This is a genomic window from Paraburkholderia sp. D15 (genome assembly GCF_029910215.1).
In the GTDB taxonomy this organism is placed as follows: domain Bacteria; phylum Pseudomonadota; class Gammaproteobacteria; order Burkholderiales; family Burkholderiaceae; genus Paraburkholderia.
On the sequence record NZ_CP110396.1, the window covers coordinates 2348008 to 2404638 of the forward strand.

Annotated in this window: 49 protein-coding genes and 1 pseudogene (1 of these 50 only partly in view); 27 read left to right on the plus strand and 23 right to left on the minus strand. The window is 65.5% G+C overall.

Translation table 11 applies throughout. From position 1 onward, the window contains the following. A protein-coding gene (locus LFL96_RS30265) for a RidA family protein (protein ID WP_281001568.1) crosses the window boundary here: on the plus strand, positions 1-336 show its 3' portion. It extends 63 nt beyond the left edge of the window; the window shows 336 of its 399 coding nt (coding positions 64-399); its start codon lies off the left edge, out of view; its stop codon occupies positions 334-336. 1 nt (position 337) lies between these two features. On the opposite strand, the gene LFL96_RS30270 is transcribed toward LFL96_RS30265, so the two are convergent. After that, positions 338-1366 carry a MerR family transcriptional regulator gene (locus LFL96_RS30270; protein ID WP_281001569.1) on the minus strand — a complete coding sequence of 343 codons (1029 nt, stop codon included), beginning with the start codon at positions 1364-1366 and terminating at the stop codon, positions 338-340. 114 nt (positions 1367-1480) lie between these two features. On the opposite strand from LFL96_RS30270, the gene LFL96_RS30275 reads away from it, so the two are divergent. Next, positions 1481-1897 (plus strand): MarR family winged helix-turn-helix transcriptional regulator, encoded by a 417-nt coding sequence (locus LFL96_RS30275; RefSeq protein WP_281003903.1) that lies wholly within the window; start codon positions 1481-1483, stop codon positions 1895-1897. A 56-nt stretch (positions 1898-1953) separates the two neighbouring features. Then, a complete protein-coding gene (locus tag LFL96_RS30280; protein WP_281001570.1) occupies positions 1954-2250 on the plus strand; it encodes a hypothetical protein in 297 nt (98 codons plus the stop codon). 31 nt (positions 2251-2281) lie between these two features. Here LFL96_RS30280 and LFL96_RS30285 read toward each other — a convergent pair whose 3' ends face one another. After that, complete coding sequence (locus LFL96_RS30285) at positions 2282-3181, minus strand: DapH/DapD/GlmU-related protein (protein ID WP_281001571.1); 900 nt, start codon at positions 3179-3181, stop codon at positions 2282-2284. Between the two features lie 265 nt (positions 3182-3446). On the opposite strand from LFL96_RS30285, the gene LFL96_RS30290 reads away from it, so the two are divergent. From LFL96_RS30290 to LFL96_RS30320, 7 genes are all read left to right on the plus strand, one after another. Then, a complete protein-coding gene (locus LFL96_RS30290; protein ID WP_281001572.1) occupies positions 3447-4466 on the plus strand; it encodes an ABC transporter substrate-binding protein in 1020 nt (339 codons plus the stop codon). 128 nt (positions 4467-4594) lie between these two features. Next, positions 4595-5584, plus strand: a complete 990-nt coding sequence (locus LFL96_RS30295) for a quinone oxidoreductase (protein WP_281001573.1) — start codon at positions 4595-4597, stop codon at positions 5582-5584. Positions 5585-5672: 88 nt separating this feature from the next. Further along, entirely contained in the window at positions 5673-6998 is a 1326-nt protein-coding gene (locus LFL96_RS30300; RefSeq protein WP_281001574.1) for an MFS transporter, read from the plus strand. A 26-nt stretch (positions 6999-7024) separates the two neighbouring features. Then, on the plus strand, positions 7025-7702 hold the full coding sequence (locus LFL96_RS30305; RefSeq protein WP_281001575.1) for a response regulator transcription factor: 678 nt from the start codon (positions 7025-7027) through the stop codon (positions 7700-7702). Further along, the gene (locus LFL96_RS30310; RefSeq protein WP_281001576.1) at positions 7692-9074 is read left to right on the plus strand and encodes a sensor histidine kinase; all 1383 of its coding nucleotides are present in this window, start codon (positions 7692-7694) and stop codon (positions 9072-9074) included. Before LFL96_RS30305 ends, LFL96_RS30310 begins: the two co-directional genes overlap by 11 nt. A gap of 151 nt (positions 9075-9225) precedes the next feature. Then, positions 9226-10143 carry a hypothetical protein gene (locus LFL96_RS30315; protein ID WP_281001577.1) on the plus strand — a complete coding sequence of 306 codons (918 nt, stop codon included), beginning with the start codon at positions 9226-9228 and terminating at the stop codon, positions 10141-10143. Positions 10144-10172: 29 nt separating this feature from the next. Next, positions 10173-11090, plus strand: coding sequence for a hypothetical protein (locus LFL96_RS30320; RefSeq protein ID WP_281001578.1), 918 nt, complete (start codon positions 10173-10175; stop codon positions 11088-11090). 37 nt (positions 11091-11127) lie between these two features. Here the strand turns inward: LFL96_RS30320 and LFL96_RS30325 are convergent, their stop codons facing one another. Together LFL96_RS30325 and LFL96_RS30330 are read right to left on the minus strand one after the other, a co-directional pair. After that, positions 11128-11799 (minus strand): DUF5074 domain-containing protein, encoded by a 672-nt coding sequence (locus LFL96_RS30325; RefSeq protein ID WP_281001579.1) that lies wholly within the window; start codon positions 11797-11799, stop codon positions 11128-11130. 9 nt (positions 11800-11808) lie between these two features. Next, a complete protein-coding gene (locus LFL96_RS30330; RefSeq protein WP_281001580.1) occupies positions 11809-13128 on the minus strand; it encodes a helix-turn-helix domain-containing protein in 1320 nt (439 codons plus the stop codon). Positions 13129-13316: 188 nt separating this feature from the next. Here LFL96_RS30330 and LFL96_RS30335 point away from each other — a divergent pair, with 188 nt between their 5' ends. Together LFL96_RS30335 and LFL96_RS30340 are read left to right on the plus strand one after the other, a co-directional pair. Next, positions 13317-14087: a DUF899 domain-containing protein gene (locus LFL96_RS30335; RefSeq protein ID WP_281001581.1), complete on the plus strand. Its 771-nt coding sequence runs from the start codon at positions 13317-13319 to the stop codon at positions 14085-14087. Between the two features lie 8 nt (positions 14088-14095). Next, complete coding sequence (locus tag LFL96_RS30340; protein WP_281001582.1) at positions 14096-14977, plus strand: DUF2182 domain-containing protein; 882 nt, start codon at positions 14096-14098, stop codon at positions 14975-14977. A gap of 45 nt (positions 14978-15022) precedes the next feature. On the opposite strand, the gene LFL96_RS30345 is transcribed toward LFL96_RS30340, so the two are convergent. Genes LFL96_RS30345 through LFL96_RS37090 form a run of 4 tightly spaced genes read right to left on the minus strand, consistent with a single transcriptional unit; the run spans position 15023 to position 20135 of the window. Then, positions 15023-16675: a TolC family protein gene (locus tag LFL96_RS30345; protein WP_281001583.1), complete on the minus strand. Its 1653-nt coding sequence runs from the start codon at positions 16673-16675 to the stop codon at positions 15023-15025. Then, positions 16662-18770, minus strand: coding sequence for an FUSC family protein (locus LFL96_RS30350; protein WP_281001584.1), 2109 nt, complete (start codon positions 18768-18770; stop codon positions 16662-16664). Before LFL96_RS30350 ends, LFL96_RS30345 begins: the two co-directional genes overlap by 14 nt. Continuing rightward, positions 18751-19800 carry a multidrug transporter subunit MdtN gene (gene mdtN / locus LFL96_RS30355; protein ID WP_281001585.1) on the minus strand — a complete coding sequence of 350 codons (1050 nt, stop codon included), beginning with the start codon at positions 19798-19800 and terminating at the stop codon, positions 18751-18753. Before mdtN ends, LFL96_RS30350 begins: the two co-directional genes overlap by 20 nt. Then, a complete protein-coding gene (locus LFL96_RS37090) occupies positions 19797-20135 on the minus strand; it encodes a hypothetical protein (RefSeq protein ID WP_348638431.1) in 339 nt (112 codons plus the stop codon). The genes mdtN and LFL96_RS37090 overlap by 4 nt, the downstream gene beginning before the upstream one ends. Positions 20136-20555: 420 nt before the next feature. Between LFL96_RS37090 and LFL96_RS30365 the strand changes: the two genes are divergently transcribed. Continuing rightward, positions 20556-21518 carry a response regulator gene (locus tag LFL96_RS30365; protein WP_281001586.1) on the plus strand — a complete coding sequence of 321 codons (963 nt, stop codon included), beginning with the start codon at positions 20556-20558 and terminating at the stop codon, positions 21516-21518. Positions 21519-21555: 37 nt separating this feature from the next. Here the strand turns inward: LFL96_RS30365 and LFL96_RS30370 are convergent, their stop codons facing one another. The 5 genes from LFL96_RS30370 to LFL96_RS30390 all read right to left on the minus strand — a co-directional run bounded on the left by LFL96_RS30370 (position 21556) and on the right by LFL96_RS30390 (position 26095). Beyond that, positions 21556-22527 (minus strand): alpha/beta hydrolase, encoded by a 972-nt coding sequence (locus LFL96_RS30370; protein ID WP_281001587.1) that lies wholly within the window; start codon positions 22525-22527, stop codon positions 21556-21558. Between the two features lie 11 nt (positions 22528-22538). Then, the gene (locus tag LFL96_RS30375) at positions 22539-23072 is read right to left on the minus strand and encodes a thioesterase family protein (protein WP_281001588.1); all 534 of its coding nucleotides are present in this window, start codon (positions 23070-23072) and stop codon (positions 22539-22541) included. Positions 23073-23091: 19 nt separating this feature from the next. After that, on the minus strand, positions 23092-24057 hold the full coding sequence (locus LFL96_RS30380) for an L-carnitine dehydrogenase (RefSeq protein ID WP_281001589.1): 966 nt from the start codon (positions 24055-24057) through the stop codon (positions 23092-23094). Positions 24058-24131: 74 nt separating this feature from the next. Then, entirely contained in the window at positions 24132-25061 is a 930-nt protein-coding gene (locus LFL96_RS30385; protein ID WP_281001590.1) for a 3-keto-5-aminohexanoate cleavage protein, read from the minus strand. A 68-nt stretch (positions 25062-25129) separates the two neighbouring features. Then, entirely contained in the window at positions 25130-26095 is a 966-nt protein-coding gene (locus tag LFL96_RS30390; RefSeq protein ID WP_281001591.1) for a choline ABC transporter substrate-binding protein, read from the minus strand. Positions 26096-26478: 383 nt separating this feature from the next. Here LFL96_RS30390 and LFL96_RS30395 point away from each other — a divergent pair. Both LFL96_RS30395 and LFL96_RS30400 read left to right on the plus strand, forming a co-directional pair. Next, positions 26479-27490 (plus strand): annotated as a pseudogene (locus tag LFL96_RS30395) (GlxA family transcriptional regulator). Between the two features lie 180 nt (positions 27491-27670). Next, positions 27671-27991: a DUF4148 domain-containing protein gene (locus LFL96_RS30400; RefSeq protein WP_281001592.1), complete on the plus strand. Its 321-nt coding sequence runs from the start codon at positions 27671-27673 to the stop codon at positions 27989-27991. Positions 27992-28147: 156 nt separating this feature from the next. Here LFL96_RS30400 and gabD read toward each other — a convergent pair whose 3' ends face one another. Both gabD and LFL96_RS30410 read right to left on the minus strand, forming a co-directional pair. Then, positions 28148-29608 (minus strand): NADP-dependent succinate-semialdehyde dehydrogenase, encoded by a 1461-nt coding sequence (gene gabD, locus LFL96_RS30405; protein WP_281001593.1) that lies wholly within the window; start codon positions 29606-29608, stop codon positions 28148-28150. A gap of 103 nt (positions 29609-29711) precedes the next feature. Next, on the minus strand, positions 29712-30995 hold the full coding sequence (locus LFL96_RS30410) for a 4-aminobutyrate--2-oxoglutarate transaminase (RefSeq protein ID WP_281001594.1): 1284 nt from the start codon (positions 30993-30995) through the stop codon (positions 29712-29714). Between the two features lie 177 nt (positions 30996-31172). Here LFL96_RS30410 and LFL96_RS30415 point away from each other — a divergent pair, with 177 nt between their 5' ends. Next, on the plus strand, positions 31173-32837 hold the full coding sequence (locus LFL96_RS30415) for a PLP-dependent aminotransferase family protein (RefSeq protein ID WP_281001595.1): 1665 nt from the start codon (positions 31173-31175) through the stop codon (positions 32835-32837). A 22-nt stretch (positions 32838-32859) separates the two neighbouring features. Here LFL96_RS30415 and LFL96_RS30420 read toward each other — a convergent pair whose 3' ends face one another. Then, a complete protein-coding gene (locus tag LFL96_RS30420) occupies positions 32860-33696 on the minus strand; it encodes a DMT family transporter (RefSeq protein WP_281001596.1) in 837 nt (278 codons plus the stop codon). A gap of 140 nt (positions 33697-33836) precedes the next feature. After that, complete coding sequence (locus LFL96_RS30425) at positions 33837-34754, minus strand: LysR substrate-binding domain-containing protein (protein ID WP_281001597.1); 918 nt, start codon at positions 34752-34754, stop codon at positions 33837-33839. A 180-nt stretch (positions 34755-34934) separates the two neighbouring features. Between LFL96_RS30425 and LFL96_RS30430 the strand changes: the two genes are divergently transcribed. After that, complete coding sequence (locus LFL96_RS30430; RefSeq protein WP_281001598.1) at positions 34935-35540, plus strand: hypothetical protein; 606 nt, start codon at positions 34935-34937, stop codon at positions 35538-35540. A gap of 83 nt (positions 35541-35623) precedes the next feature. Here the strand turns inward: LFL96_RS30430 and phnE are convergent, their stop codons facing one another. The 3 genes from phnE to phnC are packed head-to-tail and all read right to left on the minus strand — an operon-like array spanning position 35624 to position 38373. Then, positions 35624-36466, minus strand: coding sequence for a phosphonate ABC transporter, permease protein PhnE (gene phnE, locus LFL96_RS30435; protein WP_281001599.1), 843 nt, complete (start codon positions 36464-36466; stop codon positions 35624-35626). Beyond that, positions 36463-37440: a phosphonate ABC transporter substrate-binding protein gene (gene phnD, locus LFL96_RS30440; protein ID WP_281001600.1), complete on the minus strand. Its 978-nt coding sequence runs from the start codon at positions 37438-37440 to the stop codon at positions 36463-36465. Before phnD ends, phnE begins: the two co-directional genes overlap by 4 nt. A gap of 39 nt (positions 37441-37479) precedes the next feature. Then, positions 37480-38373, minus strand: a complete 894-nt coding sequence (gene phnC, locus LFL96_RS30445; protein ID WP_281001601.1) for a phosphonate ABC transporter ATP-binding protein — start codon at positions 38371-38373, stop codon at positions 37480-37482. Between the two features lie 351 nt (positions 38374-38724). Here phnC and LFL96_RS30450 point away from each other — a divergent pair, with 351 nt between their 5' ends. The 7 genes from LFL96_RS30450 (at position 38725) to LFL96_RS30480 (ending at position 48761) form a co-directional block, all read left to right on the plus strand. Continuing rightward, positions 38725-39759 carry a M14 family zinc carboxypeptidase gene (locus LFL96_RS30450; RefSeq protein ID WP_281001602.1) on the plus strand — a complete coding sequence of 345 codons (1035 nt, stop codon included), beginning with the start codon at positions 38725-38727 and terminating at the stop codon, positions 39757-39759. Further along, positions 39756-40532: an alpha/beta hydrolase gene (locus tag LFL96_RS30455; protein ID WP_281001603.1), complete on the plus strand. Its 777-nt coding sequence runs from the start codon at positions 39756-39758 to the stop codon at positions 40530-40532. Before LFL96_RS30450 ends, LFL96_RS30455 begins: the two co-directional genes overlap by 4 nt. 134 nt (positions 40533-40666) lie before the next feature. Beyond that, positions 40667-45508: an NAD-glutamate dehydrogenase gene (locus LFL96_RS30460; RefSeq protein ID WP_281001604.1), complete on the plus strand. Its 4842-nt coding sequence runs from the start codon at positions 40667-40669 to the stop codon at positions 45506-45508. 192 nt (positions 45509-45700) lie between these two features. Then, positions 45701-46456: a superoxide dismutase gene (locus LFL96_RS30465; protein WP_348638432.1), complete on the plus strand. Its 756-nt coding sequence runs from the start codon at positions 45701-45703 to the stop codon at positions 46454-46456. Between the two features lie 86 nt (positions 46457-46542). Beyond that, positions 46543-47082, plus strand: coding sequence for a DUF3455 domain-containing protein (locus tag LFL96_RS30470; protein WP_281001605.1), 540 nt, complete (start codon positions 46543-46545; stop codon positions 47080-47082). A gap of 141 nt (positions 47083-47223) precedes the next feature. After that, positions 47224-47781: an RNA polymerase sigma factor gene (locus LFL96_RS30475; protein WP_281001606.1), complete on the plus strand. Its 558-nt coding sequence runs from the start codon at positions 47224-47226 to the stop codon at positions 47779-47781. Beyond that, positions 47778-48761 (plus strand): anti-sigma factor, encoded by a 984-nt coding sequence (locus LFL96_RS30480; RefSeq protein ID WP_281001607.1) that lies wholly within the window; start codon positions 47778-47780, stop codon positions 48759-48761. Before LFL96_RS30475 ends, LFL96_RS30480 begins: the two co-directional genes overlap by 4 nt. 31 nt (positions 48762-48792) lie before the next feature. Here the strand turns inward: LFL96_RS30480 and LFL96_RS30485 are convergent, their stop codons facing one another. Next, the gene (locus LFL96_RS30485) at positions 48793-51159 is read right to left on the minus strand and encodes an EAL domain-containing protein (RefSeq protein ID WP_281001608.1); all 2367 of its coding nucleotides are present in this window, start codon (positions 51157-51159) and stop codon (positions 48793-48795) included. A 23-nt stretch (positions 51160-51182) separates the two neighbouring features. Further along, positions 51183-51827, minus strand: a complete 645-nt coding sequence (locus tag LFL96_RS30490; RefSeq protein WP_281001609.1) for a methylamine utilization protein — start codon at positions 51825-51827, stop codon at positions 51183-51185. A 343-nt stretch (positions 51828-52170) separates the two neighbouring features. Here LFL96_RS30490 and LFL96_RS30495 point away from each other — a divergent pair, with 343 nt between their 5' ends. Further along, complete coding sequence (locus tag LFL96_RS30495; RefSeq protein ID WP_281001610.1) at positions 52171-53034, plus strand: alpha/beta hydrolase; 864 nt, start codon at positions 52171-52173, stop codon at positions 53032-53034. Positions 53035-53102: 68 nt separating this feature from the next. After that, positions 53103-54008, plus strand: coding sequence for a cation diffusion facilitator family transporter (locus LFL96_RS30500; RefSeq protein ID WP_281001611.1), 906 nt, complete (start codon positions 53103-53105; stop codon positions 54006-54008). A gap of 61 nt (positions 54009-54069) precedes the next feature. On the opposite strand, the gene LFL96_RS30505 is transcribed toward LFL96_RS30500, so the two are convergent. After that, positions 54070-55050 (minus strand): aldo/keto reductase, encoded by a 981-nt coding sequence (locus LFL96_RS30505; RefSeq protein ID WP_281001612.1) that lies wholly within the window; start codon positions 55048-55050, stop codon positions 54070-54072. 304 nt (positions 55051-55354) lie between these two features. Between LFL96_RS30505 and LFL96_RS30510 the strand changes: the two genes are divergently transcribed. Further along, the gene (locus tag LFL96_RS30510; RefSeq protein WP_281001613.1) at positions 55355-56428 is read left to right on the plus strand and encodes a purine nucleoside permease; all 1074 of its coding nucleotides are present in this window, start codon (positions 55355-55357) and stop codon (positions 56426-56428) included. The last annotated feature ends 203 nt before the right edge of the window (positions 56429-56631 follow it).

Here is a 56631-nt window from a genome sequence, read left to right on the forward strand (position 1 = left end):
GCGCCCGCCGTCAAGGTCGGCACCACGGTGTATTGCGCGGGACAAGTGGGCCGCACGCCCCAGCTCGATGTGATCGAGGATCCCGAGGCGCAGTTCGTCGCGTGCTGGGAGAACCTGCGTGAACTGCTCGCGGCGGCGGGCTGCACCTTCGACGACATCGTCGACATGACAACCTATCACGTGCAGATGAGCCGTCACATGGCGGTTTTCCGCGAGGTCAAGAACCGCGTGTTTCCGCGCGGGCATTGCGCGTGGACCGTCATCGGCGTGTCGGAACTCGCGCATCCCGGCTTGCTGGTCGAGATCAAGTGCGTGGCGGTCCAGCGGGGCGGCTGACTCAGCTCGCCTGCATGCCGAGACGCATCGCCGTGCGCATGAAGGTCAGCGTCGCTTCGTCGGTCCACGAACCGAGCATCAACCCCGGCTCGGTCTGCAGCGCCTCGCGAAATCGCGCGTGCGTCGCGGGATCGTCGCCGGCATAGCTTCTGAAGAGGTCGAGCCAGCGTCGCGCGAGTGCCTGCGCCTGCGGCGATTCGGGCGTCGCGCCGGCGTCGAGCGCGTCGTGCACGTCGGCCATCAGTTGCGGCCATTCCATCGCGCGCTTGCCGTAGTTCGCACGCAGAAAGCGGATCTCGTCGGGCGTCAGATATTTTTCGTAGATGAGGATCTTCGTTTCGCTGAATGCGCGCAGTACGTAGTCGCGCAACCGGGTCGAAATGCCGAGATGTGCCTGCATCGACGGTTCGTTGTCGTGCATCACGTTCAGCTTCGCGACGAGGCGTGGATCGCCGCCGGTGTCGCGCGTGAGCAGGGTCATCCAGCGATCGGCCAGCGTGCGCGCCGCCGCGCTCTCCGGCGGCGTGCCGCTGTCCATCAGCGCGCGGACCTCGGCGATCAGCGCGGTCCATTCCGGGTCCGGCGCCTGGGTGTTGCGGTACATCGGCAGGCGCGCGAGTTCGTCGGCGGAAAAATATTTGTCGTACATGGTCATCATCTCCAACGTGGTAAGCCAGTCGCTCAGATCCGGTTCCTCGCCGTCGAGCAGCACGCCGTGCAGACTCGTCAACCGCTCGCGCAAACGCGCCGCCTGATGGATCTGGCCGTCGAGCATGGCGATCTGCCGTTCGACGATCGCGACGAGCGGCGTGTCCGGTTGCGCCAGATGGGTCTGGATCTCGGCGAGCGCGAGGCCGAAACGACGCAGCGCCTGGATCTGGTGAAGGCGGGCGACGTCGTGACGGTCGTACAGCCGGTAGCCGTTGTCGGCACGCGCCGAAGGCGTCAGCAGCCCGATGGCGTCGTAGTGGTGCAGCGTGCGGACGGTGAGTCCGCTGCGTCTGGCCAGTTCTCCGACTTTCAGCAGCATGCGAGCCTCCGGTTAGCGTTCACGATGGAGGTTAGAACCTTACGCTACGTGAGGGTCAAGCGAAATGCCCACTTTGTAGTTGTCTTGCTAACCAATCTGCGCTTTAATGTCGCCATGTTCGATCACTGCCTTTACTTCAACTCATCGGCACTCGCGCGGCTCACCGAGCGCGAGTGGACCGCCGCGTATGCGCCGTTCGGGCTCACCCCGGCGCAGGGTTTCGTGTTGCGCGTGGTGTTGGCGTCGCCCGGTTCGTTGAGCAGCGAGGTGGCGAGTTTGCTGGGCATTGCGCGTCCCACGGCCACGCGGCTGATCGACAACCTGTGCGACAAGGAACTGGTCGAACGCCGTCAGGGCGAGGCGGACGGCAGGGAATGGGGCGTCTATCCGACCCGCGCGGGCAAGGCGCTGGAGCGGCCCATCAACGAGGCCAGCGGGCAGATTGCCCGCACCCTGCGCGCGAAGATCGGGCCGGACTTATTCGAATCGACAGTGTCGGGCATGCATAACGTGAGAAAAGCCCTGTCGTGACCGACGGGCTTTTTTTAATGCCAGATAGTTGTCATGCTAATCAAAGGGGAGCTGAAATGAGAAATGGCGCGGTACATCATGCCGTGGCGACGGAATCGGCGCGGCAGCCGGCGCGTTCGCCGGCATGGATTTCGGAGCGCGGGCTGCGCTGGGCATTGGGCGCGACGATCTGGATCGTCGCGATCGGCTTGATCGTCGTGGCGGCGCTTTACGCGCCGGACAGCACACGCGCCAACACGCGCCGGTGCCTCGAACAGGTCGCGAACGAAGAACACACGAGTCTCGATGCGTTCTTCCAGAATCCCGCACAGCAGGATGCGCTCGCGCAGGCGATGACGGTGTGCGCCCGTTGAGCGCGAGCGCACACCGCGCGCTCAACGTCGCCTAGTCGTTGCTGTGCAGATTCGTGTTGAGCCCACCCCAGCGCGACGCGTCGGTCGGCAGCACTTCGACCGCGCCGGACTGGCTGTTGCGCCGGAACAGCAAGCCGTTCCGGCCGGACAACTGGCGGGCCGGCACAACCGTGCCGTCCGGCAGTTTCACCTTGGTGCCCGCCGTCACATACAGCCCCGCTTCGACGATGCATTCGTCGCCGAGTGAAATGCCGATGCCCGCATTCGCGCCCAGCAGACTGCGTTCGCCGATCGCATTACGGCTCTTGCCGCCGCCCGACAGCGTGCCCATGATCGACGAGCCCGCGCCGACGTCTGAGTTCTTGCCGACCGTCACGCCCGGCGTCACGCGGCCCTCGACCATCGATTCGCCAAGCGTGCCCGCGTTGAAGTTGACGAAGCCTTCGTGCATGACCGTGGTGCCCGCCGCCAGATGCGCGCCGAGCCGCACGCGGTCGGCGTCCGCGACGCGTACGCCTTCGGGCACCACGTAGTCGGTCATACGCGGAAACTTGTCGACCGAGGTCACCGTGAGATGGTGATACTCGGCCGCGACGCGTTCGCGCAGATCGTCGACGCGGCCCGGCAGCACCGGCCCCGCCGATGTCCACGCGACGTTGGCCAGCAGCCCGAAAATGCCGTCGAGATTGATCTCGTTGGGTTTGACGCTGCGCTCCGAGAGCAGATGCAGGCGCAGCCAGGCGTCCTCGGTCGAGGCGGGCGGCGTGTCCAGCGAGTCGATCGTGATCTCGACGAGGTCGCCCGCGACGAGGCCGACTTTCTCGGCGAGGCAGGCGCGCTTTCTGCCCGAGCCCGACGCGGGGAACCAGACGTCGAGCGTCTTGCCGGTTTCGGTATCGCGGTACCGGTGGCCGGTTCGTTGAATAGCCATCGAAAAATCCTTTTGCTTGATCTTGCGTGAAAGTGACGATTGGACTGGTCGGTTCAGGCCGGGCGCGCGGACGATTGCGCGCCGCAGGCGGTTCGGGGAATCATAGCGTCAGCGGCCGCATCAGAGGGTAAACACCCACGACATTCCCACGCCGCCGAAAGCAGGTAGAAGGCGTTGCTTTTTTATACTCCGGGCAAGCGCTGCACCAGACGATCCGCCGCTAGCGGACGCATGCCCCGCCCAGGTCCCAAGGAGACAGCTTTTCATGCCACCGTTCGCCCGCTTCCTGGCGCTCGCCTCGAGCGCCTGCGCGATGCTGCTCTGGATGCCCCATGCGCAGGCGGAAAAGCTGACGCTGATGACGGGTGGCGCCGCCAAGATCGTCTACCTGCCGGTCACGCTGGCTCAACGCCTCGGCTACTTTCGCGACGAGGGTCTCGACGTCGAGATCCTGTCGGAGCCGGCCGGCGTCGACACCGCGACCGAACTGATCGCCGGCGCGGTGCAAGGCGCCGTCGGTTTCTACGACCACACCATCGATCTGCAAAGCCGCGGCCTCGAAGTCGAGGCGGTCGTCGTGCTGGCGCGTTCGGCGGGACTGGTCGAACTCGCGTCGACAAAAGTGCCCGCGCCGATGCGCGACATGGCCGACGCGCACGGCCGGCGGCTCGGCGTCACCGGCTTCGGCGCCTCCACGGATTTTTTGAGCCGCTATCTGGCGCAACGCGCCGGGGTGCCCGCGAACGCCTACACCGTAGTGCCGCTCGGCGCCGACAACGGTTTCGCCGATGCGATGAAGAACGGCGCCGTCGATGCCGTGATGGTCGAGGAACCCGGCGCGTCGCGGCTGCTCGCCGCCGGCACGGCCCGCGTGATGGTCGATATGCGCAGCGTCGAGGGCACGCGGCTCGCGCTGGGCGGCCCGTATGCCAGCTCGTGCCTGTACGCGCAGCGCAAGTGGGTGGCCGCGCATCCGGACGAAACCCGCCGGCTGGTGCGCGCGATGGTGCGCTCGCTCGACTTCATCGCCACGCACGACGCCGGCCAGATCATGGCGACGCTGCCGCGCGACTACGTCGGCGCGAACGAGGCGCTGTATCGCGATGCGTTGAGCGCGACGCTGCCGGCCTTCTCGCGCGACGGCCGGATGCCCGACGGCGCGCCGCAAACCGTATTGAACGCGCTGGCCGCGGTGAATCCCGCGATCGTGCCGCGTCATGTCGAATTGACACGGACGTATACGAACCGCTTCGCCGACGAAGTGGCCGCCGTCATGGTCCACTGAAGGCGCACCGAAGGCGCACCGAGCGACGCCTCGATTCGATCGCACGAAAAAGCGCGACCACACGAAATAACACGACAGCACGACAGCACCACCTCACACGAGCACAAGCACGAGCACGGAGACGATCCATGAAGGCCATACGCATCGAGCAATACGGCGGACCCGAAGTACTACGCCGCGTCGACATCGACATTCCGTCGCCGGGGCCGGGCGAGGTGCTGGTCCGCGTCGCGTGCGCCGGCATCAATTTCATGGACGTGCACACGCGCCAGGGCAAATACCGCGAGTCGCGCACTTATCCGGTCCGTCTGCCGTGCACGCTCGGCATGGAAGGCGCGGGCGAGGTGGTCGAAACCGGCGCGGGCGTCGACTCGTGCCGGCCCGGCGACCGCGTCGCGTGGTGCATTTCGTGGGGCGCTTATGCCGACTACGCGGTGGTCCCGGCGGCGCGCGTCGCGCGCATTCCGGACGCGACCGGTTTCGAACTGGCCGCCGCCGCGATCTTTCAAGGCTCGACCGCGCACTATCTGCTCGAAGACGTCGCGCGGCTCGGCGCGGGCAGCACCTGCCTCGTGCATGCGGCCTCGGGCGGCATCGGCCAGTTGCTGGTGCAGCTCGCGAAGCGTCGCGGCGTGACGGTCTACGCGACCACCAGCAACGCGGAGAAAGCCGAGGTCGCGCGTGCGCACGGCGCGGACCATGTGATGCTGTACGAGGACGGCCGTTTCGCCGACCGCGTGCGCGAGTTGACCGACGGTCGCGGCGTCGACGTCGTGTTCGACGCGGTGGGCCGCACGACATTGCGCGACAGCTTCCGCGCGACCCGCACGCGCGGGCTGGTGGTGAACTACGGCTCGGTGTCCGGCTCGCTGAACGATCTCGATCCTATCGAACTGGGCGAGGCGGGTTCGCTGTTCCTGACCCGTCCGCGCCTTGCCGATCATCTGGCGGACGGCGCGACGGTGCAGCGCCGCGCTGACGAAATTTTCGCCGCCTTGCAGGACGGCACGCTGAAAGTCGAGATCAGCGGCCGCTACACGTTCGACGACGTCGAAGCGGCGCATGAAGCGCTCGAAGCGCGCCGTCAGTTGGGCAAAGCCGTGATGACGATCGGCTGAGCCACTTCTTTCCCCTGATTCAGGAAGCCGGAACCGGCGGCCATGCGGGCCGTGGGGGACGTGTTTGCCTTTCACCACCGAGGTCACGATGACATCACCCTCCACGCTCAACGCAACGGCGCCCGCCGATGCGTCCGCCACGCCGCGCGAATCGCGCGTCAAGGCGGTGCTGCGCGTCACCAGCGGCAACTTCCTCGAAATGTACGACTTCACCGTGTACGGATATTACGCGGCGGCGATCGCCGCGACGTTCTTCCCGACCGGCAACGAATTCGCGTCGCTGATGCTCGCGCTCTCCGTGTTCGGCGCGGGCTTCCTGATGCGGCCGATCGGCGCGCTGGTGCTGGGCGCGTACATCGACCATCACGGCCGCCGCAAGGGCCTGATCCTCTCGTTGACGCTGATGGCGATCGGCACCGCGTGCGTCGCGTTCGTGCCGAGCTATGCGGCGATCGGTCTGGTGGCGCCCGCCATCGTGCTGTTCGGCCGCCTGTTGCAGGGTTTCTCCGCCGGCGTCGAGCTGGGCGGCGTGTCCGTGTATCTGTCGGAGATCGCGACGAAGGGCAACAAGGGCTTCTACTGCTCCTGGCAGTCCGCGAGCCAGCAGGTGGCGGTGGTGTTCGCCGCGTCGCTCGGCGTCGCGCTGAACCGCCTCGTGCCCGCCGCCGACATGAACGCATGGGGCTGGCGCATTCCGTTCGTGGTCGGCTGCATGATCGTGCCGTTCCTCTTCTACGTGCGCCGTTCGCTGCAGGAGACCGAGGAATTCGCCGCGCGCCGTCATCGTCCGGGCATGGGCGAAATCGCCCGCTCGATGGTGCAGAACGCGCGTTTGATTCTCGCCGGCATGGGCCTCGTGATCATGACGACCGCGTCGTTCTATCTGATCACCGCGTACACGCCGACCTTCGGCAAGGTCGTGCTGAAGCTGTCGTCGTTCGACGCGTTGCTGGTGACGGTCTGCGTCGGCGTGTCGAATTTCATCTGGCTGCCGATCGCGGGCGCGGTGTCCGACCGCATCGGCCGCCGTCCGGTGCTGCTCGCCTGCACCGCGCTGGCGATTCTCACCGCCTACCCGGTGATGAACTGGATGGTCGCGCAACCGTCGTTCGGCCGCCTGTTGATGGTCGAGCTCTGGCTGTCGGTGCTGTACGCGTGGTACAACGGCGCGATGGTCGTCGCGCTGACCGAACTGATGCCGGCCAACGTGCGCACCACGGGTTTCTCGATGGCGTACAGCCTCGCGACCGTGGTCGGCGGCTTTACCCCGGCAATCTCCACGTGGCTGATTCATACTACCGGCGATAAGGCCTCGCCGGGCGCGTGGATGTCGTTCGCCGCCGTCTGCGGCGTGGCCGCGACGCTGATCCTGTATCGCTCCGCACCGGCCCGGGAGCAGTACAAGACGGCATGAACGCTTCAGGTTTGGGGATGGAAGGAATGAGGTTACTGCTCGTAGAGGACAACGACCAGCTCGCGCATTGGCTCGCGCGTATTCTGCGCGACGACGGCTTCATGCTCGACCGTGTCAGCGACGGCGAAGCCGCCGAAAGCGCGCTGCGCGCGGTCCCCTACGACGTGGTGCTGCTCGATCTGAACCTGCCGCAACTGTCGGGCAAGAGCGTACTGCGCCGCATGCGTGCGCGCGGCGACGAGACGCCGGTGCTGATCCTCACGGCCACCGGCGCCGTCGACGAAAAAGTGGTGTGTCTCGGCGCGGGCGCGGACGACTACATCGTCAAGCCGTTCGACGCGCGCGAACTGGTCGCGCGCGTGAAGGTGCTGGCGCGGCGCCAGGCGCCGTCGCGCTCGAACAAACTCAAGTGCGGCAATCTCACGTACGACATGGATCGCTGCCAGTTCGCGGTGGACGGCGAACCGTTGCCGCTCACGCCGCGCGAACACGCGGTGCTCGAAGCGCTGATCCTGCGCGCCAAGAAAACTGTCGCGAAGACCATGCTGGCCGACTCGCTCAGCAAGGGCGACGCGATGACCAGCGAGGACGCGATCGAAATCTACGTGTCGCGCCTGCGCAAGAAGCTCGAGAAAAGCACCGCCACCATCATTACGCTGCGCGGCCTCGGCTATCTGCTGGAAGACGGCGCCGATGACGAATAGCCTGCGGCTCAGACTGCTGCTGTGGCTGCTGCTGCCGATGACCGTCTACGTGATCGCCGCCGGGCTGATCGCGCGCGACAACGCCGAGCGCACCGCGCGGCTGTTGCAGGACGAGGCGCTGTTGTCGTCCGCGCGCGTGATGGCGGGCGACATCGAGTGGAAGAACGGTTATCTGCACGCGGAAATTTCGCCGAGCGCGATCGAGATTCTGAGTTCGCCGGCCGGCGATCGCGTGTATTTCAGCATCCGCGAAGTGGGCGGCGCGACGATCGCGGGCACCTCCGACTTTCCGCAACGCGTGCCCGACGAATCGCCGCTCTGGTATGACGCGGCGGTCAGCGGTCACCCGATCCGCGCGGTGTCGCTGATCCGGCCGATGTACGACGCGGGCGCGGTCAAACAGGTGGTGGTCTCGGTGGGGCGCACGCTGTTGCAACGCGATGCCACCGCCGCCGCGTTGTGGCAGCCGCAGATGCTGCATTTCGCCGGTATCGTCGCGATCGCGGTCGTGCTGGTGTGCGTCGGCCTCACTTTCGAACTGCGGCCGCTGATGCGCCTCGCCAACGATATGCTTGCGCGCGCACCGAACGCCTCGCTGCGGGTGCGCGCCGATCCGCTGCGCAACGAGTTGCGGCCGATCGTCAGCGCGTTCAATCAGTGTCTCGACATCATCGAACGCAAGACCGCGATGCAGCGGCGCTTCATCGCGGATGCCGCGCATCAGTTGCGCACGCCGCTGACGCTGCTCGGTACGCAGTTGCAATATGCGCGCCGCCAGGACGATCTCGCGCAGATCAAGGAGACCTTGCTGGCGATGCATCGCAGCAATCATTCGCTGGTCGCGTTGACCAATCAGCTGCTCTTGCTCGCGCAGGCGGAAGCCGCGGATTACGCCGATTTTCAGGGCGTGCCGGTCGATCTGCGTGCGGTCGCGACCGCCACCATCGAACAGCTCGCCTTGCTCGCGCAACGGCGCGGCGTCGAGTTGTCGGCGCGCCTGGACGAAGGCGCCGAGGTGATGGGCAACGAGCCCTTGCTGTCGGTGCTGTTGTTCAATCTGCTCGATAACGCGATCCGGTACACGCCTTCGGGCGGCCATGTCGCGCTCGATCTCGCCGCGCACGAAGGCCGCTGGCGCGTGACCATCGCGGACGAAGGGCCGGGCATCGAAGCGGTGTTGCGCGAACGCGTGTTCGAGCCGTTTTTCCGCGCGTCCGGTGAGGAAGGCAGCGGGCTGGGGCTGGCCATCGTGCGCGAAATCGCACGCGCGCATCTCGCGGAAATCGTGCTGGAAGACGGCGTGGAAGGGCGAGGTGGGCGAGGTTTGAGGGTCTCGGTGATCTTTCCGGTCGTAGCGGCGACGGGCAAATGATTGCGATGCGCCAATCCACGCAAGCGTGTGCGTATCCTGACGACACAACTGGCGGCTACACATTTACTACCTCGTGATCCGGTGAATCGGTTGTGATGGAGCTGTCCGTGCATCGGCGCGGACAGCTCCATCACCGAGACGAGGTAAGCGTATGTTTCCTTCCGTCAGCAGTTCCCATGTCCATCCCGGGTCCGCGCATTTACCGCCGGCATCTCACCAACCCGAAGCGCCGCGTCCATCCGCGCCGGTTTCGATCCACCTGTCTATCGAGAACAGTCACGCGCATGCCGGCGAGGCGACGCTTCATCTTGCTCTGCCGGCCAGTTACGTTGCTCTGCCGAGCGGCAAATTGCAGCCGGACTTCGTCCATCCCGGCCTGCAGATCGACGAAAAAGGGCGCCGCTTCATCAGCGACGGCGAACACATGTACGCGATCCGTTTCGATCGCGATCATCGGACCGAGCGTGTCTATCAACCGGATAATCCGGCGAAACCGGGCATCCCTGTCCGGTTGAACGAAGCAGGCCGTTACGTGCTGCATGGCGAAGTCGGGTTGAGAGGCGGCTCGCCCGGGCGGGACCTGGCACGCAGGCTCGACGCTGCGCAGCAGAACCTTAACCGCGCACTGACGGCAAAGCGCGACGCGCAGGGGGAAATGACGGCGATCAATGCGGAAATCCGGTACGCCGGGAATCCCGACGCTGGTTTGCGGCAAAGACGGCAGGACGTGCAACGCAGGCTGGACGACGCCAAAATGACCATCGCAATCGAAGATGGGCGTATCGAAGGCGTGGCACGCGAAGTTCAGATGCTCCGGCAGTCGTTCGAGGCGCAAGTGACAGACAAACGAAGACATCGCGAGGACGGCCGGCAACTCGAACAGACGACGCAGCGCGAGATCGACACGCTTCAGACCACGATGAACAGGAGCGACCATCCGACCGCGAACATGAGGGACGATCTGCGAAAGCTCCATGACGATCTTCGCCGGATACAGAATGCAAACCACGAGCTGGATCGGCAAATAGAGAATCTGCATCGCGATCTGGCCGACATCCCCCACTTCTAGTCGTCACGACATCTAGACGAGGTCAATGTATGTTTCCTTCCGTCAGCAGTTCCCATGTCCATCCCGGGTCCGTGCATGTGCCGCCGGAATTTCACCCGTCCGAACCGCCCCGTCCATCGGCACCGATCTCGATTCATGTGTCGACGCAGGGAAGCCCCACGCACGTCGGCGACTCGACCCCTCAACTCCTCCTGCCTGCCGCGTATATCTCACGTCCCAGCGGCAAACTGCACCCGGATCTCGTGCATCCTGGCGTTCAGATAGACGAGAAAGGCCGGCGTTTCGTCAGCGACGGTAAAGCGACCTATGCGATCCGTTACGACCGCGACCATCGAACCGAACGTGTTTATCAACCGCATGATCCGGTCAAGCCAGGCATCGCTGTCCGGATTAACGTAAAGGGGGAATTACGACATCGCGGCGATCTTGGCCTCAAGGGTGGTTCGCCGTATCTATGGTTTCATAGCACGCTGGGTCTCCTGCAAGGAACGCGAGGCAGGCGCGTGGCCGAAGTGCAGCAAGCCGAGCGTAACCTGACGTCGCTCGACGCCGAGCTCCGGCAGCTTTCGCGAGCCGACGCGAATGTGCAATCGAGGCGAGATCACGCGCAACGACAACTGGAGGAGTCGCAGCGCGGGCTGGAGAGTATAGATCAGTCGATCGAAAGCTTACGGCGAGATATACGGCAATGCCAACAGCAAACGCAGAACGATCTGCGGCAACAGCAAACGCTGCGCGACGACGGAGCCCGTAAGGAGCGGAACATCGAGTTCGACATCAACTTTCTGCAGACGGCGATCAACGTGAACAGCCGGGCGACTGGCGAGCAGCAAAACACGCTGCATAGGCTGCGGAACGATCTTGGCCAGGTTCAAACCGAAAATCGCGCGTTGGACGATCGCATCCGCAACCTGAATCAGGAACTGGCCGACCTGGCCACGCTCTAGCGCGATCGACGCATGCCGTGAATGCCCCACCCGGCGTTCACGACGCCGCCTCCGACTCACTGGGAGCGTGTTCGGCCGCTGGCCGCCGGACCGCTCTCACTTTTCCGCTATCGCCCCCGCCGCAGAAAAACCTGCCGGCGCCGTCCGATTCCAGCCCCGACACGCCGACGCCTTCGGGCATCTCGACGCTCTTCAGCGTCTCGCCCGTCACGGGATCGATATGCAGCAGCGCGCTCGAATCGCCTTCCCAGGTGGCGTGCCACAACTCGCCGCCCACCCACGTCACGCCGGTCACGAAGCGGTTCGATTCGATCGTGCGCAGGATCGCGCCCGTTTGCGGATCGATCTGGTGGATCTTGCGCTCACGGTACTGGCCGACCCACAGCGCCCCTTCGCCCCACGCCATGCCCGAATCGGCGCCGGCGCCGCCCGGCGCGGGAAGTGTCGCGACCACCTGGCCGCTTTGCGGATCGATCTTCTGGATGCGGTCGCCCGCGATCTGATACAGGTGCTTGCCGTCGAACGCGGTGCCCGCGTGCGCCTCGACATCGATCGAACGCTGCGTGTCGCCGCTCGACGGATCGAGCGCGGTCAAGGTGTTGCCGGTGGCAAGCCACACGTGTTCGCCGTCGTACGTGACGCCGTTGACGCGTTCGATGCCCGGAAAGGGTCCGTATTCACGGAGGATGGTGGCGGCTGATCGTTTCATGCTGGCATCCTAATCGTCTGGAAACAGCGGAGGGAGTAACAATGCTGTCGCGAATCCGGGGATGGGCGGCATCATCCAGCGGCGCGCGCGGCCTTGGCCAACCGATTGAACCTTGCCGGCCGCGGCCAGCGAATCCAGCGCGCGTTGGATCGTGCGTTGGCTCGCGTCGAGTGCGAGAGCGAGTGCCGAGCTGGCCCACGATTCGCCGTCGGCGAGGCAGGCGAGCAGCGCCGCGTGTCGTTCGTCGACTGGCGGCGCGAGTACGGCAACCTTGGTGGTCACGTTAGTGGCCACATCAGCGGCGACTTTCACGGCCACGCGAGCGGCCGCCGCGTTACCGCGATCGCGCGGTGCGAGCGCGAAGCCGCGCGGGGTCGCGCGAACGCCGGCCAACGGCACGAGCAACGCGCGCAAGCGCCCGATCTCCACCCGCAGACGCGCGCGCTGCGATTCGTCCGCGTGCTTCGCCCTGAATGCGCGCGCGACCAGCGTATCGCGCGACACGTCGGCGGGCCACGCTTCGGCCAGCGTGCGGGCAAGGGTGAAGAGTACTGGCCGGCTGGCGAGTGAAATCGTGGTATCCGCGGCGTGCACGACGCGACGGCATGCGTCCACCACCAGCACGTTCGAGGCGAGTAGCGCTTCGATGTCGTCGAGCAACAGTTCGCGTGTTTGGCCTGGTGTTTTGCCTGGCGTTTGGCCTTGCGTTTCGCCATGCATCAGCAGATGCGCGGCCGGCGTATTCAACATCGAGGCCGCGCCGTCGACTTCCGCGAGCAGGGCCGGAATGCGTGAGAGACGAGCGGCCTGCGCGGCGCGCGCGAGGGTGTGGCGTGCGGCCGTGGCCTGCCAGCGGCGCAGCGCGATGCCGACGCTCATCAGTTCGTGGACAGTGCGCAACGGCGGCGGCAACAGCGTGGGATCGAGCCTGGCGAGCGCGCGTTCGGCGTCGTCGAGTCGGCCGGTGAGCACGAGGCGGCGCACGTCGAGATAACGCGCGTGCGCGGCATTCAAGCGGTCGCCGTGCGCTTCGAGCGTGGCGCGCGCGGCGTCGAGCGTGTTGACGGGCCAGCGCAGATCGCGCGATGCGAGCGCGATTTCCGCTTCGGCCAGCACGCAACGCGCGCGGGCCAGCGGCGCGCGCGGACCGAATGCGCGCGCCGCGCTGCGTACCAGCGCGCGCGCCCGCGGCAGGTCGCCGAGTTGCGCCATGGCGATGCCGCGCAGCGCGAGCGAAGGCGCGTCGTCGCGCAACGCGACGTGATTCAGCGCGCCGAACGGATCGCCCGCCGCGAGCGCGCGTGCCGCGGCGGTGACTAGTGCATCCATGGCCACTCCGATTCGCGCCACACTTGTCACTCCCCTCGTTCGACGGTGGAGGACTAATCTAGCACGACCGACAACCGCCTCGCCGGCCGGACTCGTCGGACTAATGGACTCGCCGGACTCATCGAAGCGTCCGCGCACATCACGCGTCCATCCGCACCCACGGCACAGGCAATCCCAAGGAGAGAGACATGACGACATCCCATCCAACCGGCACGCGCGAAGCATGGCTGAAGGCGCGGCTCAAGCTGCTCGACGCGGAAAAGGCGTTCACCCGTCAAGGCGACGAACTGGTGCGGCAACGGCAGGCGTTGCCGTGGGTCCGCATCGACAAGCACTATCAGTTCGATACCGAGCAGGGCAGCGCGACGCTCGCCGAGCTGTTTCGCGGCCGCTCGCAATTGCTCGTCTACCACTTCATGTTCGGGCCGGACTACAAGGCGGGCTGCCCGTCGTGTTCGTCGATCGCGGACGGCTTCGACGGTGTCGTCGTGCATCTGGCGAATCATGATGTGACGTTGTGCGCGATCTCGCGCGCGCCGCTCGCGAAACTGCTCGCGTATCGGGAGCGGATGGGCTGGACGTTCCCGTGGGCGTCGTCGCATGGCAGCGACTTCAACTTCGATTTCAACATCTCGTTCACGGATGCCGAGCAGCGCGAAGGACGCGTCGAATACAACTACCAGCGCGGCGGCCATGCGATGGACGAGGCGCAGGTGCCCGAACCCGTCGCGCAGTTCGCGGCGACGTGCGGCACCGATCCGGCGACGTACACGCAGGATCGTCCGGGAATCAGCGCGTTCGTGCTGGAGGACGGCGTCGTCTATCACACGTATTCGGCTTACGCGCGCGGCGTGGATGGCATCTGGGCGATGTATCAGTGGCTCGATCGCGCGCCGAAGGGACGTAACGAAACGGGCGTGTGGTGGAAGCGGCACGATGAGTACGCGGCGGCGCGCTGAGGTGCGTCGTGACTGCCGCGCGCCTGGGTCGGGGGGACGGCGATCGCCTGTTCCTGGTCGTAGTCGCCGCGTTATTCGTGGTCAGCGTGACGGCGACGATCGTCATGTGCGTTTCGATGTCCCTATCGCCGTCCACCACGGCGATGGACCCGATGCCCATGTCGATGCCGATGCCCGGCGGCTGGACGATGTCCGCACTGTGGCGGCCGATGTGCGGGCAAACGTGGGCGGGCGTCGCGGCGTCGTTCATCGGCATGTGGACCGTGATGACGATGGCGATGATGCTGCCGTCGCTGACGCCGATGTTGTGGCGTTACCGGCGGGCGTTGACACAGAGCGCGGCGGCTTCGCGCATCATCGGCCCGAGGCGGATCGATAGCCTCGTCGCACTCGCCGGCGCCGGTTACTTCGCCGTCTGGATCGCATTGGGTGGCGTGGTCTTCGCGGCGGGCGTCGCGCTGACCGCGCTGGCAATGCGCCATGCCGCGCTGTCGCGCGGCGTGCCGTTCGCGGCCGGCATCGTCGTTCTCGCGGCCGGCGCGTTGCAATTCAGCCGATGGAAGGCGCGGCGTCTGGCGTGCTGCCGGCACGCATCGGATCGCGCGCCGCCCGCGTCCGTCTCAGCCGGGCCATCCGTCGCTTCGGCCGACGCGCGCTCGGCGTGGCGGCACGGCGTGCGTCTTGGTCTGCATTGCTGCGACTGCTGCGCCGGCTTCACCGCGATTTTGCTGGTGAGCGGCGTGATGGACTGGCGCGTGATGGCCGCCGTGACGCTGGCGATTTCCGCCGAACGCCTGCTGCCTCGCGGCGAACGTATCGCGTGGGCGAGCGGTGTGGTGGCGGTCGGGGTGGGAGTGCTGAGCGTCGCGCAAGCAGCGGGCCTGGGGTGACGAAGGGCGAGACAAAGCGCCCCGTCGAGGCGAAGGCGAAGGCCCTCACCAGCCTCCCGTCTCCGGAATCGAATCCACCGATCCCGTCGCCAACGCCAGCGCCGCGGCGGCCGACAGCGCGCCGCTATAACTGTCCGCGTCCGCATTGCGCGCCGCCAGCAACTGGTTCTGCGCGAGCAGCGCGTCCGTGACCGAGCCGACGCCGTGACGGTAGGCATCGAACGCGGCGTCGTAGGTGGTTTGCGCGGCGGCGAGCAGCTCCTTCGCGGCGGCGTGCGCGCTGAGGCTCGTCTGCAACGCGTTCTGCGCGGTCACGATCTGCCGCACCGCGTCCTCGCGGCTGTGGGCGAGGCGAGTCGTCGCGCTGTCGGCGTCGTTGCGCGCCTGTGCGAGTACCGCCGAGCGCAAGCCGCCGTCGTACAGCGGAATGGTCACGCCGACGATCACGCTGCCGCCGTAGTGTCCGCCGCTCAGGTTGACGGTCGGCAATTGCTGGCCGATCGCGGGCACCGCCGAGATCGACGAACTGCCGGTGTGGTACGCGCCCGATGCCGTCATGAACACCTTCGGCATGAACTCCGACTCGGCCGCCTTCACCTTCGCGAAGTTGACGCGTTCGGCCGCGTACGCGCTCAGCACGTCGGGACGCCGCGCAATCGCGGACGACACGATCTGCTCGATCGAGTCGTTCATCGCGACGGGCAGGCTGTGCTCCGGCAACGGCGCGATGGCCGGCTTCGACAGCGGCGAGATGCCCATCGCGCCGATCAGCGCGAGGTAGCCGTTGCTTTGCGCGCCTTCGGCCTGCACCAGCGCGAGCTTCGCCTGCGCGCGGTTCTGGTTGGCCTGCGCGACTTCGATCACCGTGCCGACGCCGTGCTGGTAACGCGATTGCGCGGCGGCGAGAATCGCTTCGGCGTTGTCGAGCCCCTGGCGCGTCGTGTCGATGCGGGCGCGCGCGGCCTGGTACGCATAGAACGCGGTGCTGACGTCGAAGATCACCTGCTGATGCACGGCGGTGAACCCGATGTTGGCGATCACCGAGGCCTGCGACGCCGCTTCGACGCGCGCCGCGCGTCCGCCGAAATCGAACAGCAGCCAGTTCAGCGCGATCACCGAGGTTTCGCCGTGTCCGGAGACGGACGACGACGAATCCGCGGACGGCAAGCCGTCGAGCGAGGCGGAGGACGAACCGTGCGCGCCGGCGTACTGGCCCATTGCCGCCGCCGACAGTTGCGGCAGATACGCGCTCTTCGCGATGCCGGCCGCGAGCGCCGCGTTGCGTGCGTCGTTCCACGCGATGCGCGTCAGCGGGTTGGCCGATTCCGCGAGATCGATCAGTTCCGCGAGACCGTACTGGTGCGCGGGATCGAAGGCGGGCGGCGGCGGGACAGCGGCGAGCGCGGGATTGGGTGGAAGGGTGGTGTTGCGTGTCGTGGCGGATGCCAGGGTCGATGCGCTCACGGCTGGCGAAGCGTTGGCGGGACTTGAAGCACTCGCCACACCGGAAGCGCCTGAAACGGTGGATGCGTGCGCGGCGCTCGAAGCCCCCGGCACGATCGCCCCCGTCGCGTCGGTCCGCGGTTGCCATGCATGGTCCGGACTGTCCGGCGCCATGTCGAGCGACGACGTGGCACATCCGGCCAGACCCGCCGAGGCCAGGATCGCCAGTGCGAATGGAGCGTTAAACCGGCGCATGTGTCGTGATGCCTTTCGTTGCGTCGTCGGACGCAACGGGTTCGATTTGAGTGAGACGCGCGTTGCCGAGCGTCAGCAGCGCGTCGCGGATGTCGTCGTCGACGGGTTGCAACGCGGGGCCTGGCGTCGATTCGGGCACGCCGTGCCGTCCGGCGTGTTCGAGCCACGCCTCGATCGCGCGGTCTCCCGGGCTGCGCTCCGCGAGCAGGAACATCGGCCCTTCGAGCGCGCCCAGCCCGGCCAGCGTCGCGCGGCGTGCCGCGAGCCAGTGCGGTTCGGGCCGGACCCACGACGGCTCGTAATGCATCAGCGCGAGGTCTTGCGCGAGCGCGCCGTATTGCGCCATCGCGCTCGCGGCCTGCGCACGCCGTTCGTTGCGCCGGGTCAGGGCCGCGACGCGCTGCCATTGCTGCCGCAACGAATCGAGCCCACGGTCGACACGTGTCGCGACACTCACGGGCCAGACACGCGTGAACACCAGATAGACGACCACGTTGCCGAGCAGAATGCCGATCGTGCGGTCGCGCGCGAGCGTCAGATCGAACGCGGGCGCGGCCCCCTGGATCACGCACAGGAAGAACGCGAAGGCGATCTGGAAACCCGCATACGCGATGCGCGGCGAGCCGAACGCGATCCACGCCGACAGCGCCGCGCCCACCAGCACCAGTGTCATCAAGCCGGCGATGGAGGTCAGCGCGGGCGTCACGAACACGATGGCCGCCGTGCCGATCAGCGCGCCGAGGAGACAGCCGGCGATCCGCAGCGTCATCTTCTCGACGGTTTCGGCGGTGGTGCCGAGCGACACCATGTAGACGGTGATGAAGCAGGTATGAATACCCGGCCAGTCGATCTGCGAGTAGAGCAGGTAGCAGAACATCGCCGCGACGGTGGTCTTCAACGCGTAGCGGACATGATCGGGATTGCTGAAGGCGTCCGGGAGAAAGAAGCCGCCGTGTTTGGCGGCGGACGGCGCGGGCGGCGGCGTCGGCGTCGGCGTGGCGGCCTCGGTTTCTGCCGGCGCGTGGGCGGAAGAGGCTGACGCTTGCGCCGGCGTTTGCGTCGGCGTCTGCGTTTTCACCGCAGTCGCCGCCGGCATCGCGGTCTCGCCATCGCCGTGCGCATCGACGACAGCGAACCCCGTGATCGCATCCCGCAGATTTCCGACGGCGAGCCGGGCCAGTGGCGGCAATCCCGCCGCATCCGGCAGGCTGAGTTCGATCTCGACCGGATAGCCGCCGGCATCGAGCATGCGCGCCATTTCTTCAAGCGTCCCGGCGATGGGCTGCGCGAACACCGCGGGCAATCGCGCGGACGCCTCGCGCGCCGCCAGATCCGCCGCGACCAGAAGCGCCGTGGTCGACGTCACCGCTTGCCGCAATGCGGGCACGTCGGCGCGCACCGAGGAACCGTCGACGACCGACAGCTTCAGCCATGTGCCGAGCTCGGCGTCGCCGGCGCGCAAACAGGCGGTGAGCGCCGCCCGCGCGGCATCGTCGGGTTGGACGACGGCGCGCGCCGCCGCCCGCAGCCGACGCGCCAGTTCGCGGCCGGCCAGCCGGCGCGGCGACGGCGCAAGCAGCAGATTCACGCAGATCGACACGCCCGCCGGAATCGCCACCATCAACCATGCGTACAGCAGCGCGCGTGTCGCCACTTCGCCGAACGGCACGCTGCCGAGCTTGTCGAGCGCGAAACCGACGATCATCGCGATGATCGCGCCGACCGGCCGCAGCTTGCTCGCCGAGGTCACGAACAGCAGCCCGAACGACAACCCCGCGATGCAGGCGACGCGCCACACGGGATCGTCGAGCGCGAAAATCGCGACGCCGAGCACCAGCGCGATCACCAGCGTGACCAACAGCAGCAGCGCGGTGGAGAGCAGGGTGCTCAGCACGCGGTCGGGCCGGTTCAGAAAGAACACCACGTAGGCGGAGAGCGCCGCTTCCGGCGTGCCGTAGGCGCTCGTCACGTAGACGGTCAGCGCGCAGATCAGCGCGATGCGCGCGGCCATCGCCGCGCGCCCCGGATAGGGCGCGAGCAGCTTCACGATGTCCGCGAAGCCCGGACGGCTCAGTTCAGCGGCAGGCTGCGCCATGCCGGACCTCGACGATCGCGCTGGCGCCGACCCGCACCAGCCGCGCGGCCGGCTCGTCCAGCCGCACCCGCACGGGGAAACGTTGCGCGACGCGCACCCAGTTCACCGACTGCTGGACGATCGGCAACGCGCGCGGCAGATTGATACGGTCGGTGTCCGACACGCCCGCGCCGATGCCGACCACCTTGCCGTGGATCGCCTGGCTGCGGTCGATCATCGAGTAGACGGTCGCGCAATCGCCCGGCGCGATCCGCGCCAGCGAGCCTTCGCGGAAGTTGGCGACGGCGAACCATTCGTCCGCATGCACCAGCGTGAAGATGGATTGGGTCGGCGCGACCGTTTCGCCCGCCAGCACCGAGAGGCCGGTCACGTAGCCGTTGTGCGGCGCGCGCACCACGGTGTCGTCGAGACTGTGGCGGGCCAGCGCGACCGCCGCCTCGCGCGCGTGCACGGTGGCAATGGCGTCGGCTTCGTCGCCGATGGTCTGCGCGCTCGCCTGTTTCTGCGCCTGGGCCTGTTGCAGCGACAACGCGGCGTCGCGCTGCGCGACCTGTGCCTGGTCGAGTTGCTGGGCCGGTACATAACCCTTGGCGGCGAGCGGCGTCAGGCGTTCGACGGTGCGGGTCGCCAGCGCATAGTTGTGCGCGGCCTTGCCGGTCTGGTCGCCGGCGATCGCGGCGTTCGCGCGTTCGCCGACGATCGTCTTGCGACGCGTGTCGAGCGTGGCGCGCGCCAGTTCGAGATCGGCCTCGGCCTGCGCGAGCGCGAGACGGTAGGGCACCGGGTCGATCTCGAACAGCACGTCGCCCTTCGCGACCCGCTGGTTTTCCTCGACCGCGAGCCGCACGATCCGGCCGCCCACCGGCGAGGCGACGTGCACGACGTCGGCGTCGATGGTGGCGTCGTCGGTCGAGGGGAAACGGGTGCTGCGGTCGTACGCGTAGTACGCCGCGGCGATGCCGAGCACGACGATCACGCCCGCGATCACGCGGCCCTTCAGCGAGTTTTTGTGCAAGCCGGCGATTTTCATAGGAGCTGTCCTGTTCCGGCAAGCCAGAAAAGCACCGCGACCGTCAGGCCGATGGCGACGCACACCGAAAGCTGGAACGGCACGACCTGCGCCCAGCCGGTGGCGAGAAAAACGCGGTGGGCGATCAATGCGCCGACGAGTCCGACGATCGCGCTCAACAGCCACAGCGGAAAGTAGGCGCCGGCGATTTCAAACGAGGGCGCGCCGTGCAGCGTGCATCCTTGCAAGGCGAGGCTCAGGGCGGCGGCCGCGGCTGGTAGGGCCGGCAGAGGCAGCCGCCGGTCGCGGCGCACGACCGGCTCGCGGGCACGGACGGAGTTGAGTTCGAGCGGCATGGCGGCGTGACGAAGTGGTGACTGGGTGACGTGGTGACTGGATGAAGTCGTGATTGGGTGAACGCGTGACGCAACGACGAGATCACGCGAACTTTACCAGCGACGCCGTCCGGATTCGGCTTTTTCTGTCCCTTGTTCCCGCTTGTTTCTGTTCGAACCGGGCCGGCTCGATCGCGCGTGCGGCGACGGTAAGCCGGGCGTCAGCAGACTGTTTGCCGATGCCGTTTGAAACGGCCTTCCCGCGACCCCGGCACGCCGCGATTCGACCGGTTTATGCGTAATCGCAAACCCCCCACCAGGTTTGCACAGCGACCCCGCCGGCCCTGTACTATATGGTCCACCAACCCCTTTCGGTCACGAGCGGCGGCCCATCCGGCATACGGCGGGTGCGCGGCGCGTCTGCATCGTCTTCGAGATTCTATGAACAACTTTATTCGCCCTCCTGTTCTCCATCCGGCAACGGTTGTGTTCGTGGACGACAACGACCGCTACCTCGACGCGCTGCGCCGCTTCTTTCCGGATACCTCGACCAATCTGTTCTTCGCGCGGCCGCAGACGGCGCTGGCCTTCATCCGTCAGCATGCGCGCGAGAATTCGCTGGAGTTCGCGTCGGCGTCCGCGTGTCTGAGCGAGACCGGCATCGAGCGGCTGGTCGAAACCTCGTCGGAGCGTGACATTCTCGCGCGCGCGTCGCGGTTTTCGGAGGTGGCGGCGGTCGTGGTCGATTACGACATGCCGGGCATGAGCGGCGTCGAGTTCCTGTCGTCGATCTCCAATCTGCGTTGCGCAAAAGTGCTGTTGACCGGCGTCGCCGACGAGGCCGTCGCGGTGAAGGCGTTCAATGCCGGCATCGTCGATCTGTATCTGCGCAAGACCGACGCCGATTCGGCCAACCGGCTGGTCCATTTTCTGAACGACGCCAAGAACCGGCACTGCTCGGAAGGCGGCTGGCTCGCGCTGGGCGACAACGGGCTGACGTATTGCGATCCGCGCACGCGCAAGGCGATCGACGAAGTGGTGGCCGCGCAAGGCATCGTCGAGTATTACTGGCGTCCGGAGCAGAACGCGATCTTGATGTTCGACCGCGCGGGCCAGCCGAGCGTATTTGTCGCGTGGGCCGAGCATGACTGGATCTCGCAGGGCGAGATCGTCGCCGACGAAAGCGGTCCCGTCGAATTGTTGCGGCAGATGGCCGTGCGCGAGGCGATGCCGTTGTTCTGGCCGCATCTCGCGTATCGCGGCGGTCAGCCTTTCCGCGCGCTGGCGCCGCGCAAGATTCCCGGCTGGGAAGACGCGTTTTACGGCTGGTCGCCGATCGACAGATCGGAGGTCGGGATGGATCTCGTCACGTATGCGCAGTGGCGTAAGGCCAGCGGGAGCTGAGCGCTAGTCAGCGCTACTCAATGCTACTCAATGCTACTCAGGCTTCGCGGCGCGCCGTATCGAACACCGGCGCCGCATGCGCGGCCAGAAAATCGCATACCTGCCGATGCATCGTCCGCACGCCCGGACTACTGGCCAGCGCGCGCCAGCAACCATGCACGAGGCCCGTGCCGATCCATAAACGCGCGTCGCCGCCCGCCGCCTGGATGCGCTCCACGAATACACGCGCATCGTCCCTCAGCGGATCGTGCTCGGCGCCGATCGCCAGCGTCGGCGGCAGGTTGTCGTAGCGGCTCGCTTCGAGCGGAATCGTCCAGGCCGGGTACGGCCGCTGCGCGCCCCAATACAGATCACGGAACGCGTGCACGTCGCGCAGCGTCAGCATCGGCGCGTGGGCTTCGGTGTCGCGAGCGGGCGGTTGCGGATCGGTGCCGAGCATCGGATAGACCAGCGCGATGCCGCGCACGCCTTCAACGCCTTCGTCACGCAAGCGCAACGCGACGCTTGCCGCGAGGGTGGCGCCTGCGCTGTCGCCGGCGAGCTGCAGCGTCGCGCCGCTGCTCGAATTGAACGGCAGCTGGCGTTCCAGCGCGGCCAGCGTGACGTCGAGACAATCGTCGTGCGCGGCCGGCGCGGGGTGTTCGGGGGCGAGACGGTAGTCGACCGCGATCACGTCGAGGCCGGTGTCGGCGGCGATGCGCGCGGTCACGAGCTGATGACTGTCCAGCGAGCCCAGTACGAAGCCGCCGCCGTGAAAATACAGCACGGCGCCGTGCGCCGCCTGATCGCCGCGCGCACGATGCCGGTAGAGCCGCAGTCTCAGCGCATGACCCGCGCGCGTCGTGTAACCGGCATCGCGGACGGTCAGCACATCGGGCAACGCGGGGGTGAGCGTGGCGGCGTAGCGGTCGTAGAGCGCCCGTTGCTCGGGCGGCGACAGCGCCGTGGTGTGCGCGGGGTAAACCGCCACGGCTTCATCGATGAAAGCGGCAATCTGCGGCTCGAGCATGCTGGCTCCTGTCAGGTCTTCACCGGCAAACCTATCACACGTCCCGCGTATTGTGCCTTGGGCAGCGTGGCTTGCGCATCGACGAGCGCACGCACGCGGGCTTCGATATCCGCATCGAGCGCCGCCGCGCGCGGACCGCTGGTGTCGACATGCAGCAACATCTGCTCGCCCGCCGCGACCGGTTCAGCGAGACGATCCTCGCCGTCGCCCGTGAACATCTCCAGGTAGAGATGCAGCCGCTTCGCATCGTGCGCGAGTACTCGCATGTCGACGCGAACCGGCGTGCCTTCCTTGATCTCGTGCAGATAGTTGATGTGCGCTTCGAGCGTGTAGATCGAGCGTTTGCGTGCGTGGCGGACCGCGTCGGGCAAACCGATCAGATCGATCAGCGCATCCGTCGCGAAACTGAAAATCAGCATGTAGAACGCGTCGCGCAGATGGCCGTTGTAGTCGACCCATTCGGCGCGCACGCTGTCGCGATAGCAGGGTAGGGAAGCCGGCCGTGCAGCGGGCTGCAAGGCCGGCGATGAAGCGGACTGCGCCATGAGCATTCGTCTCCAGATTTCAATCGGCCGGCTGCAGGCCGTGTCGCGCCTTCGCTTCGGCGATCGCGGCGAGCACGCTGGTGATGCAGTCGTCGCGATACCGTTCGAGCTGCTTGATCGAACGTGGTCCGACCTGTTCCGCGGTGCCGTCCACGACCCGGTCGATCAGCGCGTCGGTCAGCTTCGGCGCGACCAGTTTAGTCCATGGCAGCTCCAGCGCCGGGCCGAATTGCTGCATGAAATGGCGCATGCCCGCGTCGCCCCCGGCGAGCGTGTAGGTCAGGAACGTGCCCATGAACGACCAGCGGATGCCGGCGCCGAAGCGGATCGCGTCGTCGATCTCGCCGGTGGTCGCCACGCCTTCGTCGACCAGATGCAGTGCTTCGCGCCACAGCGCTTCGAGCAGACGGTCGGCGATGAAGCCGGGCACTTCCTTGCGCACTCGCAGCGGCCGCATCGACAGCGCGCGATAGATGGTTTGCGCGGCGTCGAGCGTGGCCGGCGCGGTGTTGGCGCCGCCGAGCACTTCGACGAGCGGCAGCAGATAGACCGGATTGAACGGATGCCCGACGATGCAGCGCTGCGGGTTCACGGCCCGCGCGTAGAAGTCGCTCGGCAGCAGGCCGGAGGTGGACGACGCGATGATCGCATCCGGTTTGGCGGCGCGGCTGATCTGCTCGTGCAGCGCCAGCTTCAGCTCCTCACGCTCGGGCGCGCTTTCCTGAATGAAATCGGCGTGCGCGACGCAGGCCTCGATCGTATCGACGAAGCGCAGGCGATCCGGCGACGCGCCCTCGGCCAGTCCGACGCGCTCCAGCGCCGGCCACGCATTCGCGATGTTCTCGCGCAACTGCTTCTCCGCCCCCGGCGCGGGGTCCCACGCGATCACGTCGAGTCCGTGCGCGAGTGCGCGCGCGACCCAGCCGCTGCCGATCACGCCCACGCCGATTGCCGCGAATGTCTTGATATCGACGATGACTGCCATTGTTGAAGATTCCTTTGCTCAGGGTTGTCGAAGTGTCGAACAATGTCGACAGCACGTGCGACGGCGGTCGCCGTTCACGCGTATTGAACTGCCGCGCGCCGCTCCAGTTGCCGCTCGCCGCGCGCGGGCAGTCCCAGCTTGCGGCGTCCCTCGGCGGGCGTCAGCGCGCGTGCGCCGAGCCGTTCGATGATTTCCACCGCGCGCCGCACCAGCGTGCCGTTGCTGGCGGGTACGCCTTTATCGAGCCAGATGTTGTCTTCGAGTCCGACCCGCACGTGGCCGCCGAGCAGCATCGCCTGCGCGACCATCGGCATCTGCATGCGGCCGATGCCGAAGCCGGCCCACTGCGCGCCGGCCGGCAGGTTGTCGGCCATCGCCTTCATCGTCGTGGTGTCGGCGGGTGCGCCCCATGGAATGCCGAGGCAGATCTGGAACAGCGGCGGCGCGTCGAGCAGACCTTCCTTCAACAACTGTTTGGCGAACCACAGGTGGCCGGTATCGAAGATTTCCAGCTCCGGCTTCACACCGAGTTCCTGAATCCGCTGCGCCCCGGCGCGCAATTGCGCGGGCGTCGATACGTAGATGTAGTCGCCGTCGCCGAAGTTGAGCGTGCCGCAGTCGAGCGTGCAGATTTCCGGCAGCAGTTCCTCGACGTGCGCCAGCCGCGTCAAGCCGCCGACTAGATCGGTGTTGGCGCCGAAGCGCATCGGATCTTCGCCGGGACCGATCTCCAGATCGCCGCCCATGCCCGCCGTCAGATTGATGATCACGTCCGTGTCCGCCGAGCGGATCCGGTCGACCACCTCGCGATACAACTGCGGATCGCGGCTGCCGCGACCGGTCTTCGGATCGCGCACGTGACAGTGCGCTACCGTGGCGCCGGCTTTCGCGGCTTCGATCGCGGCCTCGGCGATCTGTTTCGGCGTGACGGGAATGGCGGGATGCTTGCCGACGGTGTCGCCCGCGCCGGTGACCGCGCAGGTCACGATGACTTCATGGTTCATTGCGTGCTCGCTTCTGGTTGGGTGCTATCGGTGTTGTCTGCGAAAACGGCGATGCGGAAAAGCGCGTCTCAAAGCCCGAGGTACGCCTTCACCGCGGGCAAGCCGTCCTTGCCGTCGTAGGTCTTCACGCCGGCGAGCCACGCGTCGAGTACCTGCGGGTTTTTCTTCAGATAGGCTTTCGCGGCATCGGAGGGTTTTTCCTTGTTCATTACCGACTGCATCACGACGTTTTCCAGTTGCGTCGAGAAGCGCAGATTGCTGACGAGCTTGCCGGCGTTCGGGCAACGCGTCAGAAAGTCGGGCGACGTCAGCGTGTAGACGCGCGCTTCGCCGTCGTTCGGACCGAACACGCCGTCGCTGCCGCTCAGGTATTTCATGTCGATGGTGATGTTCATCGGATGCGGTTCCCAGCCGAGAAACACCACCCACTTCTTTTCGCGGATCGCGCGGTCCACCGACACCAGCATGCCCGCCTCGCTCGACTCGACCAGCTTGAAGCCGCCGAGCCCGAACTGGTTGGTCGCGATCATCTTCTGGATCGCGGCGTTCGCGCTGCTGCCGGGTTCGATGCCGTAGATCTTGCCGTCGAGCTGATCGCGATGTTTGGCGATGTCGGCGAAGGTCTTCAGGCCCGCGTCGTATTCATAGCTCGGCACCGCGAAAGTGGCCTTGGCGCCGGTCAGGTTAGGCGGTTGCAGCACATTGATCGATTTCGACTCGACGAACGGGCTGATCGCTTTTTCCTGCACCGGCCACCAGTAGCCGAGCGATACGTCGAGCTGTTTGCTCTTCAGACCCGCGAACGAGATCGGCACCGAGGCGACCGTCGTGACCGGTTGGTAGCCGAGCCCTTCGAATACGGTCGACGCCAGCGCGGTGGTCGAGGTGATGTCCGTCCAGCCGATGTCGGCGAAATGCACCGCGCGGCAGGCAGCGGGGTCTTGGGCGAAGGCCGGCGCAGCGGCGGTCATGGCCGCGGCGAAACAGGCGAGCGAGGCAAAACGGGCAAGCAAGGCGTTCAGACGTAACTTCATGAGGTTCCCCTTCCGGCAAGCGTGTTGAACGGCGGCTGATCGTAGACAGCGGTGAACAGCAATGAAAAGCAATGAAAAGCAATGAAAAGCGCTGAGCAGCACCGGCGGCGATGCATGCGCTGCACGAGTGACCTAACGTTAATGCCCCATATTCTCGCCAAAGCGACCGTCAGCGACGCGTACTTGCTTCGATGCGACCCCGAGGGAAAACCAGCATCGCGCGCGTGGGCCGTCCGCATTGCGTTGCAGCATCTTTCGCGTGGATTGTGGGCCTGTCTTTTTGGCATGTTGCCCGTCGCCGTGGTGCTTGCTACGCTCGCCCGACATCCCGCGCGCCGCCCGCGCGCGTCCCCTGATCGAGTTCGAGTCCGAGTCCGAAATCCATGCCCGAAGACATGTCGTTCCTTCTGTTGCCGGGTTTTTCTGCGCTCGGTTTCATGTCGGCGGTGGAGCCGTTGAGGGTCGCGAACCGCTTTCGCGATGCGCTGTACCGCTGGCGGATTCTGAGTGTCGACGGCGCGCCGGTGGCCGCCAGCAACGGCATCTCGATCAACGCGGATGCGGCGCTCGGCGAGGTCGACGCGACACAGACGCTGTTCGTCGTCGCGGGCTTCGAACCGCTGGCCTGCTACGACCGCGCGCTGGCCGATGCGCTTCGGCGGATCGAACGCGGCGGCGCGACGCTCGGCGGCATCGACACCGGAAGTTTCGTGCTGGCGGAAGCAGGGCTGCTGAACGGCGCGGACAGCGTGACCGTGCATTGGGAAGCGTTATCGGCGTTTCGCGAGCGCTACCCGTCGCTGGATGCGAGCCAGGAATTGTTCGAAATCGGCGCGCGGCGTATTACGTGCGCGGGCGGCACCGCCTCCATCGACATGATGCTGGACCTGATCGGCCGCAAGCATGGGGCGACGCTCGCGTCGGCGGTGTCGGAGCAGTTTGTGGTGAGCCGGATCCGGCAGCGTTCCGATCATCAGCGCATGGAAATCGCGGCGCGTTACGGCGTGCACAACCGCAAGCTCATTCAGGTGATCGGCGTGATGGAGCAGCAATATGGAAGAGCCGCTGGCGCCGGATCAGCTCGCGCGGGAGATCGGCGTGACGCGGCGGCAACTGGAGCGGCTGTTCTGCGCGTCGCTGAAGGACACGCCGACGCACTTCTATCTGCAACTGCGCCTCGCCCGAGCACGCGAGTTGCTGCAGCAGACGGACATGTCGATCACGTCGATTTGCGTCGCGTGCGGTTTCGAGTCGCCGTCGCATTTTTCGCGGACGTATCGCGCGCGTTTCGGCGCGAGCCCGAGGAGCGACCGGCAGGTATCGGGCGGCAGGAATGCGGTGGCGTCGTCGGCGCAAGAGGCCGTCGCATCGTTGGCTTTGCTTTCATCGAGCTGACGATGCGTCGTTCCGTCCGGCGTCCTTGCACGCCGCGACGGCCATTATCTCGATTTTCACAACACTCAATTCGTTGATTAGGTGTTTACCCTAGGTGATCTGGCTCCTACACTGCTTTCATCCGCTGCAGACATTCATGCCTCGCAGCGCTGAACACAACAAGCTCTGGAGGTAGTCATCATGAAATCGCTGATCGAAGCCGCTGTCATCGCCGCCCTCATCACCGCTCCGCTCGCCGCATTTGCGCAGTCGAATCAACCGGTTACCCGCGCTCAAGTGCGCGCCGAACTGATCCAGCTGGAAAAAGCCGGCTACAACCCGGCCACCGCGAACGACTACGAATACCCGGCCAACATTCAGGCCGCCGAAGCCCGCGTCGCTGCGCAGAACGCGCAAACCAGCGGTTATGGTTCGGACACGAACGGTTCGTCGCAGGCAGGTAGCCGTGCCAGCGCAACGCCGAGTTCGTACTCGGCGCCGGTTGCCAGCTACGCTCACTAAGCAGTTAGCAGACGTATCGAGCGACGGCGGCGCGAGCCGCCAGAAAAGAAAGGCCACGCTGGAGAAAATCCAGCGTGGCCTTTTTGCATGCTGCCCGCGTTCTCATCGAACGGCGAGGCAGCACGCGGAGCGTCGAATCGTCAGACCGTCAGATCGTCAGATACCGCCGAGACACAGGTATTTGATGACCACGTAGTCGTCGATTCCGTAGTGCGAACCTTCGCGGCCCAGGCCCGATTGCTTGACGCCGCCGAACGGCGCGACTTCGTTGGAAATAAGACCGGTGTTGATGCCCACCATCCCGTACTCCAGCGCTTCGGCGACGCGCCACACGCGGCCGATGTCGCGGCTGTAGAAATACGACGCGAGCCCGAACTCGGTATCGTTCGCGAGCTGGATCACTTCCTCGTCCGACGAGAAACGGAACAGCGGCGCGAGCGGCCCGAAGGTTTCGTCACGCGCGACCTTCATCGCGGGCGTGACGTCGGCGAGCACGGTCGGTTCGAAGAAGCCGTGGCCGAGCGCGTGACGCTTGCCGCCGGTGACGATGCGCGCGCCCTTCGCGAGCGCGTCCTCGATATGCGACTCGACCTTCAGCACGGCCGCTTCGTTGATCAGCGGACCTTGCGTGACGCCTTCGTCGGTACCACGCCCCACCTTCAGTTGCTCGACCGCGACACGCAGTTTTTCGGCGAACGCGTCGTACACCTTGTCGTGCACATAGAAGCGGTTCGTGCACACGCAGGTCTGACCGCTATTGCGATATTTCGACGCAATCGCGCCGGCCACCGCCGCGTCCAGATCCGCATCGTCGAACACGATGAACGGCGCATTGCCGCCGAGTTCCAGCGACACCTTCTTGACCGTCGGCGCGCACTGCGCCATCAGCAGACGGCCGACCGGCGTCGAACCCGTGAACGACAGCTTGCGCACGATCGGGTTGCCGGTCAGCTCGGCGCCGATCGCCTTCGGCTCACCGGTGACGACGTTGAACACGCCGCGCGGCACGCCCGCGCGCTCGGCCAGCACCGCCAGCGCCAGCGCGGACAGCGGCGTGGCTTCGGCCGGTTTGACGATGATCGGGCAGCCGGCCGCCAGCGCGGGACCGACCTTGCGCGTGATCATCGCCGCGGGGAAATTCCACGGCGTGATCGCCGCGCACACGCCGATCGCTTCTTTCGTCACGACGATGCGTTTGTCGCCGGCCGGCGTCGGAATCGTGTCGCCGTAGACGCGCTTGCCTTCCTCCGCGAACCATTCGAGGAACGACGCGGCGTACTGGATTTCGCCCTTGGCTTCGGCCAGCGGCTTGCCTTGTTCCGTGGTGAGGATGGCCGCCAGGTCGTCGGCGTTTTCCATCATCAGGTCGTGCCATTTGCGCAGGATCGCCGCGCGCTGCTTGGCCGTGGTGGCGCGCCATGCGGGCCACGCGGCATTCGCCGCGTCGATCGCGCGACGCGTTTCCGCCGTGCCCATGCGCGGCACCGTGGCGAGGGTTTCGCCGCTGGCGGGATTCTTCACGTCGAAGGTCGAGCCGTCGTCCGCGCCTTGCCATTCGCCCGCGATATACGCGTGGGTCTTCAGCAGCGCCGGGTCCTTCAAGGTCAACGTGGTCATGTGTTTCTCTTCCTTAAGGCTGCGGGCAGCCTTCGTTAAGCGTTCATCGCGCGGTGCGTCGCGCGTTCGCCGTGAGCGGAACGCGCGTTTCTCGTGCTGGCGTTCAAGCCGCGACGGCGACGCTTTCCTTGATCACGTCTTCGAGAATCGCCATCGCTTCGTCGAACACGGCGTCCTGAATCGTCAGCGGGAACAGGAAGCGCACCACGTTCGAGTAGACGCCGCACACCAGCAGCAGCAAGCCGCGTTCGAGCGCGCGCGTCTGCACGCGCTTGGTGAAGTCCGCGTCCGGCTCGGCGCCGCCCGGCTTGCAGAATTCCACCGCGACCATGCCGCCGGGGCCACGCACGTCGGCGATCTGCGGGACGTCGCTTTGCAGCGCGATCAGCTTCGCCTTGACGCGGTCGCCGAGCAGCGTCGCGCGTTCGCACAGCTTTTCCTCGTCGATGATGTCGAGCACCGCGTGCGCCGCCGCCACCGCCAGCGGATTGCCCGCGTAGGTGCCGCCGAGGCCGCCGGGCGCGGCTGCGTCCATTACGTCGGCGCGGCCGACCACGCCCGACAGCGGCATGCCGCCCGCGAGGCTCTTCGCGATCGTCATCAGATCGGGCACCACGTCGTAGTGGTGCATCGCGAACAGCTTGCCGGTCCGGGCGAAGCCGGTTTGCACTTCATCGGCGATCAGCAGGATGCCGTGCTCGTTGCACAGCTTGCGCAGCGCGCGCACGAACTCGGCCGGCGCCGGATAGAAGCCGCCTTCGCCTTGCACCGGTTCGAAGATGATCGCGGCCACGCGCTTCGGATCGATGTCGGCCTTGAACAGGAATTCGAGCGCCTTCAGCGAATCGGCGGTGGTCACGCCGTGCAGCGGATTCGGGAACGGTGCGTGGAACACGTCCGACGGGAACGGCCCGAAGCCGATCTTGTATGGCGCGACCTTGCCGGTCAGCGCCATGCCCATCAGCGTGCGGCCGTGGAAGCCGCCGGTGAAGGCGATCACGCCAGGACGGCCGGTCGCGGCACGGGCGATCTTGATCGCGTTTTCGACGGCTTCGGCGCCGGTCGTGAAGAACGCGGTCTTCTTCAGATGGTCGCCCGGCGCACGCGCGTTGATCTTCTCGGCCAGTTCGACGTACGACGCGTACGGCACGATCTGATACGCGGTGTGCGTGAAGTGGTCGAGCTGGTCGCGGATTGCGGCGAGGATCTTCGGATGCCGATGGCCCGTGTTGCACACGGCGATGCCCGCGGCGAAGTCGATGTAGCGGCGGCCCTCGACGTCCCACAGTTCCGCGTTCTCCGCGCGCTCGGCGTAGAAATCGCACATCACGCCGACGCCGCGCGGGGTGGCGGCGTCCTTGCGGCTCTTCAGTTCGGCATTCTTCATGGTCATCTCCAGGGCTCCTCGGTTGGGCGGACGGCCGCTCGCGTGAAAACGGATGCGCACGGCCGATACAGTCGGCTGAATACGGTTGCCACGCCCTTAGCGCAGCACATGCAGCGACTATAATGAGATTTGGCTCTTAATTTCAGAGCCATTTCAATAAAAATGTAGGAGCCAATCATGCGTGCCAGCGTTTTGTCCGACTGGCTGGCCCAGCGCCTCGACCGTGGCAATGGCCAGCCGATCTATCGCCAACTGCACCGGCTGTTGCAGCAGGCGATCCTGTCGCGCGAGTTGCCGGCGGGCGCCAAGGTGCCGTCGTCGCGTTTGCTGGCGCAGGAGCTGGGCGTCGGCCGCAATACGGTGACGCAGGTGTACGAGCAACTGGTGCTCGAAGGCTATGTGACGTCGGCGACTGGGCGCGGCACGTTCGTCGCGGATAGCGCGCCGGATGAGATCGTCGGCGCGCCGGAAGGGGGCGCGGGCGGAGGGTCTGGTGCCGGCTTTACCGGCGCCGATGCCGATGCCAGCGCCCCGGCCAGCGGTAAAGCCGGCATCAGCGGCGACCGGGCCTCCGACGGCGGCGCGCCCGATTGGCGGGACGGCTCGAGCCCGGTGTCCGGCAACGCCCAGCCAATACACCGGGAGCCAGGCCGCGAACCCGCACCGCTGCCCGCCACCCGCGCGTTGTCCACGCGCGGCGCGCGGCTGATCGCCGGCGCGGGCGTGTCGAAGCGGCAGTGGGGCGCGTTCATGCCGGGCGTGCCCGACGTCACCCGGTTTCCGGCGCGGGTATGGAGCCGGTTGCACAACAAGTATTGGCGCCGCCTGCGTCCGGATTTGCTGACCTATGCGCCAGGCGGCGGCCTCGCCTCGCTGCGCCACGCGTTGGCCGACTATCTGCGCACTTCGCGTTCGGTGCGCTGCACGCCCGAGCAGATCATCATCACGACCGGGATCCACCAGTCGGTCGACCTCGCGGTGCGGCTGCTGTCCGATCCCGGCGACCTGATCTGGACCGAAGACCCGTGCTACTGGGGCGTGCGCAGCGTGCTGCACGTGTCGGGGCTGCAATCGCGGCCGATCGCCGTGGACGCCGAGGGCATCAACCCGTCCGCCGACGATCTCGCGCATCCGCCGAAGCTGATGCTCGTCACGCCGTCGCACCAATATCCGTTGGGGATGGTGATGAGCCTCGCGCGGCGCCGGATGTTGCTCGAATACGCGCGTCAGAACCAGTGCTGGATCATCGAGGACGACTACGACAGCGAGTTCCGTTACGGCAGCCGTCCGCTGGCCTCGCTGCAAGGCCTGGATACGTCCGGTCAGGTGATTTACGTGGGCAGCTTCGGCAAGACGCTGTTTCCCGGTTTGCGCATCGGCTACCTGGTCGTGCCGGAGGCGCTCGCGGAAAGCTTCGCGACGGCGAGCGCCGAGTTGTATCGCGAAGGTCAGTTGCTGCAGCAGGCGATGCTCGCGGAGTTCATCGCCGAGGGGCATTTCACGTCGCATATCCGCAAGATGCGCACGCTTTACGGGCAGCGCCGGCAGACACTGCTGGATGCCGCGGCGCGCCGGTATGGCGACGTGCTGCCGGCGGTCGGCGGCGATGCGGGTCTGCATCTGGTGATGCAACTGCCCGAAGGCAGCGACGACCGTCGCGTGGCGAGCGCGGCGCTTGAACGCAATATCGTCGTGCGGCCGGTGTCGGGGTATTACGCGCAACCGTCGCTGGCGACTTCGGGGTTGCTGATCGGCTATGCGTGCGTGCCCGACGACGAGATCGCGCCGGCCTTCGATACGCTCGCCGACGCGATTGACGCGACGTTGCCGGAATTAGCGTGAGCGTGCGTCGATGACGGCTCGATCAAATCCGGATCAGCACCGCGCCCAGCGTCACCAGCGCGCACGCCACGATGCGCCGCGCGGTCAGCGTCTCGCGCATGAACAACCAGCCGATCAGCACCGCGAAGATCGAACTCATCTCGCGCAGCGCGGAGACCATCGCGATCGGCAGATAGCGGTAGGCCTCGATGATCAGGCAATACGCGCTCAGCGCGAGCACGCCGGCGGCAATGCCCTTGAGCACCATCGCGCGGCCGATGAAGAGTCCCTTCGCGCCGCCGCGCCAATGCCAGGCGAGCAGAAACTGCGGAATGTTCCAGATCAGATACACCCACATGATGTAGCTCAGCCCGTTGCCCGCCACCCGCGCGCCGATACCGTCGACGACCGAATACGTCGCGATGAAAAAGCCGGTGAGCAGCGCGAACGGCACGCTCTCGCCCGAGAAGCGCATGCCGCGGCGAAACGCCAGCGACACGATGCCGAGCGATACCAGCGCCACGCCGATCGCGGCCAGCGGTTTGAGCGCTTCATGCGCGAACACCAGCGCGCCGACGAACACCAGCATCGGTGACAGACCGCGCGCGATCGGATAGATCTGCCCGAAGTCGCCGCTCTTGTACGCGCGGATCAGCGCGAGCAGATAGCCGAACTCCAGTACGACGGAAGCGATGATGTACGGCCACGCGGCCGGCTCGGGCATCGGCAGCACGAGCACGCCGACCGCGCTGACGGCGATATACGGAATCGCCATCATGCCGAGCAGCCACACGCGGTCTTCGGAGAGATGCAGAAACGCGTTCCACGTGGCATGCAGCAGCGCGGAGAGAAGGACCAGCAGAACGACCAGGGATTCCATGGAAATCAGAAAAACAGAAGGGAAGGGTAGACCGCGTTCAGAGCGCTAGTCCGCGATTATTCCAGCAGAACGGATCGCGGCGGAAAAATGCGCGTGGCGTGTGGGCTGGTGTGCGACGCTCAACGTTCAACGTTCAACGTTCAGCGCTCGACCTGCGGCCACGCCGCCTGCGTTTGAATGGACGGATCGAACAACCAGTCGAGAAAGCGGCCCAGTTCGCGATCTTGCGGCGCTACGCGATACAGGCAATGAAACGGCGGCCCTTCGAGTTTGACCTCGGGAAAGAGCATCGCGAGGCGTCCCTGCCGCACGTCCTCGTCGACGATCGCGCGCGGCGCAAGTGCGATGCCGAGTCCGTTCGACGCCGCCTGCAGCAGCAGAAAGAACTGCTCGTAGAACGGACCGCCGAGCGTTTCGCCGATCTCCACGTTCGCGCAGCGGAACCAGTACTGCCACGCGTCGGGGATGCCGGCGAAATGCAGCAGACGCGCGTGGCGCAGATCGGCCGGCGTGCGCAATGCCGCGAGTTCCCGTAGGTTCGGCGAGCAGACCGGCACCGCGACATTGGCGATCAGCGGACGCGAGTCGAAACCATAACGCCGCAGATTCGGCTCGAAGCGGCGGATGATCGCGTCGTGCGATTCATCGACGAGATCGATGTTCATGTCGGCGGCCGTGACGATCTGCACGTCGATATCGGTATGCAACGCGTGGAAATGCGCGAGGCGCGGAATCATCCAGCCATGCGCGAACGACGCCGATGTATTCACGCGGATCGTCCTTCGCACGGCGGGGCCGCCCATCTGCTCGGTGGCCTCGCTGAGCCGGCCGAGGCAACTCGCGACATCCGCCAGATAATGCCGCGCGCGGGGCGTCATTTCCAGTTTGCGGCCGCGCCGTTCGAATAGTTTCTGGCCGAGATATTCCTCGAGTAAACGGATTTGCTGCGTGACCGCGCTGTGTGTCACGCACAGTTCCTCGGCCGCTTTGCTGAGACTGCCGAGACGCCCGGCGGCTTCGAAACTGCGCAAGGTATTTAAAGGAGGAAGGCGGCGCATTGAAGAGAAAGCCTTATATCCAAGTATTGCTTGTATTTCTAACAGAAACTTTCAATTGAGGATACCGGCGGCCCGCTTTTACGATAGCGCTTTCTTTATCCGGTTATCGCAATGGCATTGTCCGCGTCTTTGTCTTGGTTGTTGTCTTTGTCGTCCGCTGGATCCGGCTCGCCGTTTTTCGTGCGAACGCCGGATCGGCGGCGCTGGTTACGCCTCTGTATCGGCATGGGCGTGATCGCGACACTCGGCGCATGCGGCACGCCGGACCCGAACGAACGGGTCACCGGCTCGGGCGGTTCGCTCGTCAAATACAGTTCGGCGCAGGTGAGCGTCGATCTGACGGACAGCGAACGGACCGCGCTGGCGGGCATGCGCGATCACGCCGTAATGGGGGTGTCGCGCGACCAGGTGCTGACGGCGGTTGCCGCCGCATTGAAGGAGAGCGGCTATGCACCAGTGAATGTCGATACGGATACCGCGCTGGTCGAAGCCAGCCGCAGCGAAGTGCTGGTGGAGAAGTGGCGTCAGGTGATGCGTGGCGTGCTGAAAGCGCGCCTTGGCATGATGCCCGCCAAACCCGACCATCAGTACACGAGCGCGCTGGTGAGCGTGCGGTCCGCGCCGAACGGCAAGGGCGTGATCGTGCGGGCGCGTTTCGACAACACCGTATGGGACAGCAACGGCGACGCCCGCACCAAGACCGTCATCGCTCGCGCGGACTACGATGCATTCTTCGAGAAAATCGACGCCGCATTGCGTGGCGGCACGGCGTCGATTCAGCGGTGACTTGTCGCCAGCATCCTACGCAAACCCGCGGTCACACGCGACGCTTCGCCGCATACGCCATCATCAAAGCGCCGTCATTCACCTCAGATCACACGCTCGCGCAACCAGGCCGACGCAAGATCGATCGCGGAGACGACCACGATCACCATGATCATCACCGCCGCGGTCTGCGCGTAATCGAACGAGCGGATCGCCTCGTACAGCACCACGCCGATCCCGCCCGCGCCGACCATGCCGACCACCATCGCCGAGCGCACGTTCGATTCGAAGCGGTACAGCGCGTACGAGATCCACAGCGGCAATACCTGCGGCAGCACCGCGTAGACGATTTCGTCGAGCGGCGTCGCGCCGGTGGCGCGCACGCCTTCGGCGGGGCGCGGATCGATCGCCTCGACGGCTTCGGCGAACAGCTTGGCCAGCACGCCGGTGGTGTGCACCCACAGCGCCAGCACGCCGGCGAACGGGCCCAGGCCGACCGCCACGATGAACAGCATCGCGAAGACCATTTCGTTGATCGCGCGGCACGCGTCCATCAGACGGCGAACCGGTTGCACGATCCAGACTGGCGCGATGTTGTGCGCGGACATCAGGCCGCACGGGATCGCGCAGACGAGCGAGAGCGCCGTGCCCCACACCGCCACCGACAGCGTCACGATCATCTCGTGCAGATACGTGCGCCACTCGGTGAAGTCCGGCGGGAAGAAGTCCTTGGCGAACTGGCCCATGTTGCCGGAGTCGCTCAACAGATCGAGCGGACGCATATCCGCGCTGTGCCATGCACCGCCCAGCACCGCGATCAGCGCGACCCAGCCGAGCAGCGACAGCCAGCTGCGCTTGCGCGGCACGCCGGCCGCGGCTTGCAACGCCTGCGTGTCGAGCGCGCTGCCCGCGCGGGCCGGCGACGCGGTCGGATTGGCGGTGTTCATGGCTTCGGCTGTTCGGTGGCGAGCGCGTTCAGCTTGGCGTCGAGGGCGGCGAGCTGGGTTTTGCGATCGTCGTCGGACAGATGGGTATCGCCCTCGATCTTCTGCTTCTGCTGGAACAGCGCGACCTGGCGGATCGGCAGCAACTGCGCATCCGACGACGCCGCGAACCCGCCGTAGCCGAAGATGCCGGCCATCACCTGCTTTTCATGCGGATCGGTCTTCGCGTAGTTCAGGAAGAAGTTGCGCAGCTTGTCCTTGGTGGCTTGCGGCAGATCCTTGCGCCATACCAGCGGGTCCGACGGAATCAGCGGCGAGGTCCACAGCACGCGCACCTGCGCGAACTTGTCCGGATGCTGCTTCTTCAGCGTGTCGAGCATTTCGGTGTTGTTCGTCGCGATGTCGATCTTGTTGTTCACGACGGCCAGCAGATTCGCTTCGTGGCTGGACGGCAGCACGGTCTTGAACGACGTATTGACCGGCGTGTTGTGCTTCGCGAACAGGTAGTAGCCGGGGATCAGCGTGCCCGAAGTCGAGTTCGGATCGCCGTAGCCGAGCGACACGTCCTTCGTATTCTTGAACACGTCGTCGAGCGTTTTGAAACGGCTGTTCACGTTGGTGATCAGCACGGAGTAGTAGCCGGCGGCGCCGTTCGCGTATTCGATCTTCGCGAACACTTCGCCCTGCGAGCGGTCGACCGCCTCGATCGCCGACGCGTTGCCGAAATAGCCGACCTGCACCTTGTTGAAGCGCATGCCTTCGATGATGCCGGCGTAGTCGGTCGCGAAGAACGCCTTGACGTTCAGGCCGGTTTGCTTGTTCATGTCGGCGATCAGCGGTTCCCAGCGTTGCTTGAGGACCGACGACGAATCCGTCGAGATGATGCCGAGGTTGATGTCCTCGGCGTGGGCCGCGGCGGCGCCGGCGAAGGCGACCGCGCCGAGAGTCAGCGTGATCAGGGAGCGCAGGAATTTCATCGGTTGAGATCCGGTTGAGATGACGAGGGACTGACGCGCTCAGTTCGAGTGCGCGGGTTTGAGAGCGAACGCGTAACGCGTGGAAGCGGGTGTCGTGTCTGATGCGGGCGACGCAGCGGCGGTGCCAGGTGTTTCGCCGAGGCTTGCGGCGTCGCCGGCCGGGTCGAGCAGTTCGTGGGCGTCGTCGCCGTAGAGTTTTTTCAGCAGCGCGGGGGAGAGCGCGGCGGACGGGCCGTCGTAGACCACTTTGCCCGCGCGCAGCGCGACGGTGCGCGGGCAGTATTCCATCGCGATATCGACCTGATGCAGCGACACGACCACGGTGAGTTGATGTTCGGTGTTCAGGGTGCGCAGCATGTCCATGACGCGGCGGGACGATTCCGGGTCGAGCGACGCGATGGGTTCGTCGGCGAGGACGATCTGTGCACGCTGCACGAGGGCGCGAGCGAGTGCCGCGCGTTGTTGCTGGCCGCCGGACAGATTGGCGGCGCGTTCGTGGGCGTGTTCGCCGATGCCGACTTCGGTGAGCGCGGCCAGCGAGCGGGCGCGTTCCGCGCGCGGGAAGCGGCCGGTGAGGCGACGCCACCAGGAGAGGCGGGCGAGGGCGCCGACGAGCACGTTGGTTTCGACGGAGAGGCGGTTCACCAGATTGAACTGCTGGAAGACGAAGCCGATATCGCGGCGGATGCTGCGGACCTCGCGGACGATGCGGCCGTTCTGCTGGATCGGGCGGCCGAGAATGGAAATCTGCGAGGGTTGCGGGTCGGCGGGCGTGAAGCCCGCGATGTGACGGAGCAAGGTGGATTTGCCGGAGCCCGACGCGCCGATCAGGGCGACCATCTCGCCGGATTCGACGCGCAGGTCGATGTCCGTCAGGGCCTTGCGGCCGTTGGTGAAGGTCTTGCTCAGGCGTTCGATTCGGATTGCTTCCATTTTGGTTCCCCTTTGCGGGGGGCTCTGGATCTTGATGGTTGGGATTCTAGGAAGGGTCTGTGACGGTTGAGTGAAGATGTGGTGACGTCTAGACGACTAGATATGTTTGTGAAGGTTTTGTGGCTGGGTTGCTTTTGGGTTTCTTTGTTTTTCTCTGGTTTTTTTGGCCTTTCCTTGCTTTCTTCGTGGTCTATTAGCCCCGCACAGGGGCAACCCTAATGGACCACTAACAAATAAAAGAAGAAAAAGAAAAGAAGAAAATGACACCCCCATGAAAACCAAAAAAACAGCAACACAAAAAAATCCCAGGCTATATTCCCAACCAACCCCAAATCAAGAACAACCCTCACCTTGCAACCCTTAAGCTTTCTTCCTGACAGCTTTGCGGAATACGAAGATCTAAAAACGATCCTCGACCAGGGCAGTGCAAGCTTTGAAATCCACACGGTCTGCGAAACAACCGTCCGCGGCCGTCGCTTCGCCGTCCGTACGGCCAGCATCGGTTCGACGGATCCCCTCGCGCCCGCCATCGGCTTCTTCGGTGGTATCCACGGGCTGGAACGCATCGGCTCGCAACTCGTCCTCGACTACATGCGCGCACTCCTCGCACGCCTCGAATGGGACGAATTGCTGGTCCGCCAACTCCAGTCCATTCGTCTGATCTTCATGCCGATCGTCAACCCCGGCGGCATGTGGGCCGCCACCCGCGCGAATCCGAACGGCGTCGACCTCATGCGTAACGCCCCCCAGAACGCCGACGAACGCGTGCCCCTGCTCGCCGGCGGACAACGTGTCGGCGCCTGGCTACCCTGGTATCGCGGCCGCGAAGGCGAACCGATGGAAATGGAAGCGGCCGCCCTGCTCAAGGTCGTCGAGGCGGAACTCGCCGCGCGTCCCCTCAGCATCGCGCTCGATTGCCATTCGGGCTACGGCTGGAACGACAGCATCTGGTTTCCCTACGCACGTACCCGCAAGCTCATGCCGCATCTGCCGGAAATGTACGTGCTCAAAACCATGTTCGAACGCGCGCATCCGCATCACGGCTACGCATTCGAACCGCAAAGCCATCAATATCTGTTGCACGGCGATCTGTGGGACTTCGCGTACGACCGCGCGCCCGAAGCACACGTGTTCCTGCCGATGACGCTCGAACTCGGCTCGTGGCTCTGGATCAAGAAAAACCCCCGGCAACTCTTCTCCCGTCAAGGCATGTTCAATCCGGTCAAGGCGCATCGCACCGCACGCGTGCTGCGGCGTCACGCCAATCTGTTCGACTTCCTCGCGCGCGCCGCGTTTTCCGCGCAACGCTGGCTGCCGCAAGGCAACCGCCGCGAGCAATTGCTGCAATCGGCAATCGACCACTGGTATAAAACGGACGGCGCATGAGCACGTGGATTCTGCTGCGAGGCCTCACGCGCGAAACGCGGCATTGGGGCGCTTTGACCGATGCGCTGCGCGATGTGGCCGGAATCGAGCATCTATTGCCGATCGATCTGCCCGGCAACGGCGAATTCTCGACCGTGCGCGCGCCGGCGAACGTCGCGGAAATGGTCGACTTCGTGCGTCTCGCGGCCCTGCAGTCCGGCGTGCCGGGTCCGTATTGCGTGCTGGCGATGTCGTTGGGCGGCATGGCCGCGACCCATTGGGCGCAGCGCCATCCCGCCGAGATCGAGCGGCTGGTGCTGATCAATACGAGCATGCGGCCTTTCAGCCGCGTGACGGAACGTCTGCGGCCCTCCGCCTGGCCGACGCTGCTGGACGTCGCCGCGCACTGGCGCGACGCGCGGCGCGCGGAAGCGGGCATTCATCGCGTGACCTGCAATCGCAAGGAAACGCTGGACGCCGATCTCGACGCGTGGAGCGAGATCCGCCGTAGTCGGCCCGTCGGCCGCGCGAATGCGTTGCGGCAGTTGTGGGCAGCGGCGCGCTTCACCGCGGATGCTGCGAAGCCGCAATGTCCGCTGCTGATCCTGTCCTCGCGTGGCGACGAGCTGGTCGATCCGTCCTGCTCCAGCAGGCTCGCGGCGGCATGGCACGCGCCGCGCCGCGAACATCCGTGGGCTGGACACGATCTGCCGCACGACGATCCGGCGTGGACCGCCGAACAGATCCGCGCCTGGCTCGCACACTACGACGCGGAACTCGACGCCGCGTTCTGAATGGCGCCGTCAGCGGGTATTACCTGAGTCCATGCCCGCTTCTCGTGCAAGGCGGCGGGTGCATAATTCCCCTTCAGTCGATGCCTGCGAATCAATCGATACCCGCCGTAGCCACCCGCCCGGAGGAGTTGATCATGCAAGCCAGAAACGAAGAAGCGGTCACGCACCTGCTGAACGATGTCCTCGAATTTGCACGCGGGCGTTTGCCCGAACCGGCCTTCCACGTCGTCGAACCCTTTCTGCGGCACTACTACGACTTCGTCGATGCCGACGATCTGCAAAGCCGCTCCATCGCCGACCTCTACGGCGCCGCGCTCGCGCACTGGCAAACCGCGCAGCGCTTCGTGCCGGGAACCGAGCGGCTGCGCGTCTACAACCCGATCCTCGAACAGCACGGCTGGCATTCCGATCACACGGTGATCGAGATCGTCAACGACGACATGCCGTTCCTCGTCGATTCGGTATCGATGGCGGTCAACGGCCAGGGGCTCGCGCTGCATTCGGTCGTGCATCCGGTATTTCGCATCTGGCGCAGCCCCGACGGCGCGATCGCGCGCGTGGGCCAGGGCGCGGAAGAAACGACCGACACGCGTTCGCAACTCACGTCGTTCATTCACTTCGAAGTCGATCGTTGCGGCGACGCCGCGAAACTCGACGCGTTGCGCGACGAGATCGCCCGCGTGTTGCGCGACGTGCGCGCGGCGGTGGAAGACTGGCCGAAGATCGTCGAACTCGCGCGCGGCACCATCAAGGGCATGAAGGCCGGCGAAGCCGGACCGGAAGGACTGGAGGCGCGCGCGTTCCTCGAATGGATGGTGGCCGATCATTTCACCTTTCTCGGCCAGCGCGATTACGAACTGGTGCAGCACGATATCGGCTACGGCCTGCGGCCGGTGGCGGGCTCGGGTCTCGGCATTCTGCGCGACACCTTGCGGCCCGCCGGCGCGCCCGACGTCACGCCATTGCCGCCGGCCGCCGCCGAAATCATCAGCGGCACGTCGCCGATCTTTCTGACCAAGGCCAATTCGCGCGCCACCGTGCATCGGCCGGGCTATCTCGACTACGTCGGCATCAAGCTGACCGGCGCGGACGGCAAGGTGACCGGCGAGCGGCGTTTCATCGGTCTCTACACGTCCACCGCGTATTTCGTATCCGCCGCCGAGATTCCGATCGTGCGGCGCAAGTGCGCGAACATCGTGCGGCGTGCCGGTTTTCTGCCGAAAGGCCATCTCGCCAAATCGCTGGTGACGGTGCTCGAAACCTATCCGCGCGACGAACTCTTTCAGGCCGACGAGAACCAGCTCTACGACATCGCGCTCGGCGTGCTGCGTTTGCAGGAACATCAGCGCACGCGGCTGTTCGTGCGGCGCGACCGCTTCGATCGTTTCGTGTCGTGCCTCGTGTTCGTGCCGCGCGACAAATACAACACCGATCTGCGCCAACGGATCGCCACGCTGCTCGCCGAGGCGTTCAATGGCGAGAACGTCGAATTCACGCCGCTGCTGTCGGAGTCGACGCTGGCGCGCATTCACTTCGTCGTGCATGCCAAGCCGGGCGGCATGCCGAATGTCGACACGCGCGAACTCGAAGCGCGCCTCGTCCATGTGGCGCGCCGCTGGCAGGACGATCTCGCCGATGCGTTGCTCGACGCGTTCGGCGAAGAGCAGGGCAACCGTCTGCTGCAACACTATGGCGATTCGTTCCCGGCCGGCTATCGCGACGATTACCCCGCACGCACGGCGGTGCGCGATATCGAATTGATCGAACGCGTGCAGGGCAGCGAGCGGCTTGCGATGAACCTTTATCGCCCGATCGAATCCGGCCCGCGCGCGTTCCGCTTCAAGGTGTACCGCGCCGGTTTGCCGATCGCGCTGTCGCGCAGTCTGCCGATGCTCGAACATCTCGGCGTGCGTGTCGACGAGGAACGTCCCTATCTGATCGAGGCGATCGACTCGACGCCCGCGTGGATTCACGACTTCGGACTCGAACTCGCGGACGACGCCGAGTTCGATATCGAACGCGTGAAGGATCTGTTCGAGCAGGCGTTCGAGCAGGTGTGGACCGGCGCGATCGAAAGCGACGACTTCAATCGGCTGGTGTTGCGCGCGCAGTTGAATGCGCGCGAGGTGACGATCCTGCGCGCGTACGCCAAGTATCTGCGCCAGGTGGGCTCGACCTTCAGCGACGCCTATATCGAACGCGCGGTCACCGGCAACCCCGGCATTGCGCGGATGCTGGTGGAATTGTTCGTCGCGCGTTTCGATCCGTCCCTGGGCGAGACACGCGAGGCGCGCGTGGACAGCTTGCTGGGTACGATCGACGGCGCGCTCGACCAGGTGCCGAACCTCGACGAAGACCGCATCCTCCGGCAGTTTCTCGGCGTGATCAAGGCGACGCAGCGCACCAACTACTATCGCTTCGACGCAGACGGTCAGCCGAAACCGTATCTATCGTTCAAGTTCGATCCGTCGCAGGTGCCCGGCTTGCCCGAACCCAAACCGATGTTCGAAATCTGGGTGTACTCGCCGCGCGTCGAAGGCGTGCATTTGCGCGGCGGCCGCGTCGCGCGCGGCGGTTTGCGCTGGTCGGACCGGCGCGAGGATTTCCGCACGGAAGTGCTCGGCCTGATGAAAGCGCAGATGGTGAAGAACGTGGTGATCGTGCCGGTCGGCTCGAAGGGCGGCTTTGTCGTGAAGAACCCGCCGCCGCAAAGCGAGCGCGATGCGTGGATGCGCGAAGGCATCGCGTGCTATCAGACGTTCCTGCGCGGCCTGCTCGACGTGACCGACAACCTCGCGGGCACGACAGTCGTGCCGCCGCCCGACGTGGTGCGGCACGATCCCGACGATCCCTATCTGGTGGTCGCCGCCGACAAGGGCACGGCCACGTTCTCCGATTACGCGAACGCGATCTCGCAGAAATACGGTTTCTGGCTCGACGATGCATTCGCGTCGGGCGGCTCGGTCGGCTACGACCACAAGAAAATGGCGATCACCGCGCGCGGCGCTTGGGAGTCGGTCAAGCGGCACTTCCGCGAGATGGGCGTCGATACGCAGTCGATGGACTTCACCGTGGTCGGTGTCGGCGATATGTCCGGCGACGTGTTCGGCAACGGCATGCTGCTGTCGCCGCACATCAAACTCGTCGCGGCATTCGATCACCGGCATATCTTCCTCGATCCGAATCCCGATCCGGCCACGAGTCTCGCGGAACGCGGGCGGCTCTTCATGCTCGACCGTTCGAGCTGGGCCGACTACGATCCCTCGCTGATCTCGCCGGGCGGCGGCGTGTTTCCACGCAGCGCCAAGACGATTCCGCTGTCGCCCACCGTGCAGATCGCGCTCGGCATCAGTTCGCCCGCGCTCGCGCCGGCCGAATTGATGCGCGCGATTCTGCAGGCGCCGGTGGATCTGCTCTACAACGGCGGCATCGGCACGTATGTGAAGGCGAGCCGCGAAACGCATCTGCAGGTCGGCGACCGCGCCAACGACGCGATCCGCGTGAACGGCGCCGATCTGCATTGCAAGGTGGTTGCCGAAGGCGGCAATCTCGGTCTCACGCAACTCGGGCGGATCGAGTTCGCGCAGCGCGGCGGCCGCATCAATACGGATGCGATCGACAACTCGGCGGGCGTCGACTGTTCGGACCACGAGGTCAACATCAAGATTCTGCTGGGACTGGTAGTGGCCGACGGCGAAATGACCGACAAGCAGCGCAACGCACTGCTCGCCGAGATGACCGACGAGGTCGGCCTGCTCGTGCTGCAGGACAACTACTATCAGACTCAGGCGCTGTCGATCGCGGGCCGCTACGGCGTCGAACTGCTCGATGCCGAGGCGCGCCTGATGCGCTATCTCGAACGCGCGGGCCGCCTGAACCGGGTGATCGAATTCCTGCCGAGCGACGAGGAGATCGCCGAGCGGCAAGCCGCGAAACAAGGCCTCACCACGCCCGAACGCGCGGTGCTGCTCGCGTACAGCAAGATGTGGCTGTACGACGCGCTGCTCGATTCGCCGATGCCGGAAGACCCGCTCGTCAGCGACATGCTGGTGGAGTACTTCCCGAAGCCGTTGCGGCAACGCTTCAGCGAGCCGATGCAACGCCACCCGTTGCGCCGTGAAATTCTCGCGACGCATTTGACCAACGCGTTGGTGAATCGCGTCGGCTGCGAGTTCGTGCACCGGCTGATGGAGGAAACCGACGCGCGGCCTGGCGACATCGTGCGTGCCTGCATCATGGCGCGCGACGTATTCGATCTCGACGACGTCTGGCGCAGTATCGACGCGCTCGACAACCGCGTGGCCGACGACGTGCAGGCGCGCATGTTCGTCGAGGTCGCGCGGCTCGTCGAGCGGTCGGCGCTGTGGTTTCTGAGGCAGTTGCAGTCGGGCGCGGTTAGCGACGACGAGGTGGCCGATCTGCTCGCGCGCTGCCGCGACGCGGCGCAGCGGCTCGCGCCGCAATGGCCGGCGCTGTTGCCGGCCGACGATCTGGAGGCGCTGTCCGGGCGCCAACGCGTCCTCGCGGACGCCGGGGTGGACAGCGAACTCGCGGTACGGATCGCGAGCGGCGAAATCTCGGCCGCGTTGCTCGACATCGCCGAAGTGGCGTCGACCTGCGGGCGCAGTCTGGAACTGGTGGCGGGTGTGTATTTCTCGCTCGGCACGCTGCTCAATTACGGCTGGATCGGCGAACGCGCGGCCGCGTTGCCGGCGCCGACGCATTGGGACCTGCTCGCGCGCGCCACCGCGCTCGCCGAACTCGGCCGCCTGAAACGCGCGCTGACGATGAGCGCGCTCGCCGACGCGAACGATGCCTCGACGCCGGATGCGCTGGTGCAGACGTGGCGCGATAAACGCGCGACGCAGCTCGAACGCTACGCTCGCCTGCTCGCCGATTTGCGGGCGACGGGCGGTGCGAGTCTGTCGATGCTGCTGGTGATCGTGCGCGAGATGGCGGCGCTGGAACGCGCATGACTGGGTGCAAGGCGGGGCGTAAGGCGGACGAAAGGAAGCGTAAGGAGGCGCAAAAAGGACGCATGACGAGACCATGAGCCAACCCGCCGACGCGATGGAATAAACCCGCGAGGCTGGCTGTTCTGTGTGGGTGGCCACGACTGACGGGTAGCCGGACGGTGGCTGCTTCCCCTTACACACACGGTATCCGTCATGCTCAATTCGCTCATTTCCCGCCGTCGCCTGATTGCGACCGGCTCGCTGGCTTCGGTCGGCGTCGCGCTCTCCCGCTTTGCGTTCGGTCAGACGACGCCGGCCGATACCAGGCCCGCGGCTCCGACGCTCAGCGTCGTGCCCGCCTATCTGGGCGTGTCGCCGCAAACGCTGCCGCCGCTGCCGTATGCGGAGAACGCGCTGGAGCCGGCCATTTCCGCGCGTACGATTTCGTTTCACTACGGCAAGCACCATCGCGCGTATTTCGACAATCTGCACAAGTTGCTGGCCGGCACGCCGCTCGAACAGGCGTCGCTGGAACAGATCATCGTGCAGTCGCATGGACAGGCGGCGCTCGCCGACGTGTTCAACAATGCGGCGCAGGCGTGGAACCACAACTTCTACTGGAATTCGCTGACGCCCGCGTCGAATGCGCCGAGCCCGAAACTGCAGGCAGCGATCGACCGCAAGTTCGGTTCCGTCGAGGCGTTGTCGAAAGCGCTCGTGGCCACTTCGGCGTCGCAATTCGGCAGCGGCTGGGGCTGGCTGGTGGTCGATCGCGGCGAGCTGGCGGTCGTCAAGACGGGTAACGCGGAAACGCCGTTCACGGCAGGCCTCGCACCGTTGCTGACCGTCGACGTCTGGGAGCACGCGTATTACCTCGACTATCAGAATCGCCGTCCGGACTATCTGGTGGCCACGGTGTCGCGTCATCTGAACTGGGCGTTCGCGTCGGCGAATTACGAGCGTCTGTGATGACGCACTGACCCGGCGGCGCCCTCGTGGGCGCTTCATCGTTCACATCGTTCACATCGCTCACGTCATTCAATAAGGTGCGATCCATGTTCACTATTCATTCACGGCCAGGCTCCGTCGTCGGCCTTGTCGCGCTCGTCGTCAGTGCGGCGGCGCTGGCTGCCTGCGCGGCGGTTCCGGCCGCCTCGCCTCCGGCTACGCCGGCGTCCATCGATCCGCCGCAAGGCGAACGCGCGATGACGCTCACCGCGTCCGGCGTGCAGATCTACGCGTGCGAATACGACGCGCAGCACAGGCTGGGCTGGGTGTTCAAGCAGCCGCAGGCGACGCTGTACGACGCGAGCGGGCACGCGGCGCTGCGTCACGGCGCGGGCCCCTCGTGGGAAGCCGACGACGGCAGCCGGATCGTCGGGCACGTGCTGGCGCAACGTCCGAGCGACACGGCCGCGAGCGTGCCGCAATTGCTGCTGGAAACGCACAGCACGGGAGGCAGCGGCGTGCTGTCGACGGTGCGGTATGTGCAGCGGGTGCGGACTGTCGGCGGGACGATGCCGGCGGCGCCGTGTTCCGCGCAGGGCGAGCTCGGCAGCTCGCCGTACCTCGCGAACTACGTGTTTTACCGCTAGCATCCGGCGGGGTCGGGTTTTTGTCCGGGCGGCGACGGCATGATTAACGAGGTACAATCCGCGAGCTTTTCGGGCCAGTCGGCAACGGCCTGTATGCGTTCGTCGCGCCTGCCCGCAACCCCTGCTTTCAGCCAGTCAATCATGTCAACAGCGGATGTCGAGACTCTGCCCGATTTGCTGCCGGGCATGCTGCCGCGGCTGTGGGCATTCTCCCTGCGCCTGTGCGGGAACCAGCACGACGCCGAGGATGTGCTTCAGCGTGCCTGCGTGCGCGGCCTCGAACGTGCCGGTCAATTGCAGCCGGGCACGTCGCCGCTGAGCTGGATGTTCTCCATCGTTCACTCCACCTGGATCAACGAGTTGCGCGCGCGTAACGTGCGCAGCCGGTCGAGCATGGAATGGGACGACAACTTTCTTGAAACCGTGGCCGATCCCGGCGCGCGCAATCCGGAAGCCACCATGTTGAGCGGCGAGATCATCGCGGCAGTCGAGCGCTTACCCGAGGCGCAGCGGATCGTGATGCTGCTGGTCGCGGTCGAAGGCTTGAGTTACGCGGAAGCCGCCGAAACGCTCGGGGTGCCGATCGGCACGATCATGAGCCGGCTGTCGCGCGCGCGGCAGACCATCGGCGCGCAATTCGGCGAACGCGCCGCCTCGCCGGCAGGCTCCGCCGGCGACACGCAGAGGGCAGCGCAATGAAGATCGACGATGCCATCCTGCTAGCTTATGTCGACGGCGAACTGTCGGCCAACGAGTGCGAGAAGGTCGAACGCGCGATGCACGACTCGGCGGATGTCGCGTCGCGCGTGTCCCTGTTGCGCGCGTCGCAACTGCCGTACGGCGAGGCGTTCGCCCAGCAATCGCTGCCGCCGGTGCCGGCGTCGCTTAGCCGAAGCGTCGAGGATATGATCCGGCAACATCGCGCGGGCGCTTCGGCGCAGCCTGTCGCGCAGTCCGACGAAGCGCTTCGTGAAGCGCATGAACCGCCCGAAACCGCTGCTTCCGCCGATGAACCCGAAGTGCCGCCCGGCGCCAACGTGCATCGTCTGACGCCACGCGCGCCATCCGTGCCGGCGCGCACGTGGCCGAAATTCGCGCTGGCGTTCGCGGCGGGTGTGTTCTGCTGCGCGGTCGGCTTGCGGCTCGTGCCGCAACTGACGGGCGCAAGCGGCAGCGGCGCGCTCAGCACCGCATCGAACGATGCCGGCATGACGCCGTGGATCAAGGCGGCCGCCGGCTATCAGCAGCTCTATACGCGCGACACGGTCGCGCTGCTGCAACCCGACGCGAATTTCACGGCTGCTACTGTCGCCGACATTCGTCACACCGACGATCTTGCCGTGCAGATTCCCGATCTGCGCAGCCAGGGCTTGACGTTCAAACGCGTGCAGCGTCTGCGCTTTCACGACAAGCCGCTCGTGCAGATCGTCTATCTGCCGGAGAAGGGCAAGCCGGTCGCGTTGTGCGTGCTGAAGGAAGCCAAGGCCGATGCGGCGCCGTCCAGCGCGAACGTGCATGGCATGGACGTGGTCGCGTGGCGTCGCGGGCAATTGGGCTATGCGCTGATCGGCGAGCCCGGCAGCGTCGATCTCGACGCGCTCGGCAAGCAGCTTTACAACGGCCAGGTGGCGGCCACGATCGGCAGGGACGACAGCGGCCGCGAGACGCCCAAGGGCTGAACCGTCCGCTGGCTATGCCAGCGGACGATCGTTACGGATTGACTTCGTCGTGTTGCGCCGTATCGGCGCGGCGTGCCATCCACGTTTCGAGCGCGTCGGCCGTCAGCGGACGGCTCAGGTGGTAGCCCTGCGCGACATCGCAACCTAGCGCGCGCAAGCGCTCCAGCGTCTGCGCGTCCTCGACGCCCTCGGCGACCACGCTCAAACCCATGTTGTGCGCCAGCGCGATCGTCGAGCGAACGATCACCTCGTCGCTCGCATCCTTCACCATGCCCGTCACGAACGAGCGGTCGATCTTGAGTTCGTCGACCGGCATCCGCTTCAGATACGAGAGCGACGAATAACCGGTGCCGAAATCGTCGATCGAAAGGCGAATGCCGAGACCGTGCAGACGATCCAGCGTCGCCATCGCATGCGACGGGTCGTCCATCAGCGCGCTTTCGGTGATCTCGATCCACAGCCAGCGCGGCGCGACGCCGTGGTTATGCAGCAGCGCGGCAAGCACGTCGGGCAGATCGCTGCCGACCAGATCGCGCGCGGACACGTTGACCGACACGCTGAGCTCCAGTCCCTTGGCGTGCCAGCGCGCACATTGCGCGACCGCTTCGCCGACGACCCAGCGTGAGATCCGGCGAATGAAGCCGGTCTGTTCGGCGAACGGAATGAACTCGCCGGGCGGCACCATGCCGCGCAACGGATGTTCCCAACGCACGAGCGCTTCCACGTGCGCCATGGTGTTGGTGGCGAGATCGAGCTTGGGCTGATAGTAGAGGCGCAGCTCGCCGTGTTCGATCGCGTGACGCAGACCGCTCATCAACGACAAGCGTTCGGCGCCGGGCAGTTCGTCGTGATGCGCGAACACGGACACGCTGCTGTTGTCGCGCTTTGCCGAATACATCGCGACGTCCGCGCGGCGCAGCAGAACATGGGCGTCGGTGCCGTCATGCGGGAAGGTGACGATGCCGATGCTCGCGGCGACGTCCACGACCTGGCCTTCGAGCAGAATGGGTTGCTCCAGTGTTTTGAGTATCCGGTTCGCCACGCGCCGCGCGGCGTTCAGATCGCCGTCGGGCAATAACACCGCGAATTCGTCGCCGCCGAGACGCGCGACCGTGTCCGATGTCGACGGCAAGCAGGCGCTCAAACGATTGCCGACTTCATGCAGCAACAGATCGCCGATGCGATGACCGAGCATATCGTTCACATACTTGAAGCGGTCCATGTCCAGCATCAGCATCGCGGTCGAGCCGTTCCGCTTCGCTGCTTCATCGATCGCTTCGTGCAGGCGCTCGTTGAACGACACGCGATTCGGCAGGCCCGTGAGCGTATCGACGTAAGCGAGATCCATGATGCGCGCCTCGCGCTCGGCAATGCCCTGACTCATCTGGCCGAACGCGACCGCGAGTTCGCTGAGTTCGTCCTTCTGCTCGAGCTGGATCGGCGGACCGTATTCGCCGCGTCCGATCCGCCGCGCGAAACGCGTCAATTCCGCCAGCGGCCGCGTGACGCTGCGTGCGGTCAGCGCCGCGCCGGCGATCGAGATGGCCACGCCGCCAAGCGTGAGCAGAAGCAGCATGGATTGCAATTGACGATACGGCGCCATCGCTTCGCGCAGCGACTTCTGCAAGACGGCGATCACGGGCCGGCCCGGCAGCGTGAGCCACACCAGCCGCGAACCGAAGTCGTCGTTCAGGCGCAGGTTGCGGTTGTGACCATCGGCCCGGATGGCCGCGCGGCTCGCGAGTTGCAGCGCGGCGCGTTGTCCGGCGGGCAGCGAGCTTGCGAGGACCTGCCAGCCGCCGTTCGCGGACAGCGACATGAACGAGACGTCGAGCGATGCGATCTCGTGCAGGTCGTGCGCGAGCGTGTCGTCGATCGCGAAGCCCATCACGACCCAGGCGATGGTCAGCGGCGCTTTCACGGGCACGGTCACGATTTCGTAAGGCCGGCCGTTGATCACGCCGATCAGCGAGGCGGCGCCCTGACGCGCGGCGTGCTGGATCAGCGACGGAAACGGAAACTGCCGCATCGCGCTCTGAGGGCCGTGACTGTCCGGGATCAGGCTACCGTCGAGTCCGACCAGCATCACGATATCGGCATTGATGCGGCCGCCCTGGTTTTGCAGCGCGGACAGAATCGTCGTCTGGTCGCGCAGCGCGACCGCTTCGCGAAAACCGAAATCCGCCGCGACCACCGCCGCCGCCTGGGTCAGCTTTTCGATATCCGATTGCAGCACGCGCGCGAATACGCGTTCGCCGACGATCAATTGTTCGTCGACATTCGCGCGCGCCACCGACACGATCACGGTATTGGTGGCGATGAACACTGCTGCCTGAATCGCGAGCATCAGCAACACGAAGACGAGGGCGATTTTCGACCACAGTCGATTGAGACGCATGGAGCGCATTCCCTGATGCGCCGTTATTCGGCGTTGAGTTTGAGGGTGAAGGTCGTCGCGGCGTGGCCGGATGTGCCGACAATCTGTTCGGGCCGCGCATTCGCGTCGCTCTGCCGGTAATGCCAGGCGGTCACACGATAACGGTCCGCGGGTAGATCGGCCAGGCTCGCGTTGCCGTTGGCGTCGGTCTTGGCGAAGTAGGGCGTATGCACGACGAGTAGATACGCGACCATCATGTCGTGGATATTGCAGCCGAGCACGACCAGCCCCGGTTTGTCGAACACCACCGGATGCGCGGGCACACCCCGGTACAGCTTCAGCTCGAAACGCTTGGGCGCGGAGAGCGAATAGACGTCGTGCGCGATGTCGTCGAGATTCGGCAGTTTGACCGCGGCGCCGGTCTGGATCACGGAGACGAGCGGCACGAAGGTCTTGTTCCGCTGCGCGATCTCCGCGCCGAGCGGCGCGCGCGACGGCAGGTGGCCATCCATTGGCGTCGCGTAGATCACGGCGTCCTGGATGGGGGCGCCGCCTGCATCGGCGACGTGGACTTGCAGCGTCGCGGCTGCGGCTGGAACGGCATGGGCGGCGAGCACGGCCAGCATGAAGCGGGTCGATGCGAGCAGCAATCGGCGCAGGCCCGTTCGGAATGATCTTTGAATTGTCATGGTCGCGTCGAGTTGGAGTGGCGAAGCACGAAGCGCGAGAAGAGGCACAACCCCGTGTCGTGCGCGCGCGTCGAGAGGTACAACACGTTGCGCGCGAAACTATTCCATCTTCAACCGATGAATTTATTCAAACGAGTCGATCGGGCGAATCTATCGGCGGGCGAGCTTTGACATCGAGAGTAAAAAATCTCCGGAATAAAGGCGATCGAGGCGGGTTTACGGTCAGGTCACGTCCATGAACATGAACGGGCGTCGCGACCTGTTAGCGGCATCACGTTATCGCGTGATTGCGTGTTTGCATGATTGCGTTCGCCGACCTTGAACTCTCTTTTTTCGAACCGCCATGAAAACTCTTCGTCTCCCGAATGTCGCCGCAGTTGCAACACTCACTGCGCTCACCGCACTCACCGCATTGAGCGCGGCGCTTTTTCCCGGCATCGCGTCGGCGCAAACCACGTCGCAAGTTGCGCCTGTGCGAGCCAATAACGTCGTGCTGGTGCATGGCGCATGGGCCGACGGTTCCAGCTGGAACGGCGTGGTGGAACGCCTGCAGGCAGCCGGCATGCATGTGACGGCAGTGCAGAATCCGCTCACGTCGCTCGCGGATTCGGATGCCGCCACACGCCGCGCGCTGGCATTGCAGGATGGTCCCACGGTGCTCGTCGGTCATTCGTGGGGCGGCACGGTGGTCAGCGATGTGGGCGGCGACCCGAAGGTCTCGGCGCTGGTCTACGTCGCCGCGCGTGCGCCCGACGCCAACGAGGATTTCGTCGCGCTGTCGGGCAAGTTTCCGACCATGCCGGTACGCGCGGGCGTCGAAAATCATGACGGGCTGACGACGATTTCCGAAACGGCCTACCTCCGCTATTTCGCCAACGGCGTCACGCCGGATCAGGCGAAGGCGCTGTACGCGGAGCAATGGCCGACCGCTGCTTCGCTGTTCGGCGAGCGGACCACGTCGGCGGGCTGGCACGTGAAGCCGGTCTTCTACGCCGTGTCTCGTGACGATCAGACGATCTCGCCCGATCTCGAACGCTTTCTCGCCGCGCGCATGAAGGCGAAGACGATCGAGCTGGATGCGGGGCATCTGTCGCTCGTGTCGCATCCGCAGGAAATCGCCAACCTCATTCTTCAAGCAGCGGGTCACGAAGCGGGCGCCGCGACGACCACTGCGGCGACCACCGCGGCGACTTCCGTCAAGAACTGATGTAGGCCGGTCGCGTCCAGGCGGTGCGGTATGATTGGCGCCAAAAACCCAAGGACGCGTCCACGCCGATGAAAGAAGAATCGCCGAAAGCCATTTTCTATGCCCTTGCCGCCAACCTCGGCATTGCCGTCTGCAAGTTCGCGGCAGCCGCGTTCACCGGTTCCGGCTCGATGTTCGCCGAGGCGATTCACTCCACCGCCGATTGCGGCAATCAACTGCTGTTGCTGTTCGGCCTGCGCGAAGCGCGCAAACCCGCGAGCCCGTTGCATCCCATGGGCAGCGGCCGCGAAATCAATTTCTATTCGTTGCTGGTGGCGTTGCTGCTGTTTTTCGTCGGCGGTGCGTTCTCGGTCTATGAAGGCGTACATCGTCTGTTCGCGCGCGAGCCGCTGCAATACGCGTATGTGGCGCTGACGGTGCTGGGCGTGTCGGTCGTGCTGGAGGCGCTGTCGCTGTGGGGCGCGGTCAAGGAAATTCGCAAGACGCATCCGGATAAAAGCATGTGGCGCTGGTTTCGCGAAACGCGCGAGTCGGATCTGCTGGTGGTCGCGGGCGAAGACATTGCCGCGTTGGCGGGTCTCGCGATGGCCTTCGCCGCGGTGTTGCTGACCATGATTACCGGCAATCCGCTGTACGACGCGTTGGGTTCGATCGGCGTGGGGTTGCTGCTGATGGCGATCGCGTGGCTGGTGGCGCGCGAAGTGAAGTCGATGATCGTCGGCGAATCGGCGAGTCCGGAAGTACGCCGCGCGATCGAGGCGCATCTGCGCGCGCGCAGCGAGATTCGCAGCATCATCAATATGATCACGCTGCAATGGGGGCGTCACGTGGTGGTGGCCGTGCAGGCGGAAATGATCGATTACGCGAGCGGCCGCGCGATGGTGGACGCGATCAACGTGATCGAGGCGGACCTGCAGGCGGCGTTCCCGCAAGTCCGCTGGGTGTTTTTCGAACCGGACGTGCCGCGCGCTTGAGGTGGTCGTTATTGCTTCGACTACCTTGATCGCGCGTTATCGTGTTCGCTTTACCGCCCGTTCATTTGAATCCCGCCACCGCGTGCGGCACGTAAAGTTCTTCGAGTTGACGGATTTCGTCGTCGCTCAGATTCAACGAGAGTGCCGCGACCGCGTCGTCGAGGTGATGCAGTTTCGTTGCACCGACGATCGGCGCGGTAATCGGCTTCTTCTGCAATACCCACGCTAGCGCGACCTGCGCACGCGGCACGCCGCGCCCGTCGGCAATCTTGCCGACCCGCTCGACGATTTTCCGATCCGCGTCTTCGGTCTGCGCATACAGCGTGCGGCCGAATTCGTCGGTTTCGGAGCGGGCGCTTTCAGTGTTCCAGTCGCGGGTCAAACGTCCGCGCGCGAGCGGACTCCATGGAATCACACCGATTCCTTCGCTTTCGCACAGCGGCAGCATTTCGCGCTCTTCCTCGCGGTACAGCAGGTTCACGTAGTTCTGCATCGTCACGAAACGCGTCCAGCCATGGCGCTCGGCGACGTGCAATGCCTTGGCGAATTGCCATGCGTACATCGACGACGCGCCGATATAGCGAGCCTTGCCCGCCTTCACGACATCGTGCAGCGCCTCCATGGTTTCCTCGATCGGCGTGCGGTCGTCCCAGCGATGGATCTGATACAGGTCGACGTAGTCGGTACCGAGCCGCCGCAGACTGTGATCGATCTCCGACATGATCGCCTTGCGCGACAGCCCCGCGCCGTTCGGACCCGGATGCATGCGGCTGTTGACCTTGGTGGCCAGCACGATCTCGTCGCGCTTCGCAAAATCCTTCAGCGCGCGGCCGACGATCTCCTCGCTGGTGCCGTCCGAATAGACGTTCGCGGTGTCGAAGAAATTGATGCCGTGATCGAGCGCCTGCTTGATGAAGGGCCGCGCCGCTTCGTCGTTGAGCGACCAGGGATGCGTGCCGCGTGCGGGCACGCCGTAACTCATGCAACCGAGACAAAGACGCGATACATCGAGGCCGGTGCGGCCGAGTTTCACATAGTCCATCGTGGTGCTCCAGGTGGGAGTGAGGTGCACAAAGGCGGTGCGTGACGCGTGACAGGGCGTTCCGTGATGCGGCGGACCTTCGATTATAGAAACGCGGCGAAGAACGCGCAGTGAGGCGGGCTGAACCGAGGATCGAATAGGGAGGTTGAGCCGATCCGCATTGTTTTACGAATTACCGTGGCGTGGCGCGGTGGAATTGATGCGCTGCGTAGTGGCAAACGGTTTCGTCACACCTATACTTCTTTCGGCTTGAAAGCGGCACACTCTCTCAACCTGCATCACAAGCACAAAAAGGAAGATATCGATGCTGACTCGTACACTCGGTGCGCTTTGCGCGGTCACGCTGGCTGCTTGCGCGGCCTTTACGTCAGGCCCCGCCAGCGCGGACGACAATGCCGGTTTCTCGCAAGCGGACTACGGTTCGCACGGCCGCCCCGTCAAGGTGATGATCATTTCGATGTTCGGACCGGAAGGGCAGGTGTGGCTCGACCGCCTCGGACCGTGGCGCGATATTGCCGTCGACGGTCTATCGCCCGATTACCCGACAGTTCATTGCAACAAGCAGGATGTGTGCGTGATGACCACCGGCATGGGTCACGCGAATGCCACCGCGTCGATCATGGCGTTGACGTTCTCGCCGCGTTTCGATCTGCGGCATACGTACTTCATGGTGGCGGGCATCGCGGGTATCGATCCGCAGCAGGGCACGGTGGGTTCGGCCGCGTGGGCGAAGTACCTGGTGGACTTCGGCATTCAGTGGGAACTCGACGGACGTGAAATTCCGCCGGGCTGGAATACCGGCTACCTCGGCATCAACACGACGGGGCCGACGGTCAAGCCGCCGCTGGACTATCGCACCGAAGTCTTCCAGTTGAATCCGCAGCTTGCCGATACCGCGTTCGCGCTGTCGCGCAACGTCGCGTTGTCGGATAACGCGCAGGCCCAGGCCGCGCGCGCCAAATATTCCTATGCCCCGGCCAACCGGCCGCCCGCGGTGATTCAATGCGACACGCTCGCCGGCGACACGTGGTGGTCGGGTACGCTGATTGGTCAACGCGCGCGCGACTGGACCAAAATCATGACGGACGGCAAGGGCGTCTACTGCACGACGCAGCAGGAGGACAACGCGACCTACGAAGCGCTGAAGCGCGCGGCGTCGGTGCATAAGGTCGATCTGAATCGCGTGGCGGTGGTGCGTGCGGGTTCCGACTTCGACCGTCCGTACGACGGGCAGACCAGTGCCGACAATCTGCTGAACTATGCGGCGCAAGGCGGCTTCACGATCGCGATCGAAAACCTGTTCCGCTCGGGTAATCCGCTGGTGCAGGATATTTCCACGCATTGGGGCGAATGGCGCGACGGCGTGCCGAAGCGTTAATTCCGTCGTATTGCGACTACATTGCCGATCGACGGTTAATCAAGCTTCGATCGAAGCCGCATGAAAAACGAGCCTGCCGGCGGAGGATCGCTCCGCGGTCAGGCTCGCACACTGCCAACGACACACTTACCGTTGCGGCGCGCGATACGGCGTCCACACGGCGGCGTCGGAATCCCAATGGTCGAGTTCTGAAGGTGTCATGA

What these genes read in the sequence shown, in the direction of transcription:
- LFL96_RS30270 (WP_281001569.1), bottom strand. Translation starts at nt 1,366, where the DNA reads ATGCTGCTGAAAGTCGGAGAACTGGCCAGACGCAGCGGACTCACCGTC.
- LFL96_RS30275 (WP_281003903.1), top strand. Translation starts at nt 1,481, where the DNA reads ATGTTCGATCACTGCCTTTACTTCAACTCATCGGCACTCGCGCGGCTC.
- LFL96_RS30280 (WP_281001570.1), top strand. Translation starts at nt 1,954, where the DNA reads ATGAGAAATGGCGCGGTACATCATGCCGTGGCGACGGAATCGGCGCGG.
- LFL96_RS30285 (WP_281001571.1), bottom strand. Translation starts at nt 3,181, where the DNA reads ATGGCTATTCAACGAACCGGCCACCGGTACCGCGATACCGAAACCGGC.
- LFL96_RS30290 (WP_281001572.1), top strand. Translation starts at nt 3,447, where the DNA reads ATGCCACCGTTCGCCCGCTTCCTGGCGCTCGCCTCGAGCGCCTGCGCG.
- LFL96_RS30295 (WP_281001573.1), top strand. Translation starts at nt 4,595, where the DNA reads ATGAAGGCCATACGCATCGAGCAATACGGCGGACCCGAAGTACTACGC.
- LFL96_RS30300 (WP_281001574.1), top strand. Translation starts at nt 5,673, where the DNA reads ATGACATCACCCTCCACGCTCAACGCAACGGCGCCCGCCGATGCGTCC.
- LFL96_RS30305 (WP_281001575.1), top strand. Translation starts at nt 7,025, where the DNA reads ATGAGGTTACTGCTCGTAGAGGACAACGACCAGCTCGCGCATTGGCTC.
- LFL96_RS30310 (WP_281001576.1), top strand. Translation starts at nt 7,692, where the DNA reads ATGACGAATAGCCTGCGGCTCAGACTGCTGCTGTGGCTGCTGCTGCCG.
- LFL96_RS30315 (WP_281001577.1), top strand. Translation starts at nt 9,226, where the DNA reads ATGTTTCCTTCCGTCAGCAGTTCCCATGTCCATCCCGGGTCCGCGCAT.
- LFL96_RS30320 (WP_281001578.1), top strand. Translation starts at nt 10,173, where the DNA reads ATGTTTCCTTCCGTCAGCAGTTCCCATGTCCATCCCGGGTCCGTGCAT.
- LFL96_RS30325 (WP_281001579.1), bottom strand. Translation starts at nt 11,799, where the DNA reads ATGAAACGATCAGCCGCCACCATCCTCCGTGAATACGGACCCTTTCCG.
- LFL96_RS30330 (WP_281001580.1), bottom strand. Translation starts at nt 13,128, where the DNA reads ATGGATGCACTAGTCACCGCCGCGGCACGCGCGCTCGCGGCGGGCGAT.
- LFL96_RS30335 (WP_281001581.1), top strand. Translation starts at nt 13,317, where the DNA reads ATGACGACATCCCATCCAACCGGCACGCGCGAAGCATGGCTGAAGGCG.
- LFL96_RS30345 (WP_281001583.1), bottom strand. Translation starts at nt 16,675, where the DNA reads ATGCGCCGGTTTAACGCTCCATTCGCACTGGCGATCCTGGCCTCGGCG.
- LFL96_RS30350 (WP_281001584.1), bottom strand. Translation starts at nt 18,770, where the DNA reads ATGGCGCAGCCTGCCGCTGAACTGAGCCGTCCGGGCTTCGCGGACATC.
- mdtN (WP_281001585.1), bottom strand. Translation starts at nt 19,800, where the DNA reads ATGAAAATCGCCGGCTTGCACAAAAACTCGCTGAAGGGCCGCGTGATC.
- LFL96_RS37090 (WP_348638431.1), bottom strand. Translation starts at nt 20,135, where the DNA reads ATGCCGCTCGAACTCAACTCCGTCCGTGCCCGCGAGCCGGTCGTGCGC.
- LFL96_RS30365 (WP_281001586.1), top strand. Translation starts at nt 20,556, where the DNA reads ATGAACAACTTTATTCGCCCTCCTGTTCTCCATCCGGCAACGGTTGTG.
- LFL96_RS30370 (WP_281001587.1), bottom strand. Translation starts at nt 22,527, where the DNA reads ATGCTCGAGCCGCAGATTGCCGCTTTCATCGATGAAGCCGTGGCGGTT.
- LFL96_RS30375 (WP_281001588.1), bottom strand. Translation starts at nt 23,072, where the DNA reads ATGGCGCAGTCCGCTTCATCGCCGGCCTTGCAGCCCGCTGCACGGCCG.
- LFL96_RS30380 (WP_281001589.1), bottom strand. Translation starts at nt 24,057, where the DNA reads ATGGCAGTCATCGTCGATATCAAGACATTCGCGGCAATCGGCGTGGGC.
- LFL96_RS30385 (WP_281001590.1), bottom strand. Translation starts at nt 25,061, where the DNA reads ATGAACCATGAAGTCATCGTGACCTGCGCGGTCACCGGCGCGGGCGAC.
- LFL96_RS30390 (WP_281001591.1), bottom strand. Translation starts at nt 26,095, where the DNA reads ATGAAGTTACGTCTGAACGCCTTGCTTGCCCGTTTTGCCTCGCTCGCC.
- LFL96_RS30400 (WP_281001592.1), top strand. Translation starts at nt 27,671, where the DNA reads ATGAAATCGCTGATCGAAGCCGCTGTCATCGCCGCCCTCATCACCGCT.
- gabD (WP_281001593.1), bottom strand. Translation starts at nt 29,608, where the DNA reads ATGACCACGTTGACCTTGAAGGACCCGGCGCTGCTGAAGACCCACGCG.
- LFL96_RS30410 (WP_281001594.1), bottom strand. Translation starts at nt 30,995, where the DNA reads ATGAAGAATGCCGAACTGAAGAGCCGCAAGGACGCCGCCACCCCGCGC.
- LFL96_RS30415 (WP_281001595.1), top strand. Translation starts at nt 31,173, where the DNA reads ATGCGTGCCAGCGTTTTGTCCGACTGGCTGGCCCAGCGCCTCGACCGT.
- LFL96_RS30420 (WP_281001596.1), bottom strand. Translation starts at nt 33,696, where the DNA reads ATGGAATCCCTGGTCGTTCTGCTGGTCCTTCTCTCCGCGCTGCTGCAT.
- LFL96_RS30425 (WP_281001597.1), bottom strand. Translation starts at nt 34,754, where the DNA reads ATGCGCCGCCTTCCTCCTTTAAATACCTTGCGCAGTTTCGAAGCCGCC.
- phnE (WP_281001599.1), bottom strand. Translation starts at nt 36,466, where the DNA reads ATGAACACCGCCAATCCGACCGCGTCGCCGGCCCGCGCGGGCAGCGCG.
- phnD (WP_281001600.1), bottom strand. Translation starts at nt 37,440, where the DNA reads ATGAAATTCCTGCGCTCCCTGATCACGCTGACTCTCGGCGCGGTCGCC.
- phnC (WP_281001601.1), bottom strand. Translation starts at nt 38,373, where the DNA reads ATGGAAGCAATCCGAATCGAACGCCTGAGCAAGACCTTCACCAACGGC.
- LFL96_RS30455 (WP_281001603.1), top strand. Translation starts at nt 39,756, where the DNA reads ATGAGCACGTGGATTCTGCTGCGAGGCCTCACGCGCGAAACGCGGCAT.
- LFL96_RS30460 (WP_281001604.1), top strand. Translation starts at nt 40,667, where the DNA reads ATGCAAGCCAGAAACGAAGAAGCGGTCACGCACCTGCTGAACGATGTC.
- LFL96_RS30465 (WP_348638432.1), top strand. Translation starts at nt 45,701, where the DNA reads ATGCTCAATTCGCTCATTTCCCGCCGTCGCCTGATTGCGACCGGCTCG.
- LFL96_RS30470 (WP_281001605.1), top strand. Translation starts at nt 46,543, where the DNA reads ATGTTCACTATTCATTCACGGCCAGGCTCCGTCGTCGGCCTTGTCGCG.
- LFL96_RS30475 (WP_281001606.1), top strand. Translation starts at nt 47,224, where the DNA reads ATGTCAACAGCGGATGTCGAGACTCTGCCCGATTTGCTGCCGGGCATG.
- LFL96_RS30480 (WP_281001607.1), top strand. Translation starts at nt 47,778, where the DNA reads ATGAAGATCGACGATGCCATCCTGCTAGCTTATGTCGACGGCGAACTG.
- LFL96_RS30485 (WP_281001608.1), bottom strand. Translation starts at nt 51,159, where the DNA reads ATGCGTCTCAATCGACTGTGGTCGAAAATCGCCCTCGTCTTCGTGTTG.
- LFL96_RS30490 (WP_281001609.1), bottom strand. Translation starts at nt 51,827, where the DNA reads ATGACAATTCAAAGATCATTCCGAACGGGCCTGCGCCGATTGCTGCTC.
- LFL96_RS30495 (WP_281001610.1), top strand. Translation starts at nt 52,171, where the DNA reads ATGAAAACTCTTCGTCTCCCGAATGTCGCCGCAGTTGCAACACTCACT.
- LFL96_RS30500 (WP_281001611.1), top strand. Translation starts at nt 53,103, where the DNA reads ATGAAAGAAGAATCGCCGAAAGCCATTTTCTATGCCCTTGCCGCCAAC.
- LFL96_RS30505 (WP_281001612.1), bottom strand. Translation starts at nt 55,050, where the DNA reads ATGGACTATGTGAAACTCGGCCGCACCGGCCTCGATGTATCGCGTCTT.
- LFL96_RS30510 (WP_281001613.1), top strand. Translation starts at nt 55,355, where the DNA reads ATGCTGACTCGTACACTCGGTGCGCTTTGCGCGGTCACGCTGGCTGCT.